The following is a 56218-nucleotide window of genomic DNA, read 5'->3' as shown; positions in this document are numbered from 1 at the left end:
GGTGAAAAACGCGGGGACCGTCCTGTGAAGCGCTCATCGCTGTTTGTGATTCAACTGCTGTTCACCTTGCTGGTGTGTGCCTTCATGTTGGTGCCAGTGCTGATGTCACTGCTGGCCGGGTTGACGCGTAACTTCTTCGTCGGCCTGTCCAGCGGCTTGACCTTCGACTGGCTGGTGCAGGTGTGGCAGGCCTATTCGCCGACCGTGTGGTTGTCGCTGCAACTGGCCGTGGCCTGTGCGGTGTGCGTCTGCGTGATCGGCGTGCCGGCAGCCTACGCCTTGGTGCGCATGAACAACCGCTTCAGCCGTGCCTTCGAGGAACTGATGGTGCTGCCGGTGGCAATGCCGGGGCTGGCCAGTGCGCTGGCGTTGCTGCTGACGTACGGCCAGTTCGGCAGTTTCCGCAGCAGTTGGTTGTTCATCCTCGTCGGCCATGTGCTGTTCACCTTGCCGTTCCTCGTACGCCCGGTGATGGCGGTGATGCAACGCCAGCAACTGCCGGTGTTGGAGGAGGCCGCTGCCAGCCTTGGCGCCGGGCCGATCAAGCGCTTTTTCAGCGTGGTGGTGCCCAACTGCCGGGCCGGGATTCTCGCCGGTGTGCTGATGGTGGTGACCCTGAGCCTGGGTGAATTCAACCTGACCTGGATGCTGCACACGCCGATGACCAAGACGCTGCCCGTGGGCCTGGCCGACAGCTACGCCTCGGCGCGCCTGGAAATCGCCAGCGCCTACACCCTTATCTTTTTGCTGATGATCGTGCCGCTGCTGATTGCGCTGCAGGCCATCAGTGCCCGTTTGTCCCGTGGAGAGCGTCGATGACCGCTATCACTATCCGCCTGCAGGGCTGTCGCAAGGCATTCGCCGACGGCACCGTGGCCGTGCATGACCTGAACCTGACCGTCGAAGGCGGCGAAACCCTGGCGATTCTCGGCCCGTCCGGCTGTGGCAAAACCACGACCTTGCGCCTGATTGCAGGGCTGGAGCGCCCGGATGTGGGCCAAGTGTTTTTCGGTGACCAGGACGTCACCCGTCTGCCCATCGAGCGGCGTGATGTGGGCATGGTGTTCCAGAATTACGCGCTGTTTCCCAACCTGGACGTGGCCGGCAACATTGTCTACGGCTTGAAGATTCGCGGCGTGCCCGCGCCTGAGCGCAACAAGCGCTGCGAGGAATTGTTGGAACTGGTGGGCTTGCAGCACCACGGCCAGCGCAGCATCCATGAACTCTCGGGCGGCCAGCGTCAGCGTGTGGCCTTGGCCCGCGCGCTCGCGCCGCGCCCCAAAGTGCTGTTGCTTGATGAGCCGTTGGCGGCCCTGGATGCGCAATTGCGCGAGCGCCTGCGCAGTGAGTTGGATCAACTGCTGCGCGGGCTTGGCATTACCTCGGTGTTCGTCACCCACGACCAGGGCGAAGCCATGGCCCTGGGCGACCGCATTCTGGTGATGGAGCAGGGGCGCGTGGCGCAACTGGCCAGCCCACGGGAAATCTACCAGCAACCGGCCAATGCATTCGTCGCAGGCTTCGTCGGCAACCTCAATGCCTTCACGGTGCTGGAGCGCAGCGCCCATGGCCTGAAAGTCTGCGGCGGTGAGCTGCCCTGGCACACCGCTGACTTACCGAGCACTGTCTACTGCCGCCCCGAACACCTGCGTGTCATGGAAGACGAAGGGCATTTGCACGGCCATCTGTTGGCGCAGTTCTTCCAGGGCGCGCAAAGCCGCCTGCTGGTGGATGTCGGCGGCCCGCAACCGTTGCTGGTGGACAGCAGCGACAACCAACTGCACTGCGTCGGCGCGCCGATTGCCCTGGCGATTGCGCCGCACATGTTGTTCACCCTGAATACGTGAGTCTTTATTTTGAACCGTCCGTTTGTTGTTGCTCAAATCAGCGACCTGCACCTTAAAGCCGGCAACCGCCTCACCTATGGCGTGGTCGATACCCTGGGCGCACTACGCCGCGCCGTCGACCATCTGAACGCCAGTTACCCACGCCCCGATATCGTGGTGATCAGCGGCGACCTGGTGGACTTCGGCCGCGCCGATGAATACGCCGTGCTGCACCCGGAATTGGCGCGCCTGCACATGCCGTGCTACCTGGTGCCCGGCAACCACGACACACGCGGGCCGTTGCTGGAGGCCTTCGCTGATCACGCCTATTTACCCGCGTCGGCAGACGGCCCGCTGGATTGGGTCGTGGATAAACACCCGTTGCGGTTGATCGGTCTCGATTCGACCATTCCCGGTGGTCATGGCGGCCAACTGCTCGACAGCCAGTTGCAGTGGCTCGACGCGCAATTGGCACTGCGCCCCGAGGCCCCGACCTTGCTGATCCTGCACCACCCGCCGTTTATCAGCGGCATCGGCCATATGGACCGCGAGCCCTTTATCAACGCCGCCGCCCTGGAGCAAGTGGTCGCCCGCCACCCGCAAGTGGAACGGCTGTTGTGCGGGCACCTGCACCGGCCGATGCAACGGCGGTTCGGCGGCAGTCTGAGTTGTGTGTGCCCCGGCACCTCGCACCAGATCGTGCTCGACCTGCAAGACGCTGCGCCTGCGCATTTCAACCTGGAACCGGCGGGCTACTTGCTGCACCGCTGGGATGAACAGCAGGGTTTGATCAGCCACAACGGCGTGTTCGGGGATTACCCGGGGCCGTATCCGTTTTATGACGCTCATGGATTGATTGACTGAGGTTTTACGGAGGTTCACTTCACTCAACTAAGCACTTAAACGTTCGTTAACGCGGCGGCCAACCGAGTTTGGCCGCGTGCATCCTGCTGCCCTTTTTATGCGCCCGGAACTTGGATTCCGCGCCGGAGTTCGTCCTGATGAAAGCCACTTTGAATACACTAAGCGTATTGACCGGCGGCCTGGGCATTGCCCTGAGCCCCTTGGCCTCGGCTGATTTCCTGAGCGACAGCACAGCCAACTTGAACATGCGCAACTTCTACTTCAATAACGACAACCGCGACGGCACTGCCGCACCGTCGAAGACCGAAGAGTGGGGCCAGGCGTTTATCCTCAACTACCAATCGGGTTTCACCGACGGCACCGTCGGCTTTGGTCTGGATGCCGTCGGCATGCTCGGCGTGACCCTCGACAGCGGCGCCGGCCGCCATGTGGGCAGTTCGATGATCCCCAACGATGACGGCAAGGCCGCCGACAGCTGGGCGCGCGGTGGTGCGACGGCCAAGGCGCGTTTTGCCAAGACCGAGCTGCGCTACGGTTACTTGCGCCCGAATCTGCCGATCCTGGTGAGCAACGATGGCCGCCTGTTGCCGCAATCCTTCGAAGGCGGGCAGATCACCAGCAAAGACATCGACAACCTGACCCTGATCGGCGGCCAGCTGCAACACACCACCGGCCGTGGCTCCAGCGACCGCAGCGGCCTGGCGGCGGCGGGCGGCACTCAAGAGAGCAATAAATTCAACTATGCAGGTTTGGATTACCAAGTGAACAAGGACCTGTTGGTCCAGTATTACTACGCCAACCTCGAAGACTATTACCAGCAGCACTTTGCCGGTTTGATCCATGTATTGCCGTTGGGTGACTACGGCTCATTGAAAACCGACCTGCGTTACTTCAATACCACTTCCGACGGCAAGAACAGCAGCGCCGCCGGGCGTGCCGAAGGCTATAAGTTCAGCGGCTATACCAAGAACGGCAACGGCGAAATCGACAACAACACCTGGAGCGCCGCGTTCATTTACTCGCTGGGCCCGCATGCGATCACGGCGGGCTATCAGCAAGTCTCCGACGACAGCAACTTCGCCCAACTCAACCAGGGCGGCCTGGTCAACAAAGGCGAGGGCGGTTCCAGCCTGTACCTCTACACCGACCGCACCGTGCAGACCTTCATCCAGGCCGGCGAGCGCACCGCGTTTGCGCAATACGCCTACGACTTCGTCGCGCTGGGCCTGCCCGGCCTGAAGGCTTCGGTGATGTACTTGAAAGGCGACCACATCCTCACCACCGACGGCAACACTGCCAGCGAGTGGGAGCGGGACATCTCCCTGGATTACGTGGTGCAAAGCGGCACGTTCAAAAACGTCGGGTTCGGCTGGCGTAACGGCGTGTCGCGCAGTGAAGTGGCGCGGGACCAGGATCAGAATCGGGTGTTTGTGAGTTATTCGATTCCGTTGCTGTAACGATGGCGCCTTAACACTCTAGCTGTGGCGAGCGGGCTTCGTGTGGCGAGCGGGCTTGTTGTGGCGAGCGGGCTTGCCCCGCGTTGGGTGGCGAAGCCGCCCTAAAACCAGGCAACGCGGTTTGTCTGAATAAATGCGGTGATCTTACTGGGGCTGCTGCGCAGCCCAACGCGGGGCAAGCCCGCTCGCCACGACAAGCCCGCTTGCCACAATAAGCCCGCTCGCCACGACAAGCCCGCTTGCCACAATAAGCCCGCTCGCCACGACAAGCCCGCTGCCACAACAAGCCCGTTGGCCACAGTTGATCTTTATCGATCACACCACGCGGTTTCTGCCTGCGCCCTTGGCTTCATACAATTGCATGTCCGCCCGCTTGAGCAGCGCCAGCGAATCACGGTCCGTAGGCTGCGCGATACTCACCCCAATACTCACTGTCACCTGGTCCACTGTCGGAAACTGTGCGGCCGCCACGGCCGCACGGATTTTCTCGGCGACCACGTCGGGGCTGTCGGGTTCTTCGACTTCCGGCAGCAATACCGCAAATTCTTCACCGCCGTAACGCGCGACAAAATCGGTGGCGCGGGTGGTGCTTTCGATCAGCGCCGCCAGTTGGCACAGCACGTCGTCGCCGACGGCGTGGCCATACGTGTCGTTGACGCGCTTGAAGTAGTCGGCGTCGATCAGCAGCAGGGCGAAGGCACGTCCGGTGCGCTGGAACAGCAGGCTGTTCTCGGCAAGTTTTTCGTCGAAGCGGCGGCGGTTGAAGACGCCGGTGAGGGCGTCGTGGGTGGCCAGTTTCAGCAGGTCGGCATTTGCCTGGGTGAGGTCGGCGGTGCGTTGGGCGACGGTGGCTTCCAGGGACGCGTTGGCGTCTTGCAGCTCGCGCTCTTTGCTGAGCAGTGACTGGGTCATGCTGCTGATGGATTGGCCCAACTGCGCGATTTCCAGCACCGAATGCTCTTGGGGGAAGACGGCGCCGGGCTTCTGGTCTTGCACTTGCTTGGCCGACCAGGCCAGGCGCTCGATGGGTCGGCTCAGGCTCGACGCCAGGTAGTACGCCACCAGCCCGAACACGATGGCGGCGAGCACGCCGAGTATCAGCAATTTGTAGAGCAGCACCCGCGCTGGTTGCAGCGCGATGTCCAGCGGTTGGCGCACCATGATGTACCAGGACAGGTTGGCGTTCGAGGGGCTTGGCACAGCCACCGATGCGCTGACGTAACCGTGGCCGCTGGTCCAGCCCGACGGTGCGCGCAGGCTGGCGGGGGGCATTTGCTCACCCGCGAGTATCTCGGGGTAAAGCACCTTGCCGTCGAAGTCGATGATCAGGGCTTCAATGTTGGACGTGGCGTCCTTTTGCATCACTGCCGAATCGACGATTTGCGTTACCCAACTCCAGTGCGCATGGGCACCGAGCACGCCAATCGTCTCGCCCTTGGCATTGCGAATCGGCGCGGCAAAGTCGATAAACCGCAACGGCTCGCCATTCGCCGCGCCCGGTAGCAGCTTGGCGAGCAACACCGCTTCGTGGGGATCGCCGGTGTATTCGCCACGCATGCCTGCCTGGAACCAGGGCCGCTGCTGCACCGATTGATTCACCAGCAAGCCGTTGACCGCCTGGCGCACGCGGCCCTCGGCATCGGCCACGCCCATCCACGCGTACTCGGCGCGTGACTGGGTACGCAGTTCCATCAGGGGCAGGATGTCCGGCGCGTCCAGGTCACCCTTGCGCAGCACCGGTGCCTTGCTCAGCAGTGACACTTCCAGTTGGCGCTCGCGCAACTGGACGGCCAATAGCGCGGCTGTCGAGCGCGCCGTGCCGAGCAGCGAATTGCCGCTGGCCTGCTTCATCTGCTCGGTGGCGATATGCCCGACATAAAAGCCTACGATCAACAGGGTGAGCAGTGATAAACCGGCAAACCATAAGGTCAGGTGACTGCGCAGGCTGGCTTTGATCATGGGAACTCATTTGAGTGTTTATTTTGGCCCATGGTATGCGCAATGGATGGGGAACAGCCAGCGGCAGGCCAGCAAGGCGCAACCACAAACGTACAAGATTCAACGTCAACCGCCTCAGTAGACTCGCCTGACTTCTTCTACTGCAGGTTCTCCATGGACATTTTCCTCTACGCCTTCAGCGTCATGTACAGCCCCGGTCCCGTGAATTTAATGGGTCTTAACGCTGGCCTCACCGGCAAGTTCCGTCGCTCCAGCGGGTTCTACTTCGGCGTGGGCTGCGCGATGCTGCTGATGTTCGTGCTGTTCGGCTACACCGGCGAGGCGATTATTTCCCAGGCGGCGCTGCCGTATATCTCGCTGGTCGGCGGCGTGTATACGTTGTACCTCGCGTATCAAGTGTTCACGGCCCGCACGGTGGTTGAAGACGCTTCGAGCGCGCCGGTCAAGGCGCTCACGTTCTGGAATGGACTGGTGATTCAGTTGCTCAACCCCAAGGGCATCGTCGCGGTGTTGCCGATTACCAGTGTGATGTTGCCGGCGGCGCATATTACCGGGGCGTCCATCGCCGGAGTGTCGGCGTTGCTCGGGCTCGGCGCGGTCGGGGCGCCGTGGGTCTATGCCTTGCTGGGCGCGGTGCTGGGACGGCGTATCAACGGGGCGACGGCGTTTACAGTGTTCAACCGCTGCATGGGGTTGGCGCTGGCTGGCTGTGCGTATTTCATGCTTCACGCGTTCTATTTGCACATCACCGGCGATTAGGTAGGGGATGTGGGGCAGTATGTGCCCCGAAACCAGGCGCCCGCGTTGTCTGTGCCACTATGCGGCGCCTGTATTGGGGCTGCTTTGCAGCCCGGCGCGGGGAAAGCCCGCTCGCCACAAAAAGCTTAATCGCCACCTCAGGCGAGCCGGTCAAACCCCTTCAAGCGATACAGCAGCACCGACGCCGCCCAACTGGCGATAAAGATGCCGATGATGATGTAGCCCAGCATCCCGAAACTGTCGTTCAGGCTGCCGATAAAGCCCCAGAAATTTCCCTTGAGTTCCAGCTGATCCGCGATCAGCCCCAAGGCTTCGATGCTGCCGATGATCACGGCCACTACCACCGACACCAAGGTGATGCTCATGTTGTAGTAGATCTTGCGGATCGGCTTCATGTACGCCCAGCCGTAAGCGCCGAGCATCAGGTGGCCGTCCAGTGTGTCCACCAGCGACATGCCGGCGCTGAACAGCAGCGGGAACACCATGATCGACCACGGCGACAAGCCCTGCGCCGCTTGCGTGGCGGAAATGCCCAGCAGGGCGATTTCGGTGGCGGTATCAAACCCCAGGCCGAACAGAAACCCCAACGGGTACAAGTGCCAACTGCGGCTGATCAGGCGAAACAGCGGGCGAAAGATGCGCGCCATAAAACCGCGATCCGCCAGCAGCAGGTCGAAATCCTCCTCGACGTAGGCGCCGCCCTGGCGCACGTGGCGCCAGGCTTTGTAGATTGAACGCAGGATCACCAGGTTCATCAGCGCGATCACCAGCAGAAACAGCGCCGACACCGACGTGCCAATCACACCGCCGACGGCCTTGAACGCCTCGAAATGCTCCTTCAGGGTGGCGGCGGTAAAGGCCACGGCAATCGAGGCCAGCACCACCACCGACGAATGCCCCAGGGAGAAAAAGAACCCCACGGCCACCGGGCGCTTTTGCTCTTGCATCAGCTTGCGGGTGGCGTTGTCGATGGCGGCGATATGGTCGGCGTCCACTGCGTGGCGCAGGCCGAAACTGTAGGCGAGCAGGGCGGTACCGAGTAACACTGGGTGCTCATGAAACGCCACCAGCGCCCAGAGCCAGGCGCCGACGTTTATGGCGATCAAGAGGCCATAAATGCCAAACAGCTTGCTGCGCACTTGGCTATTGGAATCACTGAAAACCTGGGCAAGACGGTGGATCATCAGGTAAATCCTATGTGCGGTGGCGCGACCGCTCCGACGCGGAAGCGGCTCCAGAAGGGAAACTTAATGGATTCTTATGGCATCAATGATGAAATTTGCAGGGCATTCTCTGCGGTACACATGGAGGCAATGATGACGAGCATGAACGGGCAACCGGCCGAGGCGGTGATTGAGTTCTGGAAGCAGGCGGGGCCCAAGCGCTGGTTTGCCAAGGACGACGCCTTCGACGCGGCGTTTCGCGACACCTTCCACACCACGCACATGCAAGCCGCGCGGCGCGAGCTGGAAGGCTGGCTGGATACTGCGCACGGCGCGCTGGCCTTGCTGATCCTGCTGGATCAGTACCCGCGCAACGCCTTTCGCGGCACCGCGCATATGTTTGCCACCGACCCGCTGGCCCGTTTATACGCGCAGCGCATGGTCGACGCCGGGCTGGATCAGTTGATCGAACCCGAGCTGCGCGCGTTCTGTTATCTGCCGTTTGAACACTCGGAAGAGCCGGCCGATCAGCAGCGCTCGTTGGCCCTCAATCAGCACCTGGATGCCAGCACCTACCACTGGGCCAAGGAGCATGCCGCGATCATCGAGCGGTTTGGGCGCTTTCCGCATCGCAATGCGCTGTTGGCCCGCGTAACCACTGAGCAAGAGCGCGAGTTTCTGGATAAAGGCGGTTTTGCCGGCTAAACCTGCGCCAGGCTTTCCTTGGTGCGTGCCGGGCGAAAACGCCGCAGGCCCTTGAGGTCGACCGCCCAGCGCAACGCTTCGGTGGCCGACGGGCGCGGGCCTTGGGTGATCGCGTGTTCATCTGTGGTGAGTGCACCCAGGTAGCCTTGGGCACCGCCGCGCTCGCTCCAGTAGTGGGTGTGGCTGAGCCATGAACGTGCGAGCCAGCCTTTGCCCTTGCCCACAGTCACCGGCAAATCCAGCACGCCTGCGCCCATCACCGGCTTGACCGGGCCGCCGACGATGTCGCCAAACAGGCCAAACGGCGCCGGGAAGTACAGGTTGGTCCAGCGCGTCACCGCAAACGCCGCCGCGTGGTGCAGGTAGTACGGCGTGAACGGTTGTTGGCCGAGCATCACTGGCTGGCGCGCATTGTAGCCGTAGCCTTTTTCGTCCTCGGTCGGCGGGCAGGCCGGGGCTTCGCGGCGTTCCATGCGCTTTTTGAAGTCACTCACGCTGCGGCCCAGCAACAGGCTGGCGTGGGCCATCGGGCTGCCGACGGTGACCAGATCAGTGATGCGCCATGGGTTGCCCAGGCCGCGCTGTTCGATAAAGGCTTCGGCCTGCTGCTCGCGAAACTTCAAGATGCTGCCGAGGCTGCCGTCCAGCGCTGCGCCGGCTTTAGGCAGTGTGTCTTTGATCACCGGTTGCAACGCTTCGTGATCGGCATAGCGGCTGGCCAGTTCGCGATTGCTGGGGATGACCTTGGTCAGTTGATCGTGGTGTTCGTGCCAGAGGTAGCCGACGATATCGTAGGCAATCACACTGCCCAGGCTGTGGCCGACCACGATGATGCGGTCGTAGTCGCCCTTATTGTGCAGCGCGCGCAGCAAGGTCACGCCGTCGGCACGAATCTGCTCACGCACCACCACGTTCTGCGGGTTGGGGCTGAGGTAACGCGCGGCGTCGCCGAGGTAGGACAGCGCGGAATAGCGCAGCCCCAGGCCGATAGCGGCAAGCAGTAGCGGCACCAGTGCGAAGGGGTTGTCGGTGTGTTCGAACTGGCCCCAGGCGGTCGCGAGGGTGCCGGTGGCGATCAGCACCAACAGCAGCATCACGGCCCAGCGCGTGGTGCGCCAGATCGGCACGATGGCCTCCGGGATGTCGCGACGGGGGCGCTTGAAAATGTCCCAGAGCCAACCGAGCAAATGGCCGACTTTGGTGCCCTGCATCTTGTGGGCCCAGTAGTACTCGTAGAAATCCGTGCTGGTGCGGCCTGACGACTTCAATACGCGCAGGTCAAAATTGCGCGACAACCTGTCCGGCTTGCTCCAGTACAGGGGGCTGCCGCTTTGCGTGTCGGCGGCAATCATTGCATCCACAAAGCCATGCAGGGTGTCCATCGGGCGCTGCTCGCCGATCCCATGAATGACGACAACTGCTTGTTTCATAAGCTGATCTTTCCTTGAACGCTTCGAATGGTGGGGCGTGTTCGCAGACTAGCGAATCGCTACGATATTGCCACTATCGGGGCTATTCCCGCCAGGAATGGCCCCATAAAAAACCGCCATTGTCTTTATTGCCGTGCATCTCGTAGCGTGGGGTTTCACCCAAGGAGACCCGCCATGCCCCCGAGCCCGTTACGCCTCTATGTGGATGCCCAGTTCACCAGCCCCTACGCCATGTCCGTATTCGTGACCCTGCGTGAGAAAAGCCTGGCGTTCGACACGCTCACCCTCGACCTGGACGCCGCACACAACCAGGCCAGCGACTACGCCCAACTGTCCCTGACCCAGCGCGTGCCGACGTTGGTGGAGGGCGACTTTGCACTGTCGGAATCTTCGGCGATCTGCGAATACCTGGACGAGGTGTATCCCCAGACAGCGGTCTACCCGAAAGACCCCAAGCAGCGGGCGAGGGCGCGCCAGGTGCAGGCGTGGTTGCGCAGCGATTTGCTGCCGATTCGCCACGAACGCTCGACGCTGGTGGTTTTCTACGACCAGAAGATGCCGCCATTGTCTTCTGCGGCCGAAGCGGCGGCGGGCAAGTTGATCGCTGCGGCGCAGGCGTTGCTGGTAGGTGATCAGGACTACCTGTTCGGTGAGTGGTCGATTGCCGACGTGGACCTGGCGGTGATGCTCAATCGCTTGATCCTTAATGGCGACAGCGTACCGGCCGAGCTGGTCGCCTATGCCCGGCGTCAGTGGCAGCGGCCGTCCGTGCAGGCATGGGTCAACCTGCAACGCCCGGCGTTGTAAGCCGACCATTCATCTTCTGCCGCAGGTGACGCGCTTGACAGCCGTCACTCGGCGGGCAAATACTCAACGCATATTCATATATATGACTAAATAACAAAGTGAATGTGTCCCATGAATACGCTGTCCAGTGATGCCCGCCTGCCGCTTTATCAACGCCTGCGCGACCACTTGGTCGAGCAGATCGCCAACAATCGCTGGCGCCCCGGTGAAGCTATCCCGACTGAAGCGGTGCTGTCCGCCGAGTACGAACTGTCCACCGGCACCGTGCGCAAGGCGGTGGATGCGCTGGTGAGCGAAGGCATCCTTGAGCGTCAGCAGGGCCGCGGTACGTTTGTGCGCCGGCCGCAATTCCAATCCTCGTTGTTCCGGTTTTTCCGCTTCCAGGGCCCCTGCGGCGAACGCCAGGTGCCGGAGAGCCGCATCCTTTCGATTGAATCCCTGGCCGCACCCTCGGCGGTGAGTGAAGCATTGGGCCTGGCGCCCGACGCCCAGGTGATTCGTATCGTGCGTACACGGTTACTGGAGGTGCAGCCGCTGCTGGCCGAGGAAATCTGGCTGCCGCGCACGCGCTTCCACGCCTTGCTCGACATCGACCTGGCGCAGCAAGGGCCGTTGCTTTATCCGATTTATGAAAGTGTTTGCGGGCAAGTGGTGGCCTCCGCCGAGGAGACCCTCACCGCCGAAGCCGTCAACGATGTGTACGCACGCCTGCTGCAGGTGCCGGTGCACAGCCCGGTGGTGGTGATTGAACGGCTGGCCCGCGATTACGCCGGGCAACCGCTGGAGTGGCGACGCTCGCGTGGGCATGCCGAGCACTTCCGTTACCGCGTGGATATTCGCTGACGCGTGGGCGGGCCACGGCTCGCCCCACATTCCTAATGTTTGCCACCACTGGCCCGGCTGCGGCGCGGTTCGCGTTCGGCTGCCTTGCGTTTGACCTATAAGGATAAGAAATCATGTTCAGTTGGTATCGCCAAGTCACTCCTCGCGAGCGCAAAACGTTTTGGGCCTGCTTCGGCGGCTGGTCACTCGACGCACTGGAAGTGCAAATGTTCGGCCTGGCGATTCCGGCACTGATTGCCGCGTTTGCCTTGACCAAGGGCGATGCGGGGCTGATCAGCGGTGTCACGCTGATCACCTCGGCCATCGGTGGCTGGGTCGGCGGCACGCTGTCCGACCGCTACGGCCGCGTGCGCACCTTGCAATGGATGATTGTGTGGTTTTCGTTCTTCACGTTTTTGTCGGCGTTTGTCACCGGCTTCAACCAGTTGCTGATCGTCAAGGCGCTGCAGGGCTTCGGCATCGGCGGCGAGTGGGCGGCGGGCGCGGTGTTGATGGCCGAAACCATCAACCCGAAGTATCGCGGCAAGGTCATGGGCACGGTGCAAAGCGCCTGGGCCGTGGGCTGGGGCGTGGCGGTCGGGGTGTTTGCGCTGATCTATTCGTTTGTGCCCCAGGACATGGCCTGGCGAGTGATGTTCGTGGTCGGCTTGTTGCCGGCATTCCTGATCATCTGGGTACGGCGTAATGTCGAGGAGCCCGACAGCTTCCAGCGCCTGCAAAAAGAACAGGCGATCCCGCAGAGCTTCTTCAAGTCCCTGGCCGGCATTTTTCGCCCTGAATTGATCCGCGTCACGCTGTTTGGCGGCTTGCTCGGCCTGGGCGCCCACGGCGGGTACCACGCGGTGATGACCTGGCTGCCGACCTTTCTCAAGACCGAGCGCAACCTGTCGGTGCTTAATTCCGGTGGCTACCTGGCGGTGATCATCTTCGCGTTCTGGTGTGGCTGCGTGGTCAGTGGTTTGCTGATCGACCGCATTGGCCGACGCAAGAATATTGTGCTGTTTGCGCTGTGCTGCGTGGTCACCGTGCAGGCCTATGTGTTCCTGCCGCTGACCAATACCCAGATGCTCTTCCTCGGTTTCCCGCTGGGCTTTTTCGCGGCAGGTATTCCCGCCAGCCTGGGGGCGCTGTTCAACGAGTTGTACCCGGCAGACGTACGCGGTGCCGGCGTGGGTTTTTGCTACAACTTCGGGCGCGTGTTGTCCGCCGTGTTCCCGTTTCTGGTGGGGCATATGAGTGACTCGATGTCCCTGGGCTCGGCGATTGGCATTGATGCCGGGATTGCCTATGGCGTCGCGGTGATTGCCGCCTTGTGCCTGCCGGAAACCCGTGGCCGTGTCCTTGAAGCCGCGCCTGCCGACAGTGCCCCGGTTGGCCAGCGTGCCCAGGCTTGAACCTCCTTTTTGGTGAACGATAAAACCATGCTTGATAACCGCACCCTCACCGGCATCGACGCCCACGCCCATGTGTTCAGCCACACGCTGACCCTCGCCGGCGGGCGCCGCTACACGCCGGGTTACGACGCCACACTGGCGGATTACCTCGAACATCTGCACGCCAATGGTTTGAGCCATGGTGTATTGGTGCAGCCGAGTTTTCTCGGCACTGACAACCGCTATCTGCTGGGCGCTTTGCAGCAGGCGCCTGAGCGGTTGCGTGGGGTAGTGGTGGTCGACCGGCAGGTCGCGCCCGAGACCTTGCAGGCCATGGCTCGCCAGGGTGTGGTCGGGGTGCGGTTGAACCTGGTGGGGCAGCCGCTGCCGGACTTCGCCGCGCCGGGCTGGGCGGTGTTTTTCCAGCGGTTAGTCGAGCTGGGTTGGCATGTGGAGCTGCACCGCGAGCTGGACGACCTGCCGCACCTGGTGCGCCAGCTGTTGCCATTCGGGGTCAAGCTGGTGATTGATCACTTCGGGCGCCCGGATGCGCGGCGCGGCGTTGATCAGCCCGCGTTCGGCGAATTGCTGGCGTTGGGCGCAAGCGCGCAGGTTTGGCTGAAGGTCTCGGGCATCTACCGCTTGGCCGGCACCCCGGAGCAAAACCTTGAGTTTGCGCGTGCGGCCATGCCCTTGCTGGCGCAGAGCTTTGGCCTTGAGCGCCTGGTGTGGGGCAGTGACTGGCCGCATACCCAGCACGAAAACCGTATCAGCTATGCCAGCGTGGTGGAGCAACGCCAGGCGCTGGGTTTTTCGAAGTCGGTGCAGCAGGCTTTGCTGATCGACACGCCCAGCCGGTTATTCGGCTTCGAGCACACGTAGCGAAGCCTGTTCCACACGCCGGTCGAGGTCTTCCCAATCTGCCATTCCGAGAACCCGCGTGGTGTTCAAGCCGCGCAGGTAACCGCGCAATTGCTGGGCGCTGGCGTAGCGCTGGTCGGCATCGGCGGCTGCTTCCTGCAGCACGTTTTCATAGTCGACCAGGTAATCGGCGACCCGCTCGCGAAACTCCGGCAAAACGGCTTCGCGGATGCGGTCGAAGATTTTCTGGTGGGGCTTCATGGCAAGGTCCTTATCGTTTTATAGAGATCGCGATTCCCGACACTATCGGTTCAAATGATAGTCACCATCAAGGATCACAAGTTCTGTTTTTGTGCCAAAGGCGGACAATCCCCCCATCGAGACGCTGTTCAAGGAAATGCGCGATGAGGACGATAATCCAACTGGGTTTAATGATGCTGATGCTCGGCACTGCGGTGCTGGCCAACCCGGCAATTGCTGACGATCTGCGTACGGGCCATTTGCTGCCACTCGTCGGTAGCGTAGACTCCCTGCAGCACGTGCAGTCGGTGGGTGTGTTGTACAGCGAAAACACCCGCGACAACCTCAGTTACCTTGAACGCTACCACGCCATGGCCATGAACGGCGCCAAGGATGCCCTTGACGGACGCATCCGCGAGGCGTTCGTCAACAGTTCCGACCCGGAGCTGGCAATTGATTGGTTGATGAATTCATTGCAGGGCACTTTTCCTGTCGTCACGGTCTATAGCAGCCTGGATGAACTGGTGCAGGCTCACCCCGATGTGGTGGTGATGCTCGATACCCATAACCAACTGCTGACCCAGCGTAACGACGTGGTCGAGGCGCGCTTTGTTGCACGGTTCTATGATGCGGACCTGCAATACATTGCCAAGGCCGAAGGTTCGGTGCACAAGCAGGTGCCGTCGGTGTGGGTGCACGACAAAGCGGCCCCGGAAATTGCCGCGCAGATTGAACAGCAACGTGATGTGCAGCTTGATGCGTTGAAGCAGTTCGACGCATCGCTCAAGGCCCTGGTCCGCGCCGGATGATGTGCGGATCGATGTGAACCCTATTGGTTATTTTCAGGAATGTTTATGCGCTCTTTTTTCGTCCCGGCCCTGGCTTTTGCTTCCTTGTTGCTGACCGGTTGTATCACTGCTCCCAACGCTCCGACCTTGACGCTGCAAACGGACAAGTCGCCTGAAAGCTACGTGCAATGCGTACTGCCCAAGCTTGAAAAACACGGCATTTCCTCGACCGTGACGCAGAACTCGCGTCACGCCAAGGTGGTGTTGACCAGCAAGATTGCCGCCGATGACGTGCTGGAGGCCTACAAGTCCCAGGACGGCACCAAAGTCTTCCTGTACGAGCGCAAACCGCTGGCGTCGGCGATCAAGCCGTCGCGCCTGGAAATGTCGGCGCAGGACTGCAAGTAATCCAAGACCACACACAACTCCTCTGTGGGAGCTGGCTTGCCTGCGATGGCGGTGTATCAGTGGATAAATTCACCGACTGACACGCTGCTATCGCGGGCAAGCCCGCTCCCACTTGGTGATCCATGTGCGGCCTAGGGCTTCGCTTCGCTGCTGAAGCTGTTCACGGTCTTGACCAGCCCTTGAGCCGCCAACGCCACTAACTCACCGCCTTTTTCCACCGTCGCCAGGGCCGGGTCCGACCCCATGCGCCCGTCGGGGAAGCGTGCGCGGAAGTCCAGCGCTTCGCGAATGGGCCCGGTGTTGGCAATTTGGGGTGAATACTCGGCGGACTTGATCGAATCCGCGTACGCCCACTGCGTCACTGCAATTTCCGACGGCGTGGCATGGCTGCCGTGGCCGACCGGAAATTGGCGCTGAGCCAGGTCGGTGACGCCTTCCAGATCCCACCAGTTCACCAGCTTCAGCGCGAAACCGGCCGGGCGGCGGGCGAAGCTGGCCTCGGCGTACAGCTCGGAGAATGCCGCCTCAATGGTGGCGATATTGCCGCCGTGGCCGTTCAGAAACAGGATCTTGTCGAAACCATGCCCGGCCAGCGAACGCACCCAGTCGCCAATCGCGGCAATAAAGGTGGAAGGGCGCAGCGAAATGGTGCCGGGAAAACCCAAATGATGCTGGGCCATGCCGATATTGAAGGTCGGGCCGATCAGGATGTCGGCGTTCTTCTGCGCCTCATGGGCGATGATCTCCGGGCACATCCAGTCAGTGCCCAGCAGGCCGGTGGGGCCATGTTGTTCGTTGGAACCGATGGGAATCACCACCGTGCGGCTGCGTTCCAGAAACTGCCCGATCTCGATCCAGGTGGAGTGGTGTAGAAGCATGCGACGCTCTCTTTTATCTGTGGGGACAGGCTAACCACCACGGATTGTACGACTACTCGCCACCTGTTGGGGCTTGCAATTGAGATAGGTAGAGGACTTCAACCAATGCTGGTCCGGATACCAGGAAAACATGAACTGCCCATCCTTGAGCTTGTCCACCACCTGGCGCGCCACCTGCGGGCGTACGGCCGGGCAACCCTGGCTGCGGCCGATGCGGCCTTCGCGCTTGCTCCATAAGGGGCTTACGTAGTCGGCGGCGTGAATGACCAGTGCGCGGTCGCGGGCCTGATCATTGAAACCTGGCTCCAGGCCGTCCATGCGCAACGAGTAGCCGTGGGTGCCGAGGTAGCTTTCCTGGGTGCGGAACAAGCCCAGGCTGGACTGGTGGCTGCCTTCACGGTTGGAAAATTGGGTGGCGAAGTTTTCCCCGGATTTTGCCCCGTGGGCCACCAGGTCGCGCAGCACCAAAGTCTTTTTGCGTAGGTCAAAGATCCACAGCCGACGAGCGGTCGAGGGTTGGGAGTAGTCAATAACCGCCAGGCGTTCTGAGCGTTCCTCGCCATTATTGACCGCGCACTGCACGGCGTTCAGGGCGCTTTTGAGCACGGTGGGATTGAGTTCTGGAGCCGAGCGCGCCAGGCTGCTATACAAGTTAGGAGTATTCCCATTGGCGGCGAGCGCAAAATTGCTCAGCGCGGCCAGGGTGACGGTGATCAAACCGAAGCGGCACATGAAAGTCAGCATCTACAAAACGTCCCCGCTGTGGATTGGAGCCAGTCAATTGTTCAAAAAACACGCATGTTACTTGAGCATTTGCCTGCTCGTTGCACCACTGGTCGCGACAGCCGATGAGCTGCCCGTGGGCGCCGCGCCGGTTATTTCAGCCAGCCCGCTGCAACAGGCCCTTGCGCAGTTGCCCAGCGTTTGCCCCAGCCTCGCCCCGCACATCGACGCCGCCGCTCAATCGCGCCTGCAAGCGTTCTACCAGCAGCAGGGTGATGTGCCGCTGTGGTCCGCCGATGATCGCCGCCAGGCCCTGAACACCCAGTTGCTGATGCTCGCCGACGACGGCCTGGACCCCACCCACTATAGCCTGCCTGCGGCGGACGCCACGGCCAACGTGCTGTGCAGCGATATCGACGTCAGCCGCCAGTACCTGCAAGCCCTGCAGGATCTGCATTACGGGCGCTTGCAGCAATCGCGCTTCGAGCCGCTGTGGCATTCCCAGCCGCCGACCCGCGACCCGAATACCGAGGTGCTGGCCTTCGCCGCCAGTGGCTTGCAAAACATGGCCCAAACCTTCGACCAGGCGCGCCCCAGCGCCGACCTTTACCGCAGTTTGCGCAATGCCTATGCCACCGTGCGCCTGCAACCGTTGCCGCATTGGGACCCGGTCGCCACTGGCCCGTTGCTGCGCCCCGGCATGGAAGACCCACGCGTGCCGGAGCTGGCGCAACGCTTATACCGTGGCGGCTACCTGGCCAAGGCGCCCACCGGCAATGGCAAGCAATACCGTGACGAACTGGTCAAGGCGGTCAAAGCCTTCCAGCTCAGCCATTCGTTGCAGGCCGACGGCGTGATCGGCGCAGGCACTGTGGCCGAGCTGAATATCAGCCCGGCGATGCGCCGCGATCAGTTGCGCATCAACCTTGAGCGGTTCCGCTGGCTGGCTCAGGACCTGGAGCCTGAAGGTGTGCTGGTCAACGTCGCCGCTGCGCAATTGAGCGTTTACCAGAGCGGCATCCCCGTGTGGCAAACCCGCCTGCAAGTCGGGCGCGCCGAACGCCAGACGCCGCTGCTGAAGTCGCGTATCACCCGGCTGACCCTGAACCCGACCTGGACCATCCCGCCGACCATCATGCGCGAGGACAAACTCCCGGCGATCCGCCTCAACCCCGAATATTTGCGCCAGCAAAACCTGCAAGTGCTCGACCCCGAAGGCCGCCCGCTGGCGCCTGAGCAGATCGACTGGGCGCGCCCCGGCAATATTCTCCTGCGCCAGGACGCCGGCCCGCGCAACCCGCTGGGCAAAATCGTGATGCGCTTTCCCAACCCTTACTCGGTCTACCTGCATGACACGCCCAGCCAGCCGCTGTTTACCAAAGGCCCGCGCGCGTTCAGCTCCGGGTGTGTACGGGTTGAGCAACCGTTGCTGCTGCGTGACCTGCTGGTGACCCCGGCCGAACGCACGCGCACCGACGAATTGCTGGCCACCGGCGTGACCCATGAATTCAGGCTGGCGACGCCGGTGCCGGTATTGCTGGGCTACTGGACGGTGGAAGTCGATCGCCAGGGCGGGCTGGTGTACGCGCCGGACATTTACGGGCGCGACCCGGTGTTGATGAAGGCGATGGGGGCGGTGCTTTAGGGGGTGGGCTCGCCACAACAAGCCCTCTAGTCATGGGTTAGATGTGCGTCAGGATCAACGCGACCGCCTGATCTACCGTCACAATCGCAGTATCAACCGTCAGCGGCACCTCATCCCACACCTCATATTCATGCGCCGTCACCGACTGCCAACTCGGCGGAACCAGGCCAGGAATATCACCTGCGCGACTTTCAACCCGGCGCCGATGCTCCTGCCGATCCGAACAGACCAGCTGTATATCCAGCAACTCAACCCCCGCCGTCGTAGCCACAGCCTGCCACGCCGCGCGGCTTTCCTTGACCGGGTTCACGCAATCGGCGACGACCTTGTGGCCCAGGCGCAAATTGCTCAGCGCCAACGCATTCGCCACGCCATAGCCGCTGGCCCCCACGTCCCCGGCCAATACGCCAGAACCGCGCAGCGCTTGTTCGATCACATCGATACGCAGGTAAACCGCGCCGGCCTGGCGCGCCACCTCGCTGGCAAGCGTGGTTTTGCCGGAGCCGGGCAGGCCGCTGAACACAATGAGCATGGTCAATCCTTTGCAAAGGGCAGTGCGGCCAGTCTAGCGGCGCTTACTTTAAATAGCAGGCACTGATCCAGTCGGCCGGGTGCGCGGCCAATTGCGTGGCCACGGGCAAATACCGCTTGTCCAACTGCGCCGCCAGCCAGAACAACGTCGCGCTGCTCCTGGGTTGCCAGGTGCCGCTGTAACCGGCTTCGCCCACGCCAGCGCGATCTTTGTCGAATTGCACATGGGTGTGCACGAACTCCTGATGGCTGCGTTGCCCAGTGGCATAGGGCACCAGCCAATCAAGGGCAGCGGCCAGGGACGTGCCGTTCGCGCGCAGGCTCAGCCAGTCGCCGCCGACCCCGTAAGGCTTGGCCGCCAGCGCGGCTTGCACCAGCGGTTCCAGGTCATAAACCACGTAATGCAGGGCATCGCGGTCCTGGAAATCGGTCACCGAACCGTCCGGCAATACGTTATCGGCGATCTGCTGTTTAAACAGTTGATGGGCCTGCTCAAGCATCGCCTGGTCACCCAGCGCGGCGGCCGCGACCGTGACCAATTTCACGCGATGACTCTGCCAGTTATTGGTCTGGGTGCCTTTTTTCTGCCCGTGAAACTGCTCGATGCGCGCGATGTAGCCGTTGCCCAGGCTGCTGATCAAGCGGCGGCTGGCCTCGCGGGTCGCCGGTTGCAAGCTGTCGGCGGAGAGCGCATAGGCATTGATCAGCATGTCGAGGTTGGTTTCGTCGATCGGGTTGAAGTCCGGCTGGTACACCTCGGCCCACGCCGCCAGGTAGTCGTCGACTTGTTTGAGATAACGCGGGTCATGGCTCAACCGCCACGCCAGGGCGGCCTGGCGCATCACCGGCCAATCCTTTTCGGCGGCTATACTTTGCTCGCGGATACCCTGGTGAGGCAGGGTGCCTTCGGTGTGCAAATGGGGCAGGGGCTGAGGCACGTCGGCCAAATGCCGTTGCGCGGCAGTTAGCAATGCCTGGGATGTCGGGTTCGACAAGGCCGGCTGGCACAGGCTCGGTGCTTGCGCGGCGGCGACGGCCGTGTGGCAAAACGTGGCGAGCAGTGTGGTAAAAACGAAGGCGGTTTTTTTCATCGAGGGCTCTGCAGGACGAGAACGTGCCCACGCTAACATGTGGTCGAATCGGCTTGGATGAAACTGCCGTATGCTGGATCTCCACTCAGTTCGCCCCAAGGACCGCCCATGACCTTGCCGTTCGTGAAGATGCATGCCCATGGCGATGATTTCATCATCATCGACCGCCGTGGCCAGGACGACCCGATCACCGCGCAGATCGCCCGCCGCCTGGGCAACCGCCACACCGGCATCGGCTTCAACCAGCTGGCCGTGGTACTTGACTGCGACGACGCCGCTGCCCGCATCAAATTCTGGAACCCCAACGGCACGCCGCTGCAGACCTGCGGCAGCGCCACCCGGGGCGTGGCCGACCGCCTGATGCATGAAACCGGCAGCGATTCGATTGTGTTGCGCACCGAGCGCGGCTTGCTGACCTGTGTACGCGCGACCGCGCGGCAGGTGTCGGTCGATATGGGCGCGCCATCGCTGGATTGGGCGTCCGTGCCCTTGGCCGAAGTGATGGACACCCGCAGCTTGCCTATCGACGGCAACCCGGCCGCGTGCAGCATGGGCAATCCGCACTGCACCTTTTTTGTCGAGGATATTGCCGCCGTCGATGTGGCAGCCGTGGGGCCGGCAGTCGAAAACCACCCGCTGTTCCCGGCCAGGACCAATGTGCACTTCGTGCAGGTGCTGAAGCGCAACCACATCCGCTTGCGCATCTGGGAGCGCGGCGGCGGTGTGCCGTTGGGCTCCGGTTCATGCTGTTGCGGCGCGGTGGTCAACGGCATTCGGCGCGGCCTGTTGGACGACACCGTGCAGGTGCAGTGCGACGGCGGCACGGTCACGGTGCAATGGGACGGGCAGGGCGGTGTGGTGTTGACCGGCAGCGTTGAGCCGGTCATGCAGGGCGCAGCGTACGTGTTCTAAAATTTCACCGTAAATGTCGTACCGCCGGTGGCGCAGGAACTGACGGCCACATCGCCGCCGTGCACTCTGGCCAGCTCACGCACGATGTACAGGCCCAAGCCCACGCTGCGCACCTCGCTGCCCTGGTCGGTGCCACGGGTCATGGGCTCGAACAGGTCGGCCAGCAATGCCTCTGGAATCACCGCGCCGTAGTTGTGAACCGACACCTCGCAGCCTTTCTCGCCGAGCCTGGAGGTCACGCTGATCGGCTGGCGCAAGTCGCCGTACGCGACGCTGTTGGCCACCAGGTTGCCGATGATCTGCTGCACTCGGTCGGCATCCAGGCAGGCATCGCCCTGGCCTTCGGCGTGATGCTCCAGCGTGGCCTTGGGGAACGCCACGCGCAGTTCATCCACGGCGTGCGCAATAACCGCATGCAAGTCCAAGGGTGCGGCCTTGATGGAGATACCGTGGCCGACCCGGGCCTGAGTGAAGTCCAGCAGATCGGCGATCATGCGGTGGGCGCGCTCCGAAGACTGGGCGATATGGCCCAATAACTGATGCTCTTTGGCCGTACGCTCGCCACGGTTGAGAAAGTCGGACGCCATACGGATCGCGGTAAGAGGGTTCTTCAAATCGTGACTGACGATCGCCACCATCTGCTCGGCAAACAGCGCACGGCGCTGGGCAATTGCGTAAGCCTCGCTCAACTCGGCCTGGGCTTGCTGCAATGCAATTTCGGTGGCGGTTCTTTCCTGCAACAGGGCTTCGGCCAGGTGGCGTGCGTTGAGCAACTCGCGTTCGTACTTGTCACGGTCGGTGGTGCCGAACAAGGCCAGGTCGTACACCGCCGCGTCAGCCTGCTCGCGCTTGTTGCCATTGAGCAACACGGTCACTTTGTGCCCGTCGTGGTGCAGCATGTCGAGTTTTACTTCGGTGACACTGCCGCGCAGGCGCAGCATCGGCGCCAGGTGAGTCTGGTGGAAAATCCGCCCACCCATGGTCAACAAATCCTGGAAGCGTCGCCCGCACAACTCGGCGCGGCTGAACCCCAGCCATTCGCTGAAGCGCGCATTGGCCTGCAGGATCGTGCCGTCTTCAGCGGTGACGGCCAGGGCGCAGGCGGCGTTGTCGAACAATTCAGCCGACATCGGCAATCGCCCACGGCGCCAGGAAGTCTTCCATGGCCGCCGCGCAGGCCTTTGGCGCGCTCATGTGCGGGCAATGGCCGACGTTGTCCACCAGGCAGTAAGTGCTGTTGGGCAGCACGCGGTGCAGGTATTCACCCACGGCGACCGGGGCGATCAGGTCATCGCTCGATTGCAGGATCAGCACCGGCGTGGCCAGGCCGACCACGTCCTGGCGGTTGTCCGACATAAACGTCACCCGCGCAAACTGCTTGGCGATGTCGGGCTCGGTGCGGCAAAAACTGTCGCTCAGTTCGTCGCTCAAGGCCGGTTGCCCCGGCGCGCCCATGATCACCGGGGCCATCGAGCTGGACCAGCCGAGGTAGTTGCTGTCGAGGGTGTCGAGCAAGTCGTCGATGTCGCTACGCTTGAAACCACCGACGTAATCGGCGTCATCAATGTAGCGCGGCGAAGGGCCGATCATCACATGGGCGGCGATGCGCCCAGGCGCCAGGCGGTCGGCGAGGGTGGCGATCATCGCACTGACCGAATGGCTGACCAGGATCACCGGGCCCGTTGCATAGGCGTCGACAATCTCGTTCAAATCCTGGGCATAGCCAGCCAGTGTGGCGTATTTGGTTTTGTCGAACGCACTGAGGTCCGACAGGCCGGCCCCGACCAAGTCGTACATCACCACGCGAAAGCGGTCGACGAACGCCGGCGCCAGGTAATTCCACATGGCCTGGTTGCAGCCGAACCCGTGGGAGAACACCAGGGTCGCCATGCCATTGCCCGTCACACTGACGTTGTTGCGGTGCTTCAGGTCCATGGCGTTCTCGTGTATGGCTTTTTGCTATGTGGGTATGGGCGCAGTTTAGATAGTCGCAGGCCTGGGGTCACGCGTTATACGTCGATAAGGTAAAGTCGGCGCCTTCAGGAAGAAACGTCAGGTACGGACATGTTGCGGTGGTTGCATCCATTTGTTGTGAGTTTGCTGGTGTTGATGGTCGCCGGCCTGTTGGTCACCGCTCAGGCCGAGACTTCGCCGATTGGCGTGGCCCTCGACCAACGGGTGATTGACCTCACTGGCACCCTCGACGCCCAAACCCTGGCCCGTTTGAAACTCGAACTCGACGCGCTTGAACGACGCAAAGGCTCACAGGTGGCCGTGCTGCTGGTGCCGACCACCGGTGACGCGAGCATCGAGGAGTATGCCAACAAGGTGTTTCGCGCCTGGAAACTGGGGCGCAAGGACGTCAACGACGGCATCCTGCTGCTGGTGGCCAAGGACGATCGCAAGGTGCGCATCGAGGTGGGCTATGGCCTGGAAGGCACCGTCACGGACTTGCTGGCCCATCGCATCATCGAAGAGCACATCACGCCGGCGTTTCGCCAGGGAAACTACGTGGGCGGCATGGCCAGGGGCGTGAATGACCTGGTCGTGCTGGTAGACGGCGGTGACCTGCCCAGGGACGCTGAAACGGGGTTGCCCCTGGGCGCCAGTGCGGTGTTACTGGCGTTCATTGTCGGTGCCGGCGTCGGCGTGCTGGTGGTGACCCGCACACTGCACTGGCGCCGCGCGCTGATTGCCATTGGGGTGTTGACTGCGCTGGTGGTGGTGGGTTGCGGCGGTCGGGAATGGCCGGTGTACCTCGTGGTGTTTCCACTCAACCTGCTGATCGGCGCCGCGGTTTTCGGCTGGCTGTGGAGGGCACGCACAGTGTTCTACTGCGCGCTGGCGCTGTTGATCTATGGAGTCAGCTTGGTGGTGGTGAATCAATACCGCGACGTCAATTTCTTCGACTGGTTGGCATTTTTGCTGGGGACAGTCGCGATTCTGGCGCTGTTCCTGGCGCTGTTTTGGGTCATGAAAGACGCCTGGCGCAGGAGCCGAGTGGGGTTTTTTGTGCGGTTTTTACTGACAACGGTGGTTTTTGTGGGGGCCGGGCTGGACGCGCACGCCGGTCCTGGCGGTTGGTTGCTGGCGTTGCCGAAAGCCGCGTTTGCGGGGGTATTCATCTTTTGCCTGACCGCCAGCAGTTTTCGCTCAGGGTCGGGCGGCGGCTCCTCCCGCTCGAGATACCGCAGGTCCAGTTCGAGCAGCGGTTCCTCCGGTGGCGGTAGCGGTAGCGGTGGCAGCGGCGGTGCGGGTCGAGGCGGTTCCAGTGGCGGCGGTGGGGCTTCCGGAAGCTGGTAACGACTGGCGTGACTTATACGTGCTTTAGCCCCGATCAGGTAAAGTCGGCGACTTCAGGTAGACACTTCAGGTAACAAACATGATGGCGATTCTGCGGCAATCCGTCTTGAGTCTTCTCGCGTTGGTGCTCTTCGGCTTGCTGAGCACAGCGCAGGCAGACACTTCGCCGATTGGCGTGGCCCTTGACCAACGGGTAATCGACCTCACCAATACCCTCGACACCAGCACGACCCAGCGCCTTAAAGACCAGTTGGCCGCCCTTGAACAGCGCAAAGGCGCGCAAGTCGCGGTACTGCTGGTGCCCACCACCGGCGGTGCGAGCATCGAGGACTACGCCAACCAACTGTTCCGCGCCTGGAAGCTGGGGCGAAAGGATGTCAACGACGGCATCCTGCTGGTGGTGGCCAAGCAAGACCGCAAGGTGCGCATCGAGGTGGGTTACGGCCTGGAAGGCACCGTCACCGACCTGTTGGCCCATCGCATCATTGAAGAACACATCACCCCGGCGTTTCGCCAGGGCGACTATGCGGGCGGCGTGCAACAAGCCGTCAACGATCTGACCGTGCTGGTGGACGGTGGCGACCTGCCACAGCAGGCGGCACCGCAGGTGAATCCGCAGATCATCGCGGTACTGCTGGCGTTTATTGCCGGCGCCATCGGCGGTGTATTAATCGCCGCCGGCAAGCTGCATTGGCGCCGGGCGCTGATTGCCACCGTGGCGGTGACGGTGCTGCTGACGATTTATGCGGGCGGGCAGGAGTGGCCGGTGTACCTGGTGGCCTTTCCGCTGACCCTGTTGATCGGCGGCGCCACGTTCGGCGCGCTGTGGCTGGCGCGCGCGGTGTTTTACTGCGTGGTGGCAGCGTTGGCCTACATCGTCGCGGTGCTGGTGGTGAGCCACTTCGTCGAAGTCAACTTCGTGCATTGGCTGGCGTTGCCGTTTGGCGGCGCCCTGGTGCTGGCGTTGTACGTGGGGCTGTTCTTTGTTATCCGTCAATCCTGGAAGACCAAACCACGTTTCTTCCTCGTGCGTGTGCTGGCGGTGGCAGCGGTGTATGTGGCGGTGGGGTTGATGCTCGGGCACGGTTACCAGGGCTGGCTACTGGCAATACCGGCGGCCTCTGTCGTTGCGTTTATCGTGTTTTTGACGAGCATTTCCGATGGCGGCTCGGGGTCGGGCGGTGGGTCGGATTCAAGTTCCGAAAGCTCGAGTTCCAGCTCCAGCAGCAGTTCGTCCGGTGGCGGTGGGTCCAGTGGCGGCGGCGGGGCGTCGGGCAGTTGGTAAGCCACTCGCGCGGCTTGTAACGCACCCAGCCTTTAAAGCTGAAGCCGGCGTAGAACAGCTCAACGCCTTCCCCCTGCATTCGTGGTAAAACGTTGATCTTTTCAACCCTGAGTACGGACGCTCAATGCCTACCGCCCCCACCCCGACGTTCATTATTCGTGCGGCCATTGCCGAGGATGCGCTGTGCATTGGCGTGTTGGGCATGCAGGTGTTTCTCGACACCTACGCCACTGAAGGCATTCGCAGCTCGATTGCCCATGAGGCACTGCAAGCCTTTGCGCCGCACACCATCGCCCAACTGATTGCGCAACCCGGCATTGCGTTGCTGGTGGCTGAAACCAACGGCCATCTGGTCGGCTTCGCCCAGATCAAGCTCAACGCCAGCCACTCGATGATCGACACCGCTGACGCTGCCGAGCTGCAACGCCTCTATATTCAGGAACGCTTTACCGGCCAGGGGCTGGGCTATCAGCTGCTGCACGCGGCGGAGCAAAGCGCTGCACGCGATGGCGCTGCGTTACTGTGGGCAACCGTGTGGGTCGGCAACGAACGCGCGATGGGCTTTTACCCTCGACGCGGCTATGAGGTGCTGGGCTCACCGACCTACACCTTCCAGGGTGAAACCCATGGCAACCGCCTGTTTGGTAAAACCCTGACACTCGACGTGTGAGGCGTCAGGGCAGAACGATGTAGTCGTTCTGCTGGATGATCGGTCGATGCGGGCCTTGCACCAGATGGATATAGCGCCCATCCACCAGGTCGATCGGCAGGCAGTCGTCGATATCCAGCACGCCGTCGGTATGGGCCTGTGACCAGTGGCGCAGCATCTGCTGTTTGCCCTTGCTCATCGCCTCCTTTTTGTCGCGGGCAACCACCAGCAAATAATGATGAGCCTCGCCAAATACGTTGGCTTCATAGCCGCCGAGGTTGATGAAGTAGAGGTGGTGCGCATCTGCTTGTGGTGCCATGTGGCTGATCTCGACTTTCCAGCCGTCGACGCCCTCCACGGCCATCCAGGAGTCGATATGCACACCCTTGGGGCTGCCAAACCAACCGTCGCGCAGTTGCGGGTAGGTGGCTTGCAGCGTTGGCGCCACGGCGAACACCACATCGTGAACTTCAATTCTGGCCCGTGGGTGCTTACCCCCGAGCATGACGACAAACAGCATTGCAGGTTCTTCCTGGCGACTTGGCAAAGGCTAACCATACTTCGATTGAACCCTTTTGTCCGGTCAGTGCCACACAGTTAATCCGCGAATTCATCAGGAGGTTGTCATGCGTACTATCGATCTGGCCGGTGTTCCCGTGCCTGTCATCGGCCAGGGTACCTGGCGCATGGGCGAAAACCCGGACCAGCGCCGGGCTGAAGTCGCCGCGTTGCAATTGGGTATCGACGAGGGCATGAGCCTGATCGATACCGCTGAAATGTATGGTGAAGGCGGTGCCGAAGAGGTGGTCGGCGAAGCCATTCGCGGCAAGCGCGACCAGGTGTTTCTCGTCAGCAAAATCTACCCTCACAATGCCAGTCACAAAGGCGTGCCCCGCGCCTGCGAAGCCAGCCTGCAACGCCTGGGCACTGACTATATCGACCTGTACCTGTTGCACTGGCGCGGCCAATACCCTCTTGAAGAAACCGTCGACGCTTTCGAACGCCTGCGTGAAGCCGGCAAGATCGGCCGCTGGGGCGTGTCCAACTTTGACGTGGCCGACCTGCAGGAACTTGCCTCCCCAGCCTGTGCGACCAACCAGGTGCTCTACAACATTGAAGAGCGCGGCATTGAATTTGACCTGCTGCCATGGTGGCAACAACACCACTTGCCGCTCATGGCTTACTGCCCCATCGCCCAGGGCGGTGAGTTATTGGCCAGCCCCACGCTCAAGCAAATCGCCCGTCGCCACGAGGTGACACCGGCCCAGGTGTCACTTGCCTGGGTCTTGCGCCAGGACGGTGTGATCGCCATCCCCAAGGCCGTTACACCCGAACACGTGCGGCTCAATGCCAGGGCTGCGCAACTGGTGCTGGATGAGCACGACCTGGACGCAATCGACCGCGTATTCGGCGCCCCCAAACGCAAGCACCCGCTGGCGATGGTGTAGTTAACCGGCAGCAGTCACGGCGCCGTCCCTGGCGGCCGTGCCTGCGTCAGCCGAAGTTAGCCGGCGACCGGGCTACGCCAGTCGTCCGAGCCGGACGTGCCAGCCACTTCGTGGGTCCAGATGATCTTGCGATAGGTGAAATACACATCCTCCAAATGCGTGAAGTGCGCATTGTCAGGGTCTTGGCAATTGGGCATGCGCGATTGCACGTCGACGATGGTCGCGCCTTCCAGCTCGATGGTGAAGTAATGCTCCTGGGTGCCGGCCGAGGAGGTGCGGAACCACTCCAGCCGGCACGACACTTCTTCGCCCGAGGTCAGCGCGCTGAAGAGCAGCGGTGAGGATTTGTCGAAGACCTTGCTGATCATCAGTGGTTTGTGCACCCGTTGGCCGGTTGGCTGGCCCGATTGCGGATCGCGGGGAATGATTACCTGATGGGCAAATGCCTGCACGAGGATCTGGTCCTCATGGCCCTCCTGATAAATGTTGCCGACCGAATCCTGGGTAAATGTGCCTGCCGTGATCAAGCCTTGTTTGACGCCGGTGACGGAGAGGTAAGCGGGTGTTGGCATGACTGGTTTCCATGTCTGATTAAGTAAGTATTCCTGAGCGGCGTGAAGGCCGTTCAGGCAAGTCTCTATAACAAGAAGCGTGCCTGAAATGACGAGCGTTAATGAAATGGCGCTATTTGGCGTTAGTTGAGTAAGTATTTAGGAAACTGTCCTGATTTTTGTCGGTGTTTTAGTGTCTTTTTTTGCGCACTTATGTGCAGTTAATTGCTCGCGTTATTAGTGGTGCGTGGGCGCGGCTGTTCAAGGTTAAACGGGGTTGTTTGTGCAGGGCGAACTGCGCAAGCTATTGCGCAGGCCTTTATTTACTGGGTTTGTAGGAACTTTCTTAAGTGTAAAACCCTGGCTTGCTGATTGCTTTTTGGGTGGCTAAGGTTCGATGGCTTCCTCAGAAATTGAACAGGAAGCAAATGGGCCGCTGATTAGTTAATTGGAATTAGTGTGCTGCTTTTGCCTTGAACCTTTGCCTTGAACCTTTGCCTTGAAATAGTTACCTGCGGCCTAAAATGGATTATTCAGACACGCTGTACGCTTATTATCTTGAAGTTGCGCGGCTACCTTGTTCGCCACAGGATTTTGCCGGCTGTGATAGTCGGTTTTCCGGCGAGTTCGAGGCTTTGGAATCCGAGCTTGGCAAAGCGCAATCGATTCATGGAGCAAGCCAGCCGGATTGGCAAAAAGTCAGCGAGAACGGTGAGCGTCTGCTGCGTGAGCATTCCAAGGATTTGCGGGTCGCCGTCTGGTTGACATGGGCGTTGTATCAGCGTGATTCATTTCCCGGGCTTCTGGCGGGTCTCGGTTTGCTACGCCACCTGTGTGTGCACCACTGGGCGGTTGTGTACCCCGCCAAGTCGAGGACCCGCAGCGCTGCGTTCAATTGGCTGGTGTTGCGGTTGGAGCCGCTTTTTGCGCAGAACCTCTCGCTTACCGAACAGCAGGCAGTGTTTCAGGCGCTGCTTGAACACCTCGCGAGCCTCGACGAAATATGGGGCGAGCGCCTGGGTGACGATGCGCCTTTGTTATTACCGATTCGCAGGCAACTGTCGGAGCGCCTGGCACTTGCCGCGCAAAGCCGTCCTGAGCCTGGCGCAGTGGCGGGTGTTATTGCCCAGGTCAAGCAGGCGGCAACGCAATTGCGCCAGCCCGAGCAGTCGGTCAATAACGAAAAAGACGCCCACAAACTGCTGCGTGCATTGCAGGAGCAGGCTCGCCCCTTGTGCGCCTGGTGGCTACGCCAGAGTGCGACAGACCTGCGAGCCTTGCGCCTGAGCCGAACCCTTGCATGGCTTGCGCTGGTCAATTACCCCGACGCCAATAGCGAGCGAGTAACTGCATTGCGTGCGCCGTCGCCCGACAAACTTAAACGGTTCCAGGACCGCTTTGACCAGGGGCATTACGCCGATCTTTTACTGGAACTCGAGGTGAGCCTGGCTGGCGCCTTGTTCTGGTTCGATGGGTTGCGTATGGCTTGGGAGTGCCTCGAAGCCTTGCAGGCCGAGTTGGCCATGACCGAGTTGGAAATGAATTTTGCCTTGTTGTTGCAACGGCTGCCGAGCCTGCCTCAGTTCAAGTTTGACGACGGCAGCGGGTTTGCCGATTCCGCGACAGCTGAGTGGATCGCATTGCATGTGCTTCGCCATCTGCACAAGACCGAGCCCTCAAGTGCCGTGGTCGATGTGGGCAGTGCGCCCTGGGAAACGGCGTTGCAGGCAGTGATGTCCAGGCTGCGTAAAGAGGGGCTGAAAGCGGCAGTCGGTGAGCTCAAGCAAGGTTTGCACGCCGCGTGCAGTGACCGCGCGCGTTTTCATTGGCGATTGGCGCTGGCCAGGTTGTGCATCCGGGCGGGCAAGCATGAGCTGGGCAGGATCCAGCTTGAGCAGATGGACCTTGAACTCCAGCACGCAGGCCTGGACCGCTGGGAGCCCGAGTTGGCCTTTCAAGTCGCGCGGTTGCTGCATCGCTGTTACGACCTTTTGCCACAAGACCACGCCGTGCGCGAACGCAAGGAAGTCACCCATCGCAGGTTGTGCCACTTCGATCTCGAAGCGGTACTTGAATAGGCTTTCGAGCCGACCAAAAAAAAGGAGAAATGCCGTGGCCAAAGACGGTTCGGTAGCACCCAAGGAACGTATCAATATCACCTTCAAGCCCGCCATTGGCGGCGCCCAAGAGGAAGTCGAGCTGCCGTTGAAATTGCTCGTGCTGGGGGATTTCAGCCAGCGTGAGGACTCGCGCAAGCTCGAAGATCGAAAGCCCATTGGTATCGACAAGCACACCCTTGATGAGGTGCTGGCCAAACAGGCGTTGAGCTTGACGTTGAGCGTGCCCAACCGCTTGCAGGAGAACACGGATGTCGAAGCGTTGGCCGTCCAGGTGCGGATCAACTCGATGAAGGATTTCAACCCCGCCAACCTGGTTGAGCAAATACCCGAGTTACACAAACTGATGGCATTGCGGGAGGCGTTGATGGCGCTCAAAGGGCCCTTGGGCAATACACCCAGCTTTCGCAAAGCCATTGAGCAGGCACTGGCCGATGACGAGTCGCGTGCGCGGGTACTTGCTGAGCTGGGGCTGAGCAGCCCCGTCACCTGAATACTTCAGTAAAAGGACACTGACACCATGATCACCACCCAGCCCAACCCGCAGCCCGCAAGCGCCGCTGACGAGTACAGCATCCTCGACAACATCGTTGCCCAGACACTGCTGAGTGCCGACGACGAAGCGTACGGCATTGCCAAACGTGGCGTGTCGGCGTTCATCGAGGAGCTGCTCAAGCCGCAGAACAGCGCAGAACCGGTGAAGAAACGCCTGGTCGACCGGATGATTGCCGAGATCGACACCAAACTCAGCCAGCAAATGGACGAAATTCTCCATCACCCGGATTTCCAGGCGCTGGAGTCGGCCTGGAAGGGCTTGCAGCTGCTGGTCGACCGTACCAACTTCCGAGAGAACATCAAGATCGAACTGCTGAATGTCTCGCGGCAGGATCTGCTGGATGATTTTGAGGACTCGCCGGAAATTACCCAGTCCGGGCTTTACAAGCATATCTACAGCGCCGAATACGGCCAGTTCGGTGGTCAGCCGGTCGGCGCGATCATTGCCAACTATTTCCTGTCACCCAGTGCACCGGACGTGAAGCTGATGCAATACGCATCCAGCGTTGCCTGTATGGCTCACGCACCTTTTATTGCCGCTGCCGGGCCGGCCTTCTTCGGGTTGGAAAGCTTCACAGGTTTGCCTGATCTCAAGGACCTCAGGGACCATTTCGAAGGCCCCCAGTTTGCCAAATGGCAAAGTTTTCGCCAGAGCGAAGACGCGCGCTATATCGGCCTTACGGTTCCGCGCTTCCTGCTGCGAACGCCCTATGACCCGCTTGAATGCCCGGTTAAAACCTTTGCCTACCGGGAAACCGTGGTCAACAGCCACGAGCATTATCTATGGGGCAATACCGCGTATGCCTTTGCTACGCGCCTGACCGACAGCTTCGCGCGCTTTCGCTGGTGTCCGAACATCATCGGCCCGCAAAGCGGCGGGGCAGTGGAGGACTTGCCGCTGCATCACTTTCAGAGCATGGGCGAGATTGAAACCAAGATCCCGACCGAAGTGCTGGTTTCGGACCGGCGTGAATACGAGCTGGCACAAGAAGGGTTTATTGCCCTGACCATGCGCAAGGGCAGTGACAATGCGGCGTTCTTTTCCGCCAGTTCCGTGCAAAAACCCAAGTCGTTTGGCATCAGTGAAGAGGGCAAGGCGGCCGAGTTGAATTACCGACTTGGCACCCAACTGCCCTACATGATGGTGGTCAATCGTCTGGCTCATTACCTCAAGGTTTTGCAGCGCGAGCAGCTGGGTTCGTGGAAAGAACGCACGGACCTGGAGTTGGAACTCAACAAGTGGATTCGCCAATACGTGGCCGATCAGGAGAACCCCAGTGCAGAGGTGCGTGGACGCCGCCCATTGCGCGCAGCTCGCATCGTCGTCAGCGATGTCGACGGAGAACCAGGCTGGTATCGGGTTAACTTGAGCGTGCGCCCGCACTTCAAGTACATGGGCGCAGACTTCACGTTGTCGCTGGTCGGCAAGCTCGATAAAGAATGAGCCGAAGCCAGGGGAGGCCCCACCACAATAGCCTGTTCGAACGCCTCGAATGCGATGCGCAAACCCCGGCGTGCAGCGTGGCATCTGTTGCTGCACATTTGGAAAAAATGCTCAGCACCCGCGCAGGCAGTGTCCAGACGCTGCCTGACTACGGCTTGCCTGACCTCAATGATATGCGGCTCAGCCTGCATGAATCCTTGAGCCAGTCGCGCGTACTGATCGAACGTTTCATCCGGGCGTACGAGCCGCGGTTGGCGAATGCGCGTGTCAGGGTTCTGCCACGGGTGAGTGAACCCTTGACCCTGGCATTTTCGATTGAAGCAGCGCTGTTGCTGGAGGGTGTCATGCAGCCGGTTGTGTTTCATGCGCGGCTGGCGGATGCCGGTCGTGTCGAGGTAAGTGTTGATGGGCTTTAACCGCTATTTCCAAAGTGAGCTGAGCGCCTTGCGGCAACTTGGGCGGCAGTTCTCTGAGCGTAACCCTGCGTTGGCACCGTTTCTTGCGCAGACCGGCCAGGACCCCGATGTAGAGCGGCTGCTGGAGGGTTTTGCGTTCCTCACGGGGCGCCTGCGCCAGAAGCTGGATGACGAGTTGCCAGAGCTGACGCATTCCTTGATGCACTTGCTATGGCCGAACTACATGCGGCCAATGCCTGCGTTCAGCATCCTGCAATTTGACCCCTTGAAACGTGCCGGCCCCAGTGTGCGAGTGGCGCGCGATACCGCCGTGGAGAGCGCCGCTGTCCAAGGCGAGCGCTGTCGCTTTCGGACCTGCTACGCCACCGACGTCATGCCACTGCAACTCAGCGGCCTGGAGTACACGTGCCAGGGCGAAACCGCACGGTTGGACCTGCGCTTGAACATGAGTGCCGAAGGCAATTTCACTGAGCTGGCATTTGATTCCTTGCGCCTGCACCTGGCGGGGGACCGCTACATCAGCCAAGGGCTCTACCTCAGTTTGTTGCGCCACCTTGACGGCATCGATTTGCGCTTGCTGGATCACGCAGGCTTGCCGGTCAACCGCGCCGATGGGCAACCGGCAACACTGCGTTTGCGCGCCAGTCAGGTCCAGCCGGTGGGGTTTTCAGAGGCGCAGGCGTTGATTCCGTATCCGCAGAATACGTTCCGCGGTTACCGACACCTGCAGGAATACTTTGCGTTCCCGGACAAGTACCTGTTTGTCGATGTCGAGGGGCTGAGTGTGCTGCACTCGCTTCCCCATGAATTGCTCAAGCAAGTGCAGGGCATGGTGCTGCGCTTCGAGTTGCGCACCCAGGGGCATCGCCCCCCAAGGCCCACCCTGGACAACCTGAAGTTGTATTGCACACCCATCGTCAACCTGTTCAAACATGATGCGGTGCCCGTTCGCCTGGACGGTAAGCAGGACGAGTACCTCTTGGTGCCGGGGGAATATACGGCGGGCAATGCCGCTGTATTTTCCGTGGACAGTGTCATCGGCTGGCGCCCCGGCGGCCTGGGCTATCAGACCTACGTGCCGTTCGAGTCCTTTGAACATGACGAGGACAGTGACCTGGCGGTGGCGCCGTCCAGCTACAGCCTCCGCCAACGCTTGTCGTTGCAGCATGGCGGCCTTGATACCTGGATGGGCTTCTGTGCGCGCGCAGGGGACGGTCAGGAAACACTCTCGATTGAACTGACCTGTACCAATAGCAACCTGCCACGGCAATTACGTGCAGGCGACATAAACCGGCCCTGCGAACAGGCCCCTGAGTCACTCACCTTCCGCAATATCACGGCACCCACGGCGAGCTTCGTGCCGCCGCTGGATCAGGATTTCCTGTGGAAGCTGATCAGCAACATGTCACTCAACTATGTGTCGTTGACCGATATCAGCGCCTTGAAGGTGATCCTGCAAACCTACGATTTGCCGCGCTATCACGATCGACAGGCGCAAAAGGTCAGCCAGACAAGGCTGGGCGCGTTGCGGTCGATCAGCCACGAAGCAGTCGACCGGTTGCACCGAGGGTTGCCCGTTCGCGGTTTACGGGTGGACCTGACAGTCGACCCCCAGGGCTTTCTCGGGTTGGGCGACATGTTTGTGTTTGCCTCTGTCCTCAATGAGTTCTTCGCGCTCTACGCCAGCCTTAATTCGTACCACGAGTTGCGAGTCACCAGCACACAAGGAGACGTGTATCTATGGCCATCCCGGATGGGGCAACAACCCCTGCTTTGAACCACCTGTGTCGTGTCATCCGCGAATACACGCTATTTCAGGCGGTGCAGCAGGTGATCGAGCGATTGCGCGAGGCCCATCCGTTGCTGGATGAGGACGCGCTGTATGAGCACCTTGAGTTCCAGGCCAACCCTGGCCTGGGGTTTGCCGGGCATGACATCGATCATGTGGCGTTTTTTGTGGAGCACGGCCATCTGCGCGCTCGACTGCGCCTCAACATCCTGGGGTTATTTGGTGCCGGGTCGCCATTGCCGGCGTTTTATGGCGAACAGGCATTTACCGAGCGCCCTGGGGGCAACCCCACTCGCGATTTCCTCGACCTGTTCCACCAGCGGCTGCACCGCCTGATGTTGCCGATCTGGCGTAAGTACCGTTACCGCGCGTGTTTCCAGCGCGGTGCCAGCGATGTCTTTTCCGAGCAGATGTTTGCGCTTATCGGCTTGGGTGGCGAGGCGATTCGTCAAGCTACGCAACTGGATTGCAAGCGCCTGTTGCCGTACTTGGGGCTCCTGAGTTTGCGCGCCCATTCGGCGACGTTGATCGAGACCGTACTGCGGCATTACTTCAAGCACAGCCCTTTGTTCATTGAACAGTGGGTTGAGCGCACGGTGGAGGTTGCCCCTTTGCAGCGCAATCACTTGGGGGTCGCCAATAGCGAGCTCGGTCAAAACCTGGTGCTGGGGCAGCGTGTGGCTGACCGTAGCGGCAAATTCAGGGTGCACATGCGGGCGCTGAGTTGGCAACGACTGCACGAGTTCCTGCCCACTGGCAGTGGGTATCAGCCCTTGTGCTCACTGGTGCGTTTCACCACACGCGACCCGTTGGAGTACGACTTGCGGCTGGTGTTGGCCGAAGGCGAGATCAAGGCGCTGCACATTGGCGAGCGCAACGTCTGCCGCCTGGGGTGGACCACTTGGCTGGTGCCTGAACATGCCGACGGCGTGGTCACGCTTGCGGGCAATTTTCGTTAGGGGCTGATGATCATGATTAATGTGGACCTGCAACAACTCATACGTACGTTGACAGCCCAGGCACGGCAAGACCTGGAACGCGCAGCTGAGCGCTGTGTGATGCGCGGTGGCCGTGAAGTGCTGGTGGAAGATTTACTCCTGGCATTGCTTGAGCAGCCCGACGGGTTAATGGTCAAGGCCCTGGCAGATGCAGGCGTGCAGGCGAGCGAGCTGCACGCCGTGTTGCAGCCCAGAAGTGAACAGAGCGCTACGCGCAACCCGGTCTTTGCCCAGGCGCTGGTTCACTGGCTGCAGCAGGCGCTGATGGTTGCTCATATTGAGCTGGAACAACGCTGTGTGGATCACGGCGCGCTGTTGCTGGCATTGCTGCGCCACCCGCTGGATTATTCCGGCAGCGGTTACTACGGCGTGCTAAGCCGTCTGGATGCCGGCCGTGTGCGTGATTTTTTGGCGAGCCAGGTGTCAGCGCCCCAGCCCGTGGTGACGGAGTCGCTGCTGCAGCGCTTTACGCATGATCTGACGGCTCAAGCGCGCGAAGGGTTGATCGACCCGGTGTTGTGTCGCGACAGCGAAATTCGACAACTGATTGACATCCTTGTGCGACGGCGCAAGAACAACCCGATTCTGGTCGGCGAGGCCGGTGTGGGCAAAACGGCGATTGTCGAAGGGCTTGCCTTGAAGATCGTCGCTTCTGAGGTGCCCGAAGCGCTCAATAATGTGCGCCTGTTGACCCTGGATCTGGGCCTGCTGCAAGCCGGTGCCAGCCTCAAGGGTGAATTCGAGCGGCGCCTCAAAGGCTTGATCGATGAGGTCAACGCTGCGCCACAGCCGGTGATTCTGTTTATCGATGAAGCCCATACCCTGGTCGGCGCCGGAGGCCAGACGGGAGGTTCCGACGCCGCCAACCTGCTCAAGCCGGCATTGGCGCGGGGAGGGCTGCGCACTATCGCCGCGACTACGTGGGCGGAGTACAAACAGTACATCGAAAAAGACCCGGCATTGGCGCGGCGTTTTCAGCCGGTACTGGTCGGCGAGCCGAGTGTTGAAGAGGCTGTGTCAATCCTGCGCGGCCTGGTCCCGGTTTATGAGGCGAGCCATGGGGTTTATGTGCGCGACGATGCCGTCGTCGCGGCGGCGCATATGAGCGCGCGTTACCTCGCGGGTCGCCAGTTGCCGGACAAGGCCGTGGATGTACTGGATACCGCCTGCGCGCGTGTGCGCACGCGCCAGGCTCTGCCACCTGAGGCATTGCAGCATCTTTGCGCGCAACTGGCAGAAGGCAACCGACACTATCTGGCATTAAGTCGCGACGCTGACAGGGGATTGCCGGCCGAAGCGCAGACGTTGCAGGCGTTGAACCTGCGCCTGGAAGGCCTGGCGTGCGAGCGCCAGGCGCTGGAGCAGCAGGGCGGGCAATCATCGAACACGCTGGAGGTGTGCCCGCGCCTGGTGGCGCAAGTGATCAGCGCCTGGACCGGTATTCCGCTGGAGCAACTGGCACTTGAGCCCAACGAAAAAGTCCTGGGCTTTGCCGATGCCCTGCGCGCTCGAATCCTGGGGCAGGAGCATGCCGTGCAAGCCCTTGACCGCGCATTGCGGGCCGTGGCTGCCGGGCTTAACAAGCCCGATGCGCCGGTAGGGGTTTTTCTGCTGGTGGGCCCCAGTGGCGTCGGCAAGACAGACACGGCACTGGCCCTGGCCGATCTTTTGTACGGCGGTGAGCGGTTTATCACCACCATCAACATGTCGGAGTATCAGGAACAGCATGCCTTGTCCCGACTGATCGGTGCTCCACCGGGCTACATCGGTTACGGCGAGGGCGGCATCCTCACGGAAGCTGTGCGCCAACGCCCTTATTCAGTGGTGCTGCTTGATGAGGTCGAGAAAGCCGACCCGCAAGTACTGAACCTGTTTTACCAGGTCTTCGACAAGGGCCGCGCCAATGACGGCGAGGGGCGAGAAATTGATTTTCGCAACACGCTGCTCTTGATGACTTCAAACCTCGGCAGCGATTGCATCAGCGCACTCTGTGCAGACGGCCGGCGACCAGACACCCACGTGCTGCAGGACGCAATCCACCCAATCTTGCGTGCTCATTTCAAGCCGGCGTTGTTAGCCAGGATGCGTGTCGTGCCGTACTACCCGATTGCCGGGCAGGTGCTGCATGACGTGGCACGGCTCAAGCTGGCAAGCCTGGGTGAGCGGCTGCAACGACGCCAGCTCGCCTTCAGTTATTCGTCCGAACTGATTGCGCACATGGCCCAGCGCTGTGCCCATGGTGATAGCGGTGCGCGGTACATCGACCAATGGATCGAGCGGGAGTTGCTGCCACAGATGGTGGACCGTCTTCTGAATGCCATGGCCATGGGCGAATCATTGTCCTTGGCCCATGCGCGATTGGACGGTAACGGCCAGCCGACGTGCGAGTTCAGCTGATGAACGACGCCCTGTTTACCGGTTTGTCCGACCCTTTGGCCTATGCCGATAGCTTGCTGAACTGCTTGATGAGCCTGGGCCAAGGCCGTGATGCGTCAACCTTGCCCGACCTGTGTGTTGCGGGCGCCGCACAACTGAGCCAGTGCGAACTCAGCCAGTTGTATCGGGTTGATGAGGTCACGGGGCGACTGGACCTGATCGCCCAGCATTTACTGGGAGCGCCAACGCGCGTCGATCCGGCTGTGGGTGCGGTATGGCAAGAACAGCAGCTGCTGCATTACGTGCTCAACCAGCGCAGCGTGCTCGGCGTCGATGACGTGCAGCGGTGCCTGTATGACACGGCTTTTCTGCCGATCACGCAGCACCGCTGGTGTTCACTCTTGGCGGTGCCGCTGTTCAATCAATCCCAGCAGGTGAACGGCGTGCTGCTGTGCGCCAGTTGGCAGGCAACGTCGTTGCTGGGCTACGCCCCTTCGTTGGGCAAACTGGGCGGCTTTGCCTTGAGCCAGCTGCGTCTGCTCCGGGGCGTGCAGCCCGCGCCAAGCGCCAAAAAGGCGCAACGCGGTACACCGGTGACAGGTGCGTACGGCTTGATCGGCAACAGCGCTGCGATTGAGGCGACCTGCCACTTGATCGACAAAGTCCTGCATACCCCTTACACCGTTCTGCTACGCGGCGAGACCGGCACCGGCAAGGAGGTCGTGGCACGCGCTATTCACACGGCGGGGCCGCGCAGTGGCCAAGCGTTTGTGGTGCAAAATTGCGCGGCCTTCCCGGAGGGGTTGCTCGAAAGTGAGCTGTTTGGCTACCGCAAAGGCGCCTTCACCGGCGCCGAGCGCAATTACGCAGGGCTGTTTGACGCCGCACATGGCGGGACCTTGCTGCTGGATGAGATCGGCGACATGCCGCTGGCCTTGCAAGCCAAGTTGCTGCGGGTATTGCAGGAAGGCGAGGTGCGTCCATTGGGCGCCAGCTCTGCCCATAAGGTTGATGTGCGCATCATCGCCGCGACCCACCGCGATCTGTCTGCGATGGTGGCGCAAGGCAGTTTCCGTGAAGACCTCTATTACCGACTCGCACAGTTCCCTATCCAATTGCCGGCCTTGCGTGAGCGCGATGGTGATGTGCTGCAACTGGCGCGACATTTCGCTGAAAAGGCGTGCGCGTCACTGGGGAGGGCGGCTGTTGAGTGGTCGAACAGCGCACTTGACCAACTGTCGAGCCATGGCTTCCCCGGCAATGTCCGTGAGCTCAAGTGCCTGGTGGAACGCGCCGTTTTATTGTGTGACGACGGTGTGATTCTGCCCATGCACCTGTCACTGCCACTGGCCCCGGCTGCCGCCGTGGCACTCGACACCACGCTACGCCAGCGCATGGAGCGGGTGGAGCGGGTGTTCCTGATTGATTGCCTGCACAAAAATCGTGGCAATCGCACCCGCACCGCGCGTGAGCTTGGCGTTGCGCGGCGCACGCTGCTCTACCGTCTGGCGCGGCTGAATATCCCTATTGGCGATGCCAAGGGGGAGTGCTGAATGCTGTGCTTGAGCGCTGCCGAGTATCAACGCCGCCTGCGTCGAATCGGACGTGGCGACCTTAACGTTTTGGAGGAAAGCTGATGCCTGTTCGTTCGTGGCAAGCCGTCGTGCTTGTGTTGTGTTTACTGGGTGGTTGCAGCGCGAACTACGTGTTTGATGATGCCGATTACCGCCCGCTGGGTGAGCCGAAGGTGATAACCCGTGACCATTGAATGGGGAGAGCCCGACCATGCAACTCGTGTTTGAAGTATGTGATGTCAAGGGCGTCAACAGCGCAGTATCGGCGCGTAAAATGTTCGACGGCACCGGCGGTGTGATTGGCCGCGGTGCGGGTTGTGACTGGATGATTGCCGATTCCAGCCGCCTGCTTTCCAGTCACCATGGATTGGTCGCTTACCGCGAAGGCCGGTACTTTTTAACCGATATCAGCACTAACGGTATCGGAGTATCCGGCAGTGCCGAGCGACTGCACAAAGGGCAGGCGCGATTGATCGGCGACGGCGAGGTGTTTGAATTGGGGCCGTTTGCGATACGTGCACGCTTGATCACGCCGGTACGGTCTGTGGACACGCCATACGATGCCCGCAGCGGCGCCATTCCCGATGATGCATTCCTGACGTTGGACCCTATCCAGGCACTGGACCTGGAGCATCGGCAGCAGACCAGGTCGCAGGAGTTGGCGGCATTGGAGGAGGCCACTGAGGGGCCTGGGTCGTGGCCGGATAACCGTGTGGTCAGCAGAGACCATCTGACGATACCGCGTCGGGCTGAGCCTGCCCGGGAAACCCTCTCGAAACCTTGCGTGATGGTGCCGACGGATACCAACGCCTTTGGGGAACAGTTTGCGGCGGCGCTGGGCATTCGCCTGGAGACGCTCGACCGCGCGAGCCAGGAGGCCCTGGCGATCAAGGTGGCACGCTTGCTTCGTGTGGGCGTCGAGGGGCTGCAGCAAAGCCTGCATACCTGTGAAGAGCTCAAACATGAGCTGGGCCTGGCGTTTGTTGGCCCTCTGCAAAAAAGCCGCAACCCCTTGAGCGCGTGTGTCGATACCGATGCTGCCTTGGCGACGCTGCTGGGGCTGGCGGACGCGCACCATTTACCTGCCGAACAGGCCATTACCCAGGCTCATCGGGCTCTACAGGCTCATCAGGTTGCACTGCTGGCGGCGTCTCGCAGTGCGCTGCGCAACATACGCAATGCCTTCGCGCCGGGTCATCTACTGATGTGCTTTGCGTCTCGGGGCAAGCGGCCGCGGTTTGCCACTGACGGGGGGCACTGGCGGGCTTACCAGCGCCACTATCAGCACTGGATTGAGGATGAGCAGTGGTCAGGCGGCGATTTCGCCACGGCCTATGAGGAGCAGCTTCGTTTGATCTCAACACTGCACGCCGATTATTAAGGATGATAGTTATGTATCGAGCCACGCTTGTTTCAATGCTGCTCCTGCTCGGTGTGTTGGCCGGTTGCAGCGCGGTGTCGCCGTTTTCCACGTTGACCAAATTGGATGTGACGCTCACCGCCGGTGACCAGGTCAACCCTGACCTGCACGGCCGCCCCTCGCCAGTGGTGGTACACCTGCTTGAGTTGCGACATCCCGTGGCTTTTGAGAATGCCGACTTTTTCAGCCTGTACAGCAATGCCGAACAAGCGCTGCCCAAGGATTGGGTGGGCAGCGAGGAACTTGAGCTGCGCCCGGGTGAACGGCTGAGCCTCAAGCTCAGGCTTGAACCTGGAGCGCGTTTTCTGGGGGTACTGGCGGCCTATCGAGACCTGCCTCATGTGCAATGGCGAATGGTCATCCCGGTCACCGTGCAACAGCTGACCGTTGCTGACCTGGTGCTGGACCAATCGGGTATTCGCGTGGTTTCGCACCTTCCTGACAAGGAGGGCAAGTGATATGCCGATTCATAAAGTCATCTGGCAGGAAGGCATGTTGCTCAGGCCACAGCATTTCCAGCACAACGACCGGTATTACCAGCAGCAGCTCAATCAAGTTCGGTTGCTCGACACGGACGCCTGGGGTTTCCTCACGCTTGAGTTGGACGTGCAGTACTTGAATTTTGGCAAGGTAGTGGTCAACCAGGCCTCTGGCGTTTTGCCGGACGGCAGCCTGTTCGAGCTGGGTGGGACGATGGAACCCTTGGTCCTGCAGGTGCCCGCCAACTCGGGCAAGCAAGCGATTTATCTGGCGTTGCCGCTGGCCACCGGCAACCAGGTCGAGGTCCGCGAGCAGCAGCAGGTCGATGTCCTGTCACGCTACCTGGCCTGTGAGGTTGAGGTGGGTGATTCGAACGCCGGCATCGACTCTCGATTACGCATCAATTGCGCACGCCCTGATCTGCGTCTTCTGTTGGGAGACCAGCCCAGTGACCATGGCTTGATCAAGCTCAAGGTCGCGCAGGTAGTGAGCGCCTCCGATGAAGGCGGCGTGACCTTGGACACGGATTTCACACCGACCTTCATCTTTCTGCAGGGCAGCGCCTATCTGTCATCGTGCCTCAAGGAAGTCATCAGCCTGTTGGCGAGTCGCGGGGACGCCATTGCGGCGCGTATGCGCGGCGACGGTGTGGCAGCAGGCTCGGAAATTGGCGACTTCCTGATGTTGCAACTGATCAATCGCACCGAACTGGAGCTGCGCCACTACTTGAGCCAGGCCCAGGTGCGCCCGCATGTGTTGTTCCGAGCGCTGCTGTCGATGGTGGGTGAGTTATCAACGTTCGCCAGCGCCAGCAAGCGCGCGCAGCTGGACGTACGCTACAGGCATGGCGATCAGAGTGAGAGTTTTCGTGAGCTGATGGCGGGCGTTCGAGACGTGCTGTCGATGGTCCTGGAGCAGCACGCCCTTGAGCTGCCACTGCAGCAACGCCAATACGGGGTGCTGGTCTGCCCGGTGAGCGACCTGAAGCTGCTGGGCACGGCAACCTTCATTCTCGCGGCCACGGCGCAGTGTGATTCGGAGGAGTTGCGTCATCGCCTGCCGGCCCATCTGAAGGTCGGCCCGGTGGAGCGCATACGCGAGCTGGTTAACCTGCACTTGGCGGGTATCAAGGTCAAGCCACTGCCGGTGGCGCCGCGACAGCTTCCGTTCCATGCCGCAAAAACCTATTTCATGCTCGATCTGAATGCCCGCGATATCACGCAGTTGCAGCAGTCGGGCGGTTTTGCCTTCCATGTCGGCGGTGAATTTTCAGCGCTTGAACTCAACTTCTGGGCCATCAGGAACTGAACACTATGGACAGTGAATACCCGCAGGACGAAAAAACCGTATTGCTCGACCATGAAGGCCGTGGCCCGGCACAGGGGCCGATAACCGACTTCCCCGCGCCGCCGCGCTTTGAGCAATTGGAAGATCGGATGATCTACGCGGCCCGCCTGCACGACGCGCAAGGCTTCAAGGTTGGTCTCAATCCACTGGTCGCTGCAGCATCGGCTGTATTGTCGCAAGTGATTGAGCTCAAGGGCTGCTCCGGTCGCGAAAGCCTGGGCACGGTCAACGATCGACTCTCAGCGGCGGTCACTCAATTTGAAGCCCGTGCCTTGCAGTGCGGTGTCGAGGCCAGCCAGGTCATGTCGGCGCGCTACGTGCTGTGCAGCGTCGTCGATGAGGCCGTGGTCACCACGGCCTGGGGTAATCGCAGCGATTGGTCAAAGATGAGCCTGTTGAGTCGCTTTCACAACGAAACCTTCGGCGGTGAAAAAGTCTTCCAGCTGTTGGAGCGGCTGTCCCGCGATCCGGTCAAGCATTTGGCGATGCTGGAGCTGATGTACCTGTGCCTGTCCATCGGTTTCGAAGGCAAGTACCGCATCATGGAACGCGGTGCATCGCAGCTCGAGAGCGTCCGCGACGCCTTGTATCGACAGATACGGCAAGTGCGCGGTGAACCCACCCGGCAACGTGTGCCGCCGGTCAAGGCGGGGCGCGCACGGCGTGGGCGATTACGCGTGATTTCAACGGCGTGGCTCGCAGTCTTCACCCTGACCTGTGTGCTGGCGATGTACGCAGGGTTTGCCTGGAAGCTGGGCCTCGAGGTCACGACCACGCTGCAACCCCTTCAATTTTCGGCGTCGGCACCGACTCAGACGCCCTTGTAAACGCTGGGAGCAATGAATGAACGCATTCTTTAAGAGCGCGAGCACCGTGCTGGGCAGGTTTTGGGTCTGGAGCTTGCTGCTGGTGCTTTCCTGTGCAGTGTTGGTGTGGTGCGCCGGGCCGTTGCTGGCGGTGGATGATTACCGCTTCTGGCAAAGCCAGACGGCTCGACTGGTCACCCTCTGCGCGTTGTTTCTGTTGTGGGGGCTGGCGATGGTCGTTGCCGGTGGCCGCCGTGCGAGCACGCCCGGAAGTCCTGAACGTGAGGTTTGCCAGCCGTCTTCGGCCGGGGCGCAAGATGAGCAGAAACAGGTACGTGGTCGCTTCAAGGAGGCGGTTCAGCGCCTGAAAACCTCACGGCGTTACGCAGGGCACAACGCACGTTGGCGCAATGACTTGCCGTGGTACTTGTTGATCGGCGGGCCTGCCAGCGGCAAAACGCATTTATTGGCCGCGGCTGGTTTGCAGTCGCCGCTGGATCACGTTGAGGCGAGGGCGATGCACGGCACTGCACATTGCGAATGGTATTTTGCCGACGAAGGCGTACTCATCGATACGCCGGGGCGCTACTTGACGCAACCCGACAGTGTGGTGGATGCCGCGGGCTGGTCGACACTGTTGAGTGCGCTCAGGTTGCGGCGTCGAGTACGCCCACTCAATGGTGTGGTGGTGACGTTATCGGTAGACGCGCTGTTGAGCGGCAATGAGCACGATCTGGACCTCCATGCTCGCCGTGTGCATTCACGCTTGCAGGAAGTGCAGCAGACATTGCACGTGGATGTACCGGTGTACCTGGTGCTGACTCAGGCTGATCGGGTACCGGGGTTTGCCGAATTCTTCGACGCCTCCTTGGCAGAGGACGCTGAAAGCGTGCTGGGCGAGTTCCTCGACCCGGGTGCGGCGGGCATTGAGGTCACACAGGTGCGCCAGGCGTTCGAGGCGCTGCTGCAAGGTTTGAGCGCTGAGCTGATGACGCGATTGCACCAGGAGCGCAATGTTGACCGTCGGGGTCGTATGCTGGATTTCCCTCAGCACGCGGCGCAGCTCGGCGAGCGTTTGTGCCTGTTTGTCGAGTCGGCTTTTTCCGCTCACCGTTACCAGCGGATCAAGGGGCTGCGCGGCTTCTATTTGACCTGTGCCGGCGACAGGCGCAGCCACTTCGTCCAGGGCTTGTTCAGTCGGGTGATCTTCACTGAGGCGGGTCTGGCGGGGCTGCAGGCCACGGAGCAACGGCGCATTCGTCGGCGCCTGGGGATGCAGGCCCTGGCCATGGCGGGTGTGATCGGTGGCGCCGGGTGGCTTTGGGCCTACAGTTATTCAGTCAACCAACAGCGCCTGGCGCAATTGGCAACATTGCTCGCACACCCGTCGCCCACTGTGCCGGATATTCACCAGACCCTGGCGCTGTTGGATGCGCGCTGGGCGGCGACGCAGGTGTTTGCGCCGGTTGCGGACGTCACGTTTATTGAGCGCGCCGGCTTGTACCCAGGTGAGGCGAGCCGCCCACCACTGACCCGCGCCTATGAGCAGGCCCTGCTGACACCGTTACTGGCGCAGATAACGGCACAGCTCGAAGAGCAGGTGCGCGCAAGCCTGGGGGACCGTGAACAGCTGCTGGACCACCTGCGTGCATACCTGATGCTTAATCTGCGTGAGCGCCGAGACAGCGCATGGCTGGCGCAGCGGGTGGCAGACCAATGGTCCTTGAGTCATGTGGGCGATGCGTCGGCGCAGAGGCGCCTGAATGAACACTTGGCACGTCTGCTCAAGCAACCGTTTGCAGCACCACTCGATGAAACGCTTGTAGCCACCGCGCGGGAAAAACTGCGCGGTGAGTCGCTGGCCGATGCGGTCTACCGCGCCCTGCGTGAGCAATCGCGCAACCTGGAGCCTGTGCGTCTGGCCGAGGGCAAGGTGTTCGCGGGTATAGACCCACCGATTCCCGGTTTCTATTCAAAACGCTATGTGCAGTACTTCGAGGCGCAAGGCCCAAGGCTGGTGAACGCCATCGCGCAGGACAACTGGGTACTGGGGCAGAGCACCGACCTCAGTGCCATGGAGTTGCGCCGGCTGATGGCGGAACTGCACCAGCGCTATTTCAGTGAGTATGCCGATGTCTGGAGCGCAGCCCTTGGGCAGGTCAAGCTGCAACGCACTGACAGCCTCAAGCAGGATGCCGAACAGCTGGCGAGCCTGACATCGGCCCAGTCACCGTTGCTGCAGTTATTGCTGTCACTGCGTGAAAACACACGTTTGCTGCCCGCCCCGCAACTGTTGAGCACGTTAACCCCCGCGGTCGGTGAGGCCGGCGAACGGGTGCAGTCGGTGCTGGCCGATGGGCGGGTGGCGGCGGTTCCAGACACTGCGCGGCGTGCGCTGCAACGGCGTTTTGAACCGTTGCACCAACTGCTTGATGAACAGCAGAACCCCGGTGTGGAGTTGACCCAGGCATTGCGCGTGCTCGACGAATTGCACTTGCAATTCACTGCGCTGAATCGGGAGAACTTGCCTGAGCAGGCGGCCTTCCAGCGGGTCAAGCGGCGAATGGAGGGGCAGCAGGATGCGTTGGGCAGCCTGCGCGATGCCGCTGCGCGTCTGCCGTTGCCGCTCGCCGGCTGGTTTGAGGGCATGGCTGACGACAGTTGGCGCCACTTGCTGGAAGGGGCTTATGTGCATGTCAATCAACGCTACCAAAGCGAGGTGCACGGCCTCTACGCCAAAGCGATTCGCCAGCGGTACCCCTTCGAGGCCCACGCGACCAGCGAGGTTGCACTTCATGATTTTCAGGAGTTCTTCAAGCCCAATGGTGTGATGGCGGGCTTTTACGAGGCCTATCTGCGGCCTTTCATCAGTGCTGACGGCAACCGCTACCGGCTGCGAGGGCTGGATGGCCATAGCTTGCCGATATCGCGCTCATTGCTGGAGCAACTGACGAAAGCTCAGGTCATCCGTCGCGCTTTCTTCCCCGAGAGCAACAGTGGGTTGTCTGTTCGATTTACCCTGGCGCCCTATAGCCTGGATCAGTCGGTCAGTCGCGCGACCCTGCGTTTTGGCGAGAAGCAGCTTGAGTATCGCCATGGTCCGATCGTGAGCATGGCGTTTGAGTGGCCCACCGACGCGGACAATGGTCGTAGCAGCCTGGTACTGGAAAGAGGCGCCGAACAACGGCCATTGGGTATCGAGAAAAACACTGGGGCCTGGTCGCTCTTCAGGTTTTTCGACTTATTGCAAAAAGAACCCGCCAGTGGACGCAGTGCGCAGCTGTACAAGGCAGACCTCGCCGGTTTGCGCGCCAATTACCTGCTCACCAGCCAACGCACTCCCAGCCCGTTTGACATGGAGGCATGGCGCACTTTCCGCCTGCCGGAGCAACTGTGAAGGCCCTGCACCTTCAGTGGCGCAGTGCCGGGCGAACGCAACGGGGCGAGGCCAGGGCGCGTAACGAAGATGCCTTTCTGGACTGCCCGCAGAATGGCTGCTGGGCCGTGGCGGACGGTATGGGCGGGCACCGCGACGGTGATGTCGCGAGCCAATGGGTGATCAGCAGCCTTGCATCGTTAACGGTTGAGGGAAGCCTGGACCAACGCGTCAAGGCCGCTCAGCAACGTTTGCAAAGTGTCAACCAGAGGCTAGGGAGTGCGACCGCGCGATCCACCGCCAGCGCCGATGCCACGATGGGCAGTACCGTCGTGGCGTTACTGCTTGAAGAGGGCCGGGCGGCCTGCGTGTGGGCGGGAGACAGTCGTTGTTACCTCTGGCGCCGGCAGCGTCTGTACCAGTTGTCGAGGGATCACTCGCTGCTTCAACGCCTTATGGCTGAGCGCCGATTGAGCCTGGCGCAAGCCCAGGCACACCCGGATGCAAGGGCATTGACCCGCGCGATTGGGGCGCGCACGTCATTGCGGCTTGAGAGGCTGGAGCTCAACACCCAGCCGGGCGATGTGTTTCTGTTGTGCAGCGATGGTTTGTATCAGGCACTCAGCCATCAGCAACTGGGGCGCGCGTTGAGCGAGGGGACGCCGCAGCAAGTGGTAGAGCGGTTATTTGCGATGGTGTTACGCACACCCGCGCGGGATGACTTGACCGCAGTGGTGGTACAGCCATGAGTGAAACCTGGGCCCCACCCGGTTTACTCGCCGGGCGCTATCACCTGGAGCGCGAGCTGGGCAGGGGCGGCATGGGCGTGGTGTATCGCGCCCGAGACCTGTTGCACGAGCAGTTTGGCGAGCCCGGTTCCAGCGTCGCCCTCAAACTGCTGGGCGAGGCCTTTGCTGCGTGCCCTGACGCCCATGTGCTGCTGTACAGCGAGTTCGCGACGACCCGCAGCCTGCGCCATGCTTGCGTGGTCCGGGCATTTTCGTTCGAGGTCGACAGCGGCAGCCGTACGGCGTTCTTTACCATGGAGTTGCTACACGGCGTGACCCTGGACCGACTGCTGCTGGAGTGTCCGGGGGGCTTGTCGTGGCCAGAGCTGCAGCCGATGGTCTTGCAGTTGCTGGATGCGCTGGTTTATACCCACCAGCGAAATGTGCTGCACGGCGATGTGAAACCCGCCAACGTCATGCTGAGCGAGGAGGGCATTCGCCTGTTCGATTTTGGCCTGGGCCTTGCTCAGGCGCAGGTGGCGGCAGGTTTGCCGAGTTTGAGCCGCAACCGTTTTAAGGCGTGGACCCGCGCTTACGCCGCCCCGGAACTGCTGGCGGGCGGCGCGTTGACCGCTGCCGCCGACCTGTATGGCGTGGCGTGCATTGTTTACGAATTGGCCCAAGGCAAACGCCTTGGCGAACAGCAGCCCAGGCACACACTGGCGCGCCCTCGGCAACTGCCCAGGCAGTGCTGGCCGGCGTTACGCGCCGCCCTGGCGGTTGACCCTGAGCGCCGAACCCTCACCGTTGCCGAATTGCGCGAGGCGCTGGGGTGCGCGCGACGTGCCTGGTACCTGTAGCAAAAACCTTACCCCGCCAAACCATGCAACTGACAGTATTCAGCCCAGCTCAACCCCGCCATCTGCGCGACTTCCTTGTGCACCTCAAGGCGCTGGGCTTCGAAGGCTTCGGCGGAGTCGGCGGTCAACTTGAGGGTCAGTTCCCAGGCGAACAGGTTCTGGCGTTCCGCTTCGGCTTCAAAGGCTTCGTGCAGGCGTTCGGCGCGGTACTGCGCCAGGGTTTCGCCTTTGGCCTGCGCGGCCAGGGGGTTGAGGGTGTCCAGCTGCGTGGCCACGTCCGGATGTTCGCTCAAGAATCGGTCCAGCGCACGCTGGTGGTTATCACCGGGTTCTGACAAGGGCTTGCTCCCGTTTGGGTGAATTAATTAAAGGGGGCCGTGCCCCGAACGAGCCACAGGTTAGCGGAATAATTACCCGCCGGTGCGGCAAAAGTCTTTCGCGCAGGCTATCAGGGCGTGTAGCGTTAACGCGGGTTTTCGGGCTTGCCCATCGAGGGCGCAGAGGGATTGGTCATGGCGCAAACGCTGTTCAAACTGTTCCTGACGCAGCGTCTGGCGGCCTTGGCCAGCACCGAATCGTTGCGCGCGATCCGTGAAGGCTTGTTGTGGATTTTGCCGTGCCTGCTGGTGTCGGCCGGCTTCCTGATCTTGTCTGAATGCGCCAAGGTGCTGGGGTTCGATCCGCAGGTGGTGGCCTTTCTGTCCGGGTTGCACAACCAGATCAGCTCGGTGATCCCGCTGTTGGTGGCTGCCTCGATTGGTTACATGCTGGCGATCCAGCACCGCCTGCCCCAATTGCCGGTGGCCTTCCTGTGCCTGGCCCATGTGATGGTCGCCACGTTTGTCTTGCGTGAGTACCCACGGGCGTCGGCCACGTTCATGTTGTTTATCGCGATTGCCTCGCCGCTGCTCAATGTGCCGGCGATGGCCTGGCTGCACCGCTTTCGCTGGACCCGGCTGGTCAACGCGGACCTGGTCGGGCATAACCTGCGCGGCACCATCAATATGGTGGTGCCGGGCGCCATCACGGCGCTGTGCCTGGTGGTGCTGTTGTCGTTGCTGTTGCAGATTCCCTATGTGGCGCAACTGCAGGGGCCGCAGGTGCTCGATGCGCTGCAATCGCCGTATGGCAGCGGTGTGTTTGTGACCTTGATGAATTCGCTGCTGTGGTTTTTCGGTATTCATGGCGTGTATGCCATGCAGCCGTTGTTCGATGTGCTGGACCAGGCCGTGGTGCTGAACGCCAGCGCATCCGCTGCGAGTGAGCCGGTCAAGTACCTGCTCAACAGCGGTTTGCTCGGCAGTTTCGCGTTTATCGGTGGCTCGGGCGGCGCGTTGTGCCTGTTGTTGGCGCTCCTGCTGTTTTCCAGGAGCCAGCCTATGCGTTTGCTGGCGATGGCCAGTTTGCCGCTGTCGCTGTTCAACGTCAGTGAGGTGCTGTTGTTCGGCTTGCCGATTATTCTCAACTCGCGCTTGTTCATTCCGTTTCTACTGGTGCCGGCCGTCAACACGCTGCTGGCGTTGATGGTGGTGCAGGTGGGGTGGGTGTCACCGGCGGTGGCCAGTGTGCCGTTTACCGCGCCGGTGCTGCTCAACGCCTACCTCAGCACCCATGGCGACGTGGCGGCGGTGGTGCTGCAACTGGCGTTGCTGGGCCTCGGCACGTTGGTGTATGCGCCGTATGTGCGCGCGATTCATCGGCAGGCCAGCGAAGGCGGCACGGTGTACCTCAAATCCTTGGACATGACCTTTCGCGGCCTCGAAGAGAAAGGCCGCCTGCTGGAACTGGACCCGGTGCTGGCCTCGCACAAGCGCGTGGCCCGCCAGGCCGTGGAGTTAAGCCGGATCCAGCAGATCAGCGATTACGAGTTCTACCTCGAATTCCAGCCACAAATCTCCACGCGCACCGGCCTGTGCACTGGTTGCGAAGCACTGATGCGTGCGCGGGACAACCAGGGCACGGTGCATTCGCCCTGGGAGTTCCTGCAGTGGCTGGCCCAGGCGCGGTTGATGCCGGACGTGGATGTGTGGGTGGCGTCCCAGGCGGTGCGCCAGTACCAGACGTGGCGCAAGAGCGGCTTTGCCTTGCCGATGACCATCAATATTTCCAGCGCCACCCTGACCGATGCGGCCTACGGTGATCGGCTGGTGGAGATCCTCACCCAGGCCCATGGCCAGGTGTCGGTGGAAATCACCGAGGACGCCTTGGTCAGTGATATCCAGGCCACGCGCCAGACCATGCATAAACTGCAGGCCATCGGTGCCAAAGTGTATATCGATGACTTCGGCACCGGTTTTTCCGCCTTGAGTTACCTGCACCAGTTTCCGGTGGACTTCATCAAGATCGACCGCAGTTTTGTGGTGGCCCAGCGCGACCCCAAGGGCGCGCAGGTGCTGACCGGCATGCTGCGCTTTTGTGAGGCGCTGAACCTGGGCGTGGTGGTCGAGGGCGTCGAGACCGCCGAGCAGTTGGCGTTCTTGAATACCGGCACTGAGCTGTTCATTCAGGGCTGGTATTTCAGTAAGGCGCTGCCCGCCGACCAGTTGCAACGCTTTGTGCGCGAACGCGCGGCGGCCCAGGTTTAAACCGCCTGCGCGGCGTATTCGCGCTGGGTCTGCTCGATTTCCTCCACCAGCGTTTCGATCCGCGCCAGGCGCGCGCGGTTGTCGTGGTCCCAGGGGTGAAAGCCCGGTTTGAAGTAGTGCAGCCACGGCCGCACCATGCGTGGGAACACGCCTTTGGGCCCATACAGAAACTTGAGCATGCGCCAGAAGCCCTTCAGGTGCCCGCCGGCCTTGCGATCGGCGATCAGCAGGCGCACGTGATAATCAAACACCACCAGCCAGAAGAACAGGGTGGTGGTCAGCATGGTGCCGGTGCGCAGCAGATAGCGCCCTGGCCCGGGCTTGATCACGCGGTTCCACACATCGTAAGCCACGGCTTTGTGCTCGGTTTCTTCGAGGGCGTGCCAGTACCACATTTGCTGGTAGCCCTTGAGTGAATCGCCAAACCGCGTGGGGTCGCTGAGCAGGATTTCCGCGAGCATCGCCGTGTAATGTTCAAGGGCGATGGTCACTGCCAGGTTGAACGACGGCGGCAGGTGTTTTTTCTGCAGGTCGAGGATGAATTTGAGACGCCGGTCCAGGGTGTGCGCCGGCAGGCCGGCCGCCTGCAAGTGGTCGTTGTAGGCCACGTGTTCGCGGCTGTGCATGGCTTCCTGGCCGATAAACCCCTGGATCTCTTTTTTCAGTTCGGGATCGTCGATGCGCTGGCGGTAGTGGCGCACGCTGTCCATGAAAAACAGCTCGCCTTGAGGAAACAGCAGTGACAATGCATTGAAGAAATGCGTGATGAACGGGCCTTGTTCATGCCAGTCCTTGATGCGCTCGGCAGGCAAGGCAAAGCGGATGTCGCGACGGATGGGCAGCATTTCAGGTGCTCCTGTTCAGAGACGAGGTTCGTCGTTGGTTTCAAACACCGGCGCGCGAGGTTTGGGCGCCATGCGCTTGCTGGCGAACACCACCAGGGCTTGATACGCGGCGGGCAGGCAGCGAGCGAGCAGGTCGAGGAAGTACGCGTCGCGGCCAATCAGCACGCGGCGTTTGTTCTTGCGCACACCGTGCAGGATGACCTTGGCAGCCTGGTCGGCATCTGTGATAAACAGCTTTTCGAAGTCGGCGCGGGCCTGTTGCTCGCTGTGGATCAAAAAGCCGGTCATGTTCGCGTCGATGCGGCTGCTGCGGCAGATATCGGTGCGAATACCCCCAGGGTGTACGCAGGTGGCGGACACGCCGCAGCGTTGCAGGTCGAGTTCCTGGCGCAGGGCTTCGGTAAAGCCGCGCACGGCAAACTTGGTTGCGTTGTAGCCGCTCATGCCGGGCTGGGCGAACAGGCCGAACACGCTGGAGGTGTTGATCACATGGCCATCGCCGGAGGCTTTCAGATACGGCAAAAATGCCTTGGTGCCATGCACCACGCCCCAGAAGTTGATGCCGACGATCCACTCAAGGTCCGCATAGTCCACGCCTTCAACGGTACTCGACAACGCCACGCCGGCATTGTTGAAGATCAGGTTGACCTGGCCGTGGTCGGCCATGCAGCGCGCCGCCCAGTCCTGCATGGCCTGGCGGTCGGACACATCGAGCACCTGGGTGGTGATCGTCACCGGGGCCAGCGTCGAGGCCTTGATCAGCGCCACGGTCTGTTCCAGCCCTTGGCTGTTCTTGTCTGCCAGCGCCAGGTGGCAACCTTCGCGCGCCAGGGCCAGGGCCAGGGCGCGCCCCATGCCGGACGCTGCGCCAGTGATGGCCGCCACGCGGCCGTTGAATGATTTCATGACAGGCTGCCTTCTACGCTGGAGTGGGGCGCCGCAACCGGGCGCGGGGTGGGCGTGGGCAACGGCTCGGTGAGGTAGTCCTTGAGCGCGAAATGCCGCGTGACCTGCTTGAAGCGCCAGGTCGAGCCGGGCCATAACGTGGTGTTCTTGCCGGTGCGCGGGTCCAGATACCAGCTCTGGCAACCGCCGGTGTTCCAGATGGTGCGCTTGAGCTGGTCCTGCAATCGGCTGTTGTAGGCCAGCTCGACCGCCGGTTTGACGTCGACCGTGGCGAGGCGCTGGCGCTGCATGTGCTTCAGCGCATCGAGGATGTAGGTGACTTGGGCCTCGATCATCAGAATCATCGAGTTGTGCCCAAGGCCGGTGTTCGGCCCGACGATCAAAAACAGGTTCGGATAGCCCGGCACGGTGGTGCCTTTGTAGGCGTGGGCACCGTCGCGCCAGGCGTCCATCAGGTCGATGCCATCGCGACCGATGATGCAATCGCGCGGCAGCGGGTCGGTGGCCTGGAAGCCGGTGCCGAAGATCAGGCAGTCGGCCGGGTGTTTGATGCCGTCGGCGGTGATCACGCCATCGGCTTCGATGCGCAGCACGGTGTCAGTTACGACTTCGACATTGCTGCGCGACAGCGCCGGGTAGTAGTCGTTGGAGATCAGCACGCGCTTGCAGCCGATGGTGTAGTCCGGCGTCAGGGTTTTGCGCAGGGAAGGGCGCGCCACTTGTTTGCGCAGGTGCCGCAGGGCAATTTTCTGCACCATCTTCATCAGCCGAGGATGCAGGGCAAAGCCCACCACGCGGCCTTCCAGCGCCCAGTAAAACGCCCCGCGCACCAGGCGCTGGGTGAAGGGCAGGTGCTTGAAGGCCCAACGTTCGAGGCGGGAAATTTCGCGGTCGGGCTTGGGCATGATCCACGGCGGCGTGCGTTGGAACAGGTCCAGGTGCGCCACCTGCGGGGCGATCTGCGGCACGAACTGGATAGCGCTGGCGCCGGTGCCGATCACCGCCACGCGTTTGCCTTTCAATGAATAGTCGTGGTCCCAGTGCTGGGAGTGAAAGCGCTTGCCCTTGAAACTGTCCAGCCCTGGAATATCCGGCAGCGCCGGGCGCGACAAGCCGCCCATGCCCGACACCAGCACCCGCGCGCTGACCTGGCGGCCATCGCTGAAGCGCAGTTGCCAGCGCTGCTGCTGTTCATCGAACACCGCACGTTCAAGGCCCATGCCGAAGCGCAGGTAGGGCGCCAGCCCGAAACGTTGCGCGCATTGTTCAAGGTAGGCGCGGATCTCCGCCTGCGGTGCGAACTGCCGCGTCCAGTCCGGGTTGGGCGCAAACGAAAACGAATACACATGCGACTGCACATCGCAGGCGCAGCCTGGGTAGTGGTTGTCACGCCAGGTGCCGCCGAGGGTGTCGGCCTGCTCGGCGATAAAGAAGTCGGTGAACCCGGCTTCCTTGAGTTTGATCGCCATGCACAGGCCGGCAAAACCTGAGCCGATGATGGCGATGTCGATGGAATCGCTGTGGGCATTCATGGGTTGTCCCTCGTGGGCATCGATGTGCTCCTGTTTTTGTTTTGTCTTTTAGATAGAACACCATTGCAAAGGAAAAATGAATTAATTATTTTAAAAAAGATTTTAAATAATCTACCTGAAAATTTCGCCTACGCTAGGACCTTGTTCCGCATGTGCGATTTGTCCGACGGACGCGCACCGTATGCAGGCAGTTTAGGTCCAGGGTGTGGACGATGGCTGAGGCCTTGATCAATACCGGTCAGGTCGCCAGCGGCAGGGAAGCAGAGGACCGAGCTATGGCTGTTGAATGGGTTGTCGCTGCGGGAGTACTGGTCGGCGCGAGTGCCGTGTTATGGGGCTTCAGTGCCTGGATGACACGGCGCATAGAAGCCCGCGTGCCGATCAACGGGCGTTTCGTCGAGGTCGATGGCGAGCGCTTTCATTATGTCGAGGAAGGTAAAGGCCCACCGCTGGTCATGATTCACGGGCTGATGGGCAGCAGTCGTAACCTGACGTATGCCTTGTCCGGCCAGTTGCGTGAGCGCTTTCGCGTGATCACGCTGGACCGTCCGGGCTCCGGCTATTCCACCCGGCAGGCGGGCACGGCGGCAGACTTGCCGGCCCAGGCCCGCCAAATCGCGGCGTTTATCAAGACGCTGGACCTGGATAAACCCTTGGTGCTGGGCCATTCCCTCGGCGGCGCGATAGCGCTGGCCTTGGCGCTTGATCACCCGCAGGCAGTATCCGGGTTGATCCTGGTGGCGCCGCTGACCCATCCGCAGCGCATGCTGCCGGCGGTGTTTCTGTCTTTGGCCGTGCGCCCGGCCCTGTTGCGGCGCTGGATGTCACACACCCTGACCATGCCCGTGGGCCTGCTGACCCGCAGCGCGGTGGTGAAAGGCGTGTTCGCCCCGGATGCCGCGCCAGATGACTTCGCCACGCGCGGTGGCGGGCTGCTGGGTATGCGCCCGCACAACTTCTATGCCGCCTCCACCGAGATCAACACGGTCAACGATCACTTGCCGGACATGGTCAAGCGCTACCCGCAACTGACTCTGCCGATCGGGCTGATCTATGGCGCGCGCGACAAGGTGCTGGACTTCCAGAAGCACGGCCAGGCCCTGGCGAGCAAGGTGCCGGGGCTCAAGCTGCAGGTGGTGGAGGGCCGCGGGCATATGTTGCCGATCACCGCCACAGAGCGTGTGGTGGCGGTGGTGGAGCAGGTGGCCAAGCGCGTGCGCCCAGCCGAAAGCGCCACGCTGTTGCACCCGCCGTTTGCCCTGGCGAGTAAATAACTGTGCTATCCGATTCGCGGTTCAACGGCGTCGATGCCTGCTCTAGACACCTGACCAAACGGCTGAAAAAGAGACTGCCTGGTCACGTCGAAAAGCCTTCGAGAAACTAGTTGACGACCTAACGATTCCGCGCTATTTATTTAAAAAATTATTTCAATGTCTAATTTGAAACAATTTTTGAAGAGCTTAAGAGCGAATAAAATAATGAAAAAAACGCCTTTTATCGCCTCTCTAATCTGTCTCGTTCGGAGGCTGCCATGAATCAGACATTGGCAACCCCGACCGTCTGGA

At 61.3% G+C, this 56218-nt stretch carries 54 protein-coding genes (2 of these 54 cut by a window edge); 38 read left to right on the top strand and 16 right to left on the bottom strand.

Going from position 1 to position 56218, the window contains the following annotated elements; genetic code table 11:
- The 5 genes from L8I05_RS25305 to L8I05_RS25285 form a co-directional block, all read left to right on the top strand.
- On the top strand, positions 1-28 hold the end of the coding sequence (locus L8I05_RS25305) for an ABC transporter permease (RefSeq protein WP_242172707.1). It extends 791 nt beyond the left edge of the window; 28 of the gene's 819 nt are visible here — the last part of the coding sequence; its start codon lies beyond the left edge, outside the window; it ends in the stop codon at positions 26-28.
- Positions 25-819 (top strand): ABC transporter permease subunit, encoded by a 795-nt coding sequence (locus tag L8I05_RS25300; protein WP_177018175.1) that lies wholly within the window; start codon positions 25-27, stop codon positions 817-819. The genes L8I05_RS25305 and L8I05_RS25300 overlap by 4 nt, the downstream gene beginning before the upstream one ends.
- A complete protein-coding gene (locus L8I05_RS25295) occupies positions 816-1847 on the top strand; it encodes an ABC transporter ATP-binding protein (RefSeq protein ID WP_242172701.1) in 1032 nt (343 codons plus the stop codon). The genes L8I05_RS25300 and L8I05_RS25295 overlap by 4 nt, the downstream gene beginning before the upstream one ends.
- Positions 1848-1856: 9 nt before the next feature.
- Positions 1857-2690: a phosphodiesterase gene (locus L8I05_RS25290; RefSeq protein WP_159957208.1), complete on the top strand. Its 834-nt coding sequence runs from the start codon at positions 1857-1859 to the stop codon at positions 2688-2690.
- A gap of 137 nt (positions 2691-2827) precedes the next feature.
- The gene (locus tag L8I05_RS25285; RefSeq protein ID WP_242172688.1) at positions 2828-4147 is read left to right on the top strand and encodes an OprD family porin; all 1320 of its coding nucleotides are present in this window, start codon (positions 2828-2830) and stop codon (positions 4145-4147) included.
- Positions 4148-4462: 315 nt separating this feature from the next.
- On the opposite strand, the gene L8I05_RS25280 is transcribed toward L8I05_RS25285, so the two are convergent.
- On the bottom strand, positions 4463-6106 hold the full coding sequence (locus L8I05_RS25280) for a sensor domain-containing diguanylate cyclase (RefSeq protein WP_242172671.1): 1644 nt from the start codon (positions 6104-6106) through the stop codon (positions 4463-4465).
- Between the two features lie 153 nt (positions 6107-6259).
- Between L8I05_RS25280 and L8I05_RS25275 the strand changes: the two genes are divergently transcribed.
- Entirely contained in the window at positions 6260-6865 is a 606-nt protein-coding gene (locus L8I05_RS25275) for a LysE family translocator (protein ID WP_242172667.1), read from the top strand.
- 137 nt (positions 6866-7002) lie between these two features.
- Here the strand turns inward: L8I05_RS25275 and L8I05_RS25270 are convergent, their stop codons facing one another.
- The gene (locus L8I05_RS25270; RefSeq protein ID WP_242172655.1) at positions 7003-8049 is read right to left on the bottom strand and encodes a HoxN/HupN/NixA family nickel/cobalt transporter; all 1047 of its coding nucleotides are present in this window, start codon (positions 8047-8049) and stop codon (positions 7003-7005) included.
- 132 nt (positions 8050-8181) lie between these two features.
- Here L8I05_RS25270 and L8I05_RS25265 point away from each other — a divergent pair, with 132 nt between their 5' ends.
- Positions 8182-8733, top strand: a complete 552-nt coding sequence (locus tag L8I05_RS25265; RefSeq protein ID WP_242172652.1) for a DUF924 family protein — start codon at positions 8182-8184, stop codon at positions 8731-8733.
- Here L8I05_RS25265 and L8I05_RS25260 read toward each other — a convergent pair.
- Positions 8730-10163: a lipase family protein gene (locus L8I05_RS25260; RefSeq protein ID WP_242172649.1), complete on the bottom strand. Its 1434-nt coding sequence runs from the start codon at positions 10161-10163 to the stop codon at positions 8730-8732. The two genes, L8I05_RS25265 and L8I05_RS25260, sit on opposite strands and share 4 nt — an antisense overlap.
- A 174-nt stretch (positions 10164-10337) precedes the next feature.
- Here L8I05_RS25260 and yfcF point away from each other — a divergent pair, with 174 nt between their 5' ends.
- The 4 genes from yfcF to L8I05_RS25240 all read left to right on the top strand — a co-directional run bounded on the left by yfcF (position 10338) and on the right by L8I05_RS25240 (position 14068).
- On the top strand, positions 10338-10970 hold the full coding sequence (gene yfcF / locus L8I05_RS25255; RefSeq protein ID WP_242172646.1) for a glutathione transferase: 633 nt from the start codon (positions 10338-10340) through the stop codon (positions 10968-10970).
- Between the two features lie 111 nt (positions 10971-11081).
- Positions 11082-11813: a GntR family transcriptional regulator gene (locus L8I05_RS25250; protein ID WP_242172629.1), complete on the top strand. Its 732-nt coding sequence runs from the start codon at positions 11082-11084 to the stop codon at positions 11811-11813.
- A gap of 113 nt (positions 11814-11926) precedes the next feature.
- On the top strand, positions 11927-13207 hold the full coding sequence (locus tag L8I05_RS25245; RefSeq protein ID WP_242172626.1) for an MFS transporter: 1281 nt from the start codon (positions 11927-11929) through the stop codon (positions 13205-13207).
- Between the two features lie 27 nt (positions 13208-13234).
- Positions 13235-14068 (top strand): amidohydrolase family protein, encoded by an 834-nt coding sequence (locus tag L8I05_RS25240; RefSeq protein ID WP_242172624.1) that lies wholly within the window; start codon positions 13235-13237, stop codon positions 14066-14068.
- Here L8I05_RS25240 and L8I05_RS25235 read toward each other — a convergent pair.
- Positions 14045-14308 (bottom strand): hypothetical protein, encoded by a 264-nt coding sequence (locus L8I05_RS25235; protein WP_242172604.1) that lies wholly within the window; start codon positions 14306-14308, stop codon positions 14045-14047. The genes L8I05_RS25240 and L8I05_RS25235 overlap by 24 nt on opposite strands.
- 143 nt (positions 14309-14451) lie before the next feature.
- On the opposite strand from L8I05_RS25235, the gene L8I05_RS25230 reads away from it, so the two are divergent.
- Both L8I05_RS25230 and L8I05_RS25225 read left to right on the top strand, forming a co-directional pair.
- Positions 14452-15096 (top strand): ATPase, encoded by a 645-nt coding sequence (locus L8I05_RS25230; protein WP_242172601.1) that lies wholly within the window; start codon positions 14452-14454, stop codon positions 15094-15096.
- 45 nt (positions 15097-15141) lie between these two features.
- Positions 15142-15483: a hypothetical protein gene (locus L8I05_RS25225; protein ID WP_159957190.1), complete on the top strand. Its 342-nt coding sequence runs from the start codon at positions 15142-15144 to the stop codon at positions 15481-15483.
- A 131-nt stretch (positions 15484-15614) separates the two neighbouring features.
- Here the strand turns inward: L8I05_RS25225 and L8I05_RS25220 are convergent, their stop codons facing one another.
- Together L8I05_RS25220 and L8I05_RS25215 are read right to left on the bottom strand one after the other, a co-directional pair.
- The gene (locus L8I05_RS25220; protein ID WP_159957188.1) at positions 15615-16361 is read right to left on the bottom strand and encodes a creatininase family protein; all 747 of its coding nucleotides are present in this window, start codon (positions 16359-16361) and stop codon (positions 15615-15617) included.
- A gap of 30 nt (positions 16362-16391) precedes the next feature.
- Positions 16392-17105, bottom strand: coding sequence for a murein L,D-transpeptidase catalytic domain family protein (locus L8I05_RS25215; RefSeq protein WP_159957186.1), 714 nt, complete (start codon positions 17103-17105; stop codon positions 16392-16394).
- A 37-nt stretch (positions 17106-17142) separates the two neighbouring features.
- Between L8I05_RS25215 and L8I05_RS25210 the strand changes: the two genes are divergently transcribed.
- Positions 17143-18729 (top strand): L,D-transpeptidase family protein, encoded by a 1587-nt coding sequence (locus tag L8I05_RS25210; RefSeq protein WP_242172598.1) that lies wholly within the window; start codon positions 17143-17145, stop codon positions 18727-18729.
- Between the two features lie 37 nt (positions 18730-18766).
- On the opposite strand, the gene L8I05_RS25205 is transcribed toward L8I05_RS25210, so the two are convergent.
- Both L8I05_RS25205 and L8I05_RS25200 read right to left on the bottom strand, forming a co-directional pair.
- A complete protein-coding gene (locus tag L8I05_RS25205) occupies positions 18767-19261 on the bottom strand; it encodes an AAA family ATPase (protein ID WP_242172581.1) in 495 nt (164 codons plus the stop codon).
- Positions 19262-19304: 43 nt separating this feature from the next.
- Positions 19305-20351 carry an alginate lyase family protein gene (locus tag L8I05_RS25200; RefSeq protein WP_242172547.1) on the bottom strand — a complete coding sequence of 349 codons (1047 nt, stop codon included), beginning with the start codon at positions 20349-20351 and terminating at the stop codon, positions 19305-19307.
- Positions 20352-20459: 108 nt separating this feature from the next.
- Here L8I05_RS25200 and dapF point away from each other — a divergent pair, with 108 nt between their 5' ends.
- Positions 20460-21263: a diaminopimelate epimerase gene (dapF, locus tag L8I05_RS25195; RefSeq protein WP_242172544.1), complete on the top strand. Its 804-nt coding sequence runs from the start codon at positions 20460-20462 to the stop codon at positions 21261-21263.
- Here the strand turns inward: dapF and L8I05_RS25190 are convergent.
- Positions 21260-22393: a PAS domain-containing sensor histidine kinase gene (locus tag L8I05_RS25190; protein ID WP_242172540.1), complete on the bottom strand. Its 1134-nt coding sequence runs from the start codon at positions 22391-22393 to the stop codon at positions 21260-21262. The genes dapF and L8I05_RS25190 overlap by 4 nt on opposite strands.
- Positions 22383-23198 (bottom strand): alpha/beta hydrolase, encoded by an 816-nt coding sequence (locus L8I05_RS25185; RefSeq protein WP_242172536.1) that lies wholly within the window; start codon positions 23196-23198, stop codon positions 22383-22385. Before L8I05_RS25185 ends, L8I05_RS25190 begins: the two co-directional genes overlap by 11 nt.
- Positions 23199-23327: 129 nt before the next feature.
- On the opposite strand from L8I05_RS25185, the gene L8I05_RS25180 reads away from it, so the two are divergent.
- From L8I05_RS25180 to L8I05_RS25170, 3 genes are all read left to right on the top strand, one after another.
- Positions 23328-24566 carry a TPM domain-containing protein gene (locus L8I05_RS25180; protein WP_242172477.1) on the top strand — a complete coding sequence of 413 codons (1239 nt, stop codon included), beginning with the start codon at positions 23328-23330 and terminating at the stop codon, positions 24564-24566.
- Positions 24567-24645: 79 nt separating this feature from the next.
- Positions 24646-25851: a YgcG family protein gene (locus tag L8I05_RS25175; protein ID WP_242172458.1), complete on the top strand. Its 1206-nt coding sequence runs from the start codon at positions 24646-24648 to the stop codon at positions 25849-25851.
- A 124-nt stretch (positions 25852-25975) separates the two neighbouring features.
- Positions 25976-26521 carry a GNAT family N-acetyltransferase gene (locus tag L8I05_RS25170; protein ID WP_242172455.1) on the top strand — a complete coding sequence of 182 codons (546 nt, stop codon included), beginning with the start codon at positions 25976-25978 and terminating at the stop codon, positions 26519-26521.
- Between the two features lie 4 nt (positions 26522-26525).
- Here L8I05_RS25170 and L8I05_RS25165 read toward each other — a convergent pair whose 3' ends face one another.
- Positions 26526-27020, bottom strand: coding sequence for a DUF1543 domain-containing protein (locus L8I05_RS25165; RefSeq protein WP_242172453.1), 495 nt, complete (start codon positions 27018-27020; stop codon positions 26526-26528).
- A 106-nt stretch (positions 27021-27126) separates the two neighbouring features.
- Here L8I05_RS25165 and L8I05_RS25160 point away from each other — a divergent pair, with 106 nt between their 5' ends.
- Entirely contained in the window at positions 27127-27948 is an 822-nt protein-coding gene (locus tag L8I05_RS25160; RefSeq protein WP_242172438.1) for an aldo/keto reductase, read from the top strand.
- Between the two features lie 56 nt (positions 27949-28004).
- On the opposite strand, the gene L8I05_RS25155 is transcribed toward L8I05_RS25160, so the two are convergent.
- Entirely contained in the window at positions 28005-28520 is a 516-nt protein-coding gene (locus L8I05_RS25155) for an Hcp family type VI secretion system effector (protein WP_159957170.1), read from the bottom strand.
- Positions 28521-29023: 503 nt separating this feature from the next.
- Here L8I05_RS25155 and tssA point away from each other — a divergent pair.
- From tssA to L8I05_RS25075, 16 genes are all read left to right on the top strand, one after another.
- Positions 29024-30577, top strand: coding sequence for a type VI secretion system protein TssA (tssA, locus tag L8I05_RS25150; protein WP_242172434.1), 1554 nt, complete (start codon positions 29024-29026; stop codon positions 30575-30577).
- A 34-nt stretch (positions 30578-30611) separates the two neighbouring features.
- Positions 30612-31109 carry a type VI secretion system contractile sheath small subunit gene (gene tssB / locus L8I05_RS25145; RefSeq protein WP_197627865.1) on the top strand — a complete coding sequence of 166 codons (498 nt, stop codon included), beginning with the start codon at positions 30612-30614 and terminating at the stop codon, positions 31107-31109.
- A gap of 27 nt (positions 31110-31136) precedes the next feature.
- The gene (tssC, locus tag L8I05_RS25140; RefSeq protein WP_242172402.1) at positions 31137-32615 is read left to right on the top strand and encodes a type VI secretion system contractile sheath large subunit; all 1479 of its coding nucleotides are present in this window, start codon (positions 31137-31139) and stop codon (positions 32613-32615) included.
- Entirely contained in the window at positions 32612-33031 is a 420-nt protein-coding gene (gene tssE / locus L8I05_RS25135) for a type VI secretion system baseplate subunit TssE (protein ID WP_242172396.1), read from the top strand. Before tssC ends, tssE begins: the two co-directional genes overlap by 4 nt.
- The gene (tssF, locus tag L8I05_RS25130) at positions 33021-34808 is read left to right on the top strand and encodes a type VI secretion system baseplate subunit TssF (protein ID WP_242172395.1); all 1788 of its coding nucleotides are present in this window, start codon (positions 33021-33023) and stop codon (positions 34806-34808) included. Before tssE ends, tssF begins: the two co-directional genes overlap by 11 nt.
- Positions 34772-35779, top strand: a complete 1008-nt coding sequence (gene tssG / locus L8I05_RS25125) for a type VI secretion system baseplate subunit TssG (protein WP_242172386.1) — start codon at positions 34772-34774, stop codon at positions 35777-35779. Before tssF ends, tssG begins: the two co-directional genes overlap by 37 nt.
- Positions 35780-35791: 12 nt before the next feature.
- Positions 35792-38215 (top strand): AAA family ATPase, encoded by a 2424-nt coding sequence (locus L8I05_RS25120; RefSeq protein WP_242172344.1) that lies wholly within the window; start codon positions 35792-35794, stop codon positions 38213-38215.
- Complete coding sequence (locus tag L8I05_RS25115; RefSeq protein ID WP_242172324.1) at positions 38215-39747, top strand: sigma 54-interacting transcriptional regulator; 1533 nt, start codon at positions 38215-38217, stop codon at positions 39745-39747. Before L8I05_RS25120 ends, L8I05_RS25115 begins: the two co-directional genes overlap by 1 nt.
- Positions 39748-39830: 83 nt before the next feature.
- On the top strand, positions 39831-39962 hold the full coding sequence (locus L8I05_RS25110; protein WP_177018144.1) for a type VI secretion protein: 132 nt from the start codon (positions 39831-39833) through the stop codon (positions 39960-39962).
- 17 nt (positions 39963-39979) lie between these two features.
- Positions 39980-41149, top strand: a complete 1170-nt coding sequence (gene tagH, locus L8I05_RS25105) for a type VI secretion system-associated FHA domain protein TagH (protein ID WP_242172318.1) — start codon at positions 39980-39982, stop codon at positions 41147-41149.
- Between the two features lie 11 nt (positions 41150-41160).
- Complete coding sequence (tssJ, locus tag L8I05_RS25100) at positions 41161-41646, top strand: type VI secretion system lipoprotein TssJ (protein WP_242172306.1); 486 nt, start codon at positions 41161-41163, stop codon at positions 41644-41646.
- Between the two features lies 1 nt (position 41647).
- Positions 41648-42976: a type VI secretion system baseplate subunit TssK gene (gene tssK, locus L8I05_RS25095; protein ID WP_242172275.1), complete on the top strand. Its 1329-nt coding sequence runs from the start codon at positions 41648-41650 to the stop codon at positions 42974-42976.
- A gap of 5 nt (positions 42977-42981) precedes the next feature.
- Positions 42982-43842 carry a type IVB secretion system protein IcmH/DotU gene (gene icmH / locus L8I05_RS25090; protein ID WP_242172272.1) on the top strand — a complete coding sequence of 287 codons (861 nt, stop codon included), beginning with the start codon at positions 42982-42984 and terminating at the stop codon, positions 43840-43842.
- 16 nt (positions 43843-43858) lie between these two features.
- Positions 43859-47218 (top strand): type VI secretion system membrane subunit TssM, encoded by a 3360-nt coding sequence (tssM, locus tag L8I05_RS25085; RefSeq protein ID WP_242172246.1) that lies wholly within the window; start codon positions 43859-43861, stop codon positions 47216-47218.
- A 5-nt stretch (positions 47219-47223) separates the two neighbouring features.
- Positions 47224-47946, top strand: coding sequence for a PP2C family serine/threonine-protein phosphatase (locus L8I05_RS25080; protein WP_242172856.1), 723 nt, complete (start codon positions 47224-47226; stop codon positions 47944-47946).
- Positions 47943-48785, top strand: coding sequence for a serine/threonine-protein kinase (locus tag L8I05_RS25075; RefSeq protein ID WP_242172237.1), 843 nt, complete (start codon positions 47943-47945; stop codon positions 48783-48785). Before L8I05_RS25080 ends, L8I05_RS25075 begins: the two co-directional genes overlap by 4 nt.
- 8 nt (positions 48786-48793) lie before the next feature.
- Here the strand turns inward: L8I05_RS25075 and L8I05_RS25070 are convergent, their stop codons facing one another.
- Positions 48794-49123: a DUF6388 family protein gene (locus L8I05_RS25070; RefSeq protein WP_242172214.1), complete on the bottom strand. Its 330-nt coding sequence runs from the start codon at positions 49121-49123 to the stop codon at positions 48794-48796.
- 174 nt (positions 49124-49297) lie between these two features.
- Between L8I05_RS25070 and L8I05_RS25065 the strand changes: the two genes are divergently transcribed.
- A complete protein-coding gene (locus tag L8I05_RS25065) occupies positions 49298-51370 on the top strand; it encodes an EAL domain-containing protein (protein ID WP_242172207.1) in 2073 nt (690 codons plus the stop codon).
- On the opposite strand, the gene L8I05_RS25060 is transcribed toward L8I05_RS25065, so the two are convergent.
- The 3 genes from L8I05_RS25060 to L8I05_RS25050 are packed head-to-tail and all read right to left on the bottom strand — an operon-like array spanning position 51367 to position 54653.
- Entirely contained in the window at positions 51367-52215 is an 849-nt protein-coding gene (locus L8I05_RS25060; protein ID WP_242172205.1) for a metal-dependent hydrolase, read from the bottom strand. The two genes, L8I05_RS25065 and L8I05_RS25060, sit on opposite strands and share 4 nt — an antisense overlap.
- A gap of 15 nt (positions 52216-52230) precedes the next feature.
- Positions 52231-53121, bottom strand: a complete 891-nt coding sequence (locus L8I05_RS25055) for an SDR family NAD(P)-dependent oxidoreductase (RefSeq protein ID WP_242172203.1) — start codon at positions 53119-53121, stop codon at positions 52231-52233.
- Positions 53118-54653 carry an NAD(P)/FAD-dependent oxidoreductase gene (locus L8I05_RS25050; protein ID WP_242172200.1) on the bottom strand — a complete coding sequence of 512 codons (1536 nt, stop codon included), beginning with the start codon at positions 54651-54653 and terminating at the stop codon, positions 53118-53120. The genes L8I05_RS25055 and L8I05_RS25050 overlap by 4 nt, the downstream gene beginning before the upstream one ends.
- A 275-nt stretch (positions 54654-54928) precedes the next feature.
- Here L8I05_RS25050 and L8I05_RS25045 point away from each other — a divergent pair, with 275 nt between their 5' ends.
- Together L8I05_RS25045 and L8I05_RS25040 are read left to right on the top strand one after the other, a co-directional pair.
- Positions 54929-55927 carry an alpha/beta hydrolase gene (locus tag L8I05_RS25045; protein ID WP_242172198.1) on the top strand — a complete coding sequence of 333 codons (999 nt, stop codon included), beginning with the start codon at positions 54929-54931 and terminating at the stop codon, positions 55925-55927.
- Positions 55928-56184: 257 nt separating this feature from the next.
- Positions 56185-56218 carry the start of an alkane 1-monooxygenase gene (locus tag L8I05_RS25040; RefSeq protein ID WP_242172187.1) on the top strand. 1247 nt of this gene lie beyond the right edge of the window, so only the first 34 of its 1281 coding nucleotides appear in the window; the start codon lies at positions 56185-56187; the stop codon falls past the right edge of the window.

This window comes from Pseudomonas sp. MONT-RG-20F-20-E-7-02, from assembly GCF_022662395.1.
Taxonomy (GTDB): Bacteria; Pseudomonadota; Gammaproteobacteria; order Pseudomonadales; family Pseudomonadaceae; genus Aquipseudomonas.
Note: the sequence above shows the minus strand (reverse complement) of the source record. Positions and strands in the feature narration are given on the sequence as shown.

What these genes read in the sequence shown, in the direction of transcription:
- L8I05_RS25175 (WP_242172458.1), top strand. Translation starts at nt 24,646, where the DNA reads ATGATGGCGATTCTGCGGCAATCCGTCTTGAGTCTTCTCGCGTTGGTG.
- tssK (WP_242172275.1), top strand. Translation starts at nt 41,648, where the DNA reads ATGCCGATTCATAAAGTCATCTGGCAGGAAGGCATGTTGCTCAGGCCA.
- L8I05_RS25270 (WP_242172655.1), bottom strand. Translation starts at nt 8,049, where the DNA reads ATGATCCACCGTCTTGCCCAGGTTTTCAGTGATTCCAATAGCCAAGTG.
- L8I05_RS25215 (WP_159957186.1), bottom strand. Translation starts at nt 17,105, where the DNA reads ATGCTGACTTTCATGTGCCGCTTCGGTTTGATCACCGTCACCCTGGCC.
- tssE (WP_242172396.1), top strand. Translation starts at nt 32,612, where the DNA reads ATGAGCCGAAGCCAGGGGAGGCCCCACCACAATAGCCTGTTCGAACGC.
- L8I05_RS25120 (WP_242172344.1), top strand. Translation starts at nt 35,792, where the DNA reads ATGATTAATGTGGACCTGCAACAACTCATACGTACGTTGACAGCCCAG.
- L8I05_RS25190 (WP_242172540.1), bottom strand. Translation starts at nt 22,393, where the DNA reads ATGTCGGCTGAATTGTTCGACAACGCCGCCTGCGCCCTGGCCGTCACC.
- L8I05_RS25050 (WP_242172200.1), bottom strand. Translation starts at nt 54,653, where the DNA reads ATGAATGCCCACAGCGATTCCATCGACATCGCCATCATCGGCTCAGGT.
- L8I05_RS25155 (WP_159957170.1), bottom strand. Translation starts at nt 28,520, where the DNA reads ATGCCAACACCCGCTTACCTCTCCGTCACCGGCGTCAAACAAGGCTTG.
- L8I05_RS25200 (WP_242172547.1), bottom strand. Translation starts at nt 20,351, where the DNA reads ATGAAAAAAACCGCCTTCGTTTTTACCACACTGCTCGCCACGTTTTGC.
- L8I05_RS25115 (WP_242172324.1), top strand. Translation starts at nt 38,215, where the DNA reads ATGAACGACGCCCTGTTTACCGGTTTGTCCGACCCTTTGGCCTATGCC.
- L8I05_RS25235 (WP_242172604.1), bottom strand. Translation starts at nt 14,308, where the DNA reads ATGAAGCCCCACCAGAAAATCTTCGACCGCATCCGCGAAGCCGTTTTG.
- L8I05_RS25065 (WP_242172207.1), top strand. Translation starts at nt 49,298, where the DNA reads ATGGCGCAAACGCTGTTCAAACTGTTCCTGACGCAGCGTCTGGCGGCC.
- L8I05_RS25230 (WP_242172601.1), top strand. Translation starts at nt 14,452, where the DNA reads ATGAGGACGATAATCCAACTGGGTTTAATGATGCTGATGCTCGGCACT.
- L8I05_RS25205 (WP_242172581.1), bottom strand. Translation starts at nt 19,261, where the DNA reads ATGCTCATTGTGTTCAGCGGCCTGCCCGGCTCCGGCAAAACCACGCTT.
- L8I05_RS25225 (WP_159957190.1), top strand. Translation starts at nt 15,142, where the DNA reads ATGCGCTCTTTTTTCGTCCCGGCCCTGGCTTTTGCTTCCTTGTTGCTG.
- L8I05_RS25240 (WP_242172624.1), top strand. Translation starts at nt 13,235, where the DNA reads ATGCTTGATAACCGCACCCTCACCGGCATCGACGCCCACGCCCATGTG.
- L8I05_RS25280 (WP_242172671.1), bottom strand. Translation starts at nt 6,106, where the DNA reads ATGATCAAAGCCAGCCTGCGCAGTCACCTGACCTTATGGTTTGCCGGT.
- tssC (WP_242172402.1), top strand. Translation starts at nt 31,137, where the DNA reads ATGATCACCACCCAGCCCAACCCGCAGCCCGCAAGCGCCGCTGACGAG.
- tssJ (WP_242172306.1), top strand. Translation starts at nt 41,161, where the DNA reads ATGTATCGAGCCACGCTTGTTTCAATGCTGCTCCTGCTCGGTGTGTTG.
- L8I05_RS25275 (WP_242172667.1), top strand. Translation starts at nt 6,260, where the DNA reads ATGGACATTTTCCTCTACGCCTTCAGCGTCATGTACAGCCCCGGTCCC.
- tssF (WP_242172395.1), top strand. Translation starts at nt 33,021, where the DNA reads ATGGGCTTTAACCGCTATTTCCAAAGTGAGCTGAGCGCCTTGCGGCAA.
- tssM (WP_242172246.1), top strand. Translation starts at nt 43,859, where the DNA reads ATGAACGCATTCTTTAAGAGCGCGAGCACCGTGCTGGGCAGGTTTTGG.
- L8I05_RS25265 (WP_242172652.1), top strand. Translation starts at nt 8,182, where the DNA reads ATGACGAGCATGAACGGGCAACCGGCCGAGGCGGTGATTGAGTTCTGG.
- L8I05_RS25165 (WP_242172453.1), bottom strand. Translation starts at nt 27,020, where the DNA reads ATGCTGTTTGTCGTCATGCTCGGGGGTAAGCACCCACGGGCCAGAATT.
- tagH (WP_242172318.1), top strand. Translation starts at nt 39,980, where the DNA reads ATGCAACTCGTGTTTGAAGTATGTGATGTCAAGGGCGTCAACAGCGCA.
- L8I05_RS25185 (WP_242172536.1), bottom strand. Translation starts at nt 23,198, where the DNA reads ATGGACCTGAAGCACCGCAACAACGTCAGTGTGACGGGCAATGGCATG.
- L8I05_RS25285 (WP_242172688.1), top strand. Translation starts at nt 2,828, where the DNA reads ATGAAAGCCACTTTGAATACACTAAGCGTATTGACCGGCGGCCTGGGC.
- L8I05_RS25250 (WP_242172629.1), top strand. Translation starts at nt 11,082, where the DNA reads ATGAATACGCTGTCCAGTGATGCCCGCCTGCCGCTTTATCAACGCCTG.
- L8I05_RS25245 (WP_242172626.1), top strand. Translation starts at nt 11,927, where the DNA reads ATGTTCAGTTGGTATCGCCAAGTCACTCCTCGCGAGCGCAAAACGTTT.
- dapF (WP_242172544.1), top strand. Translation starts at nt 20,460, where the DNA reads ATGACCTTGCCGTTCGTGAAGATGCATGCCCATGGCGATGATTTCATC.
- L8I05_RS25160 (WP_242172438.1), top strand. Translation starts at nt 27,127, where the DNA reads ATGCGTACTATCGATCTGGCCGGTGTTCCCGTGCCTGTCATCGGCCAG.
- L8I05_RS25045 (WP_242172198.1), top strand. Translation starts at nt 54,929, where the DNA reads ATGGCTGTTGAATGGGTTGTCGCTGCGGGAGTACTGGTCGGCGCGAGT.
- L8I05_RS25220 (WP_159957188.1), bottom strand. Translation starts at nt 16,361, where the DNA reads ATGCTTCTACACCACTCCACCTGGATCGAGATCGGGCAGTTTCTGGAA.
- L8I05_RS25180 (WP_242172477.1), top strand. Translation starts at nt 23,328, where the DNA reads ATGTTGCGGTGGTTGCATCCATTTGTTGTGAGTTTGCTGGTGTTGATG.
- tssG (WP_242172386.1), top strand. Translation starts at nt 34,772, where the DNA reads ATGGCCATCCCGGATGGGGCAACAACCCCTGCTTTGAACCACCTGTGT.
- L8I05_RS25110 (WP_177018144.1), top strand. Translation starts at nt 39,831, where the DNA reads ATGCCTGTTCGTTCGTGGCAAGCCGTCGTGCTTGTGTTGTGTTTACTG.
- icmH (WP_242172272.1), top strand. Translation starts at nt 42,982, where the DNA reads ATGGACAGTGAATACCCGCAGGACGAAAAAACCGTATTGCTCGACCAT.
- L8I05_RS25060 (WP_242172205.1), bottom strand. Translation starts at nt 52,215, where the DNA reads ATGCTGCCCATCCGTCGCGACATCCGCTTTGCCTTGCCTGCCGAGCGC.
- L8I05_RS25075 (WP_242172237.1), top strand. Translation starts at nt 47,943, where the DNA reads ATGAGTGAAACCTGGGCCCCACCCGGTTTACTCGCCGGGCGCTATCAC.
- tssA (WP_242172434.1), top strand. Translation starts at nt 29,024, where the DNA reads ATGGATTATTCAGACACGCTGTACGCTTATTATCTTGAAGTTGCGCGG.
- L8I05_RS25055 (WP_242172203.1), bottom strand. Translation starts at nt 53,121, where the DNA reads ATGAAATCATTCAACGGCCGCGTGGCGGCCATCACTGGCGCAGCGTCC.
- L8I05_RS25260 (WP_242172649.1), bottom strand. Translation starts at nt 10,163, where the DNA reads ATGAAACAAGCAGTTGTCGTCATTCATGGGATCGGCGAGCAGCGCCCG.
- L8I05_RS25295 (WP_242172701.1), top strand. Translation starts at nt 816, where the DNA reads ATGACCGCTATCACTATCCGCCTGCAGGGCTGTCGCAAGGCATTCGCC.
- yfcF (WP_242172646.1), top strand. Translation starts at nt 10,338, where the DNA reads ATGCCCCCGAGCCCGTTACGCCTCTATGTGGATGCCCAGTTCACCAGC.
- L8I05_RS25170 (WP_242172455.1), top strand. Translation starts at nt 25,976, where the DNA reads ATGCCTACCGCCCCCACCCCGACGTTCATTATTCGTGCGGCCATTGCC.